Genomic DNA, 56,908 nt, shown 5'->3' on the forward strand with positions numbered 1-56,908 from the left:
GTTTATATAAACTATCCCGCCTGTAAAATAATGCCCAGCTTCTGATATCATTGTTGAAGTTGTATTAATTCCATTTGGTTTTAAAGAAACTACCTTTTGAAGACCTGTTCCACTTCTTACAAACATAGTGTAGCGTGGATTTGGTGTTCTTATAACATTTCCATCTTGATCTGTTGTAACATTAGGAAAAAGCTCACCTTTATTTTCTTTATATTCTTTAGAATCAATAAAGCTAGTCCATTTTGTGCAGTTATCTTCGGTTTCGTTTGGATTTGCACAAGTTGAAATAAAATTATTAGCTTTATTAAAGTGTATATCATTTCCATTTTTATCGTATAAATCAATATTTATTACATCAGCTTTTTTATTGAGATTTACCTTGCTCATACGCATAGTTATAAAATCTTTTGTTTTACCATTATCAATATTATCTACCCATTCTTTAAAATTATTTGAAGTTTGAACTACTATTGTATTTACTCCACCAAATTGTAAATTTTGATATTTGCGTAATGCTTTTGGATTACTTGTTGCAGATTGAATCATATGAGCTGCTGTTATTACATTATTTGCTCCAATATTAGTAAATTCACCCTTTAATCTACCCGTTTTATTACTAGCACTAAAATCAATCATAGGCATAGAAGAAAAACTATCTACTTTCAAAGTCCCATCTTTAGAGCTTACGCTAAGCCCTGTTGTCCCTGCTTTAAATTTGCCTTTATTAGCACCAAAATCTAAATAATCTTGATACGAAAATCTACTATCAACGGCACTTGCATTTAAACTAGAATATAAAATACTCATTAAAATTATTGATTTTTTCAACATTTTTTTGCCTTTTTTTATAAAAAATAATCGTTATTTTATAATGTTTTTCTTAAATTAAAAATCATAGAATTTAAAAACGATATTTAAATTCTTTAAATCAAATTCTAAAAACAAATTATTCCTTAACTAACTTAAGATATTTTTCCAAATTACAAAGGATTTTAATGAAAGAAAAATTAGCAAAACTATATTTAACATTTTTTTATTCAGGTCTTAGTCCGTTTGCAAGTGGCACAATGGGGACTATTGCGGCATTACCATTTGCTTATTTGTTACTAATTTACACAGATAAAAGCACTTTAATGCTATTAAGTATTGCAATTTTTATTGCAAGTATTAAAATCATTGACGATTATGAAAAAACTCACGAACACGATGCTAAAGAAATAGTAATTGATGAGGTTTGTGGGGTTTTTTTGGCGATTGGTATGAGTTTTAACAACTCTTGGTGGCATTTTGCTTTAGCTTTTATCTTATTTAGGCTTTTTGATATAACTAAGCCAAGTATTATTGGTAAAGTTGATAAAAAGTTAAAAGGTGGCTTAGGCGTTATGCTTGATGATTTACTTGCAGGATTTTTTGCAGGTCTTTTATGCCTTGTAATTCAAGGAATTTATTTAAATTATTTAAAGGATTTATTATGAAAAAAAGTTTAATTTTATTAGCTTCTAGTGCGGCTTTTGCTTTAGATATTGGTGTAGTTTTACCACTTAGCGGTAGCGTTGCAGCGTATGGAAATGCGGCACTTAATGGAATAAAAGTAGCAAATGCAATGCAACCAACTTTAAAAAATGGAGAGCAAATCAATTTAAATATAGTTGATACAAAAGGCGATAAAATAGAAGCCATCACAGCAACTGAAAGAGTTTTACCAAAAGTTAGTGCAATAATTGGAGAAATGATTACTGCAAATACTATAGTGGTTATGAATACAGCTGAAGCGAAAAAAGTGCCTGTAATTGCACCAGCTGCTACAAATGATAAATTATTAAAAGGCAAAAATTACGCTGCTAGAGTGTGCTTTAATGATAGTTTTCAAGGCGAAGCTATGGCAAAATATTTATTAGCTCAAGGTAAAAAAACAGCAGTAATTGTAAAAGACCAAGCGACTGATTATTCACTAGGTTTATCAAAAGCTTACAAAAAAGAATTTGTTCAAGGTGGTGGAGAAATATTAAAAGAATTAATCATTACAAGTGGAGATAAAGATTTTAACGCTATTTCAGCTCAAATTGCTAGTTTAAATCCTGATGTAGTGTATTTGCCACTTTATTATCAAGAAGCAGCACTTTTTGTAAGACAAGCAAAAATAGCAGGTGTTAAAAGTATAATCGCTAGTGCTGATGGGGTTGCTGATGAGCAATTTATCAAACTTGCAGCAGAGTATTCAAACAATCATTTATATACAGATAGCTTTGATGCAAATGTTCCACCAACAGAACTTAGCAAAAAATATTTAGCAGAATATGCAAAAGCTTATAATGGAAGTCTTCCATCAAATTTTGCTGCAATGGGTGCTGATGCTTATTTTGTATTAGTAGAAGCTGCAAATCGTTGCGAGCAAATCACTAGCGAATGTATAAATCAAGAGATTAAAAAAACTAAAGATTACGAAGGCGTTAGTGGAATTATTAGCATAGATAGCACAGGAGAGACAAAAAGGTCTTTAATTATTAAAGAAGTAGTAAATGAAAACGCAGTTTATAAAGATAGCGTAAAGTAAGGGAGCAAAATGAAAAAAATATTATTTTCTTTAGCATTATTAACAAGTATGAGTGCTGATATTTTAAGAGTAGCAACAGCACCTAATTATCCGCCTTATGAATATTTAGAGAACAACGAATTAAAAGGCTTTGATGTTGATATTATTAAAGAAATTGCTAAAAGAAATAATTTAGAAGTGGAGTTTAAATATATGGATTTTGACGGATTAATCCCAAGTCTTAAGAGCAATAAAGTGGATTTAATCGGAGCAATTATGAAAAAAACTCCAGCAAGAGCTAAGGCAGTAGAATTTACAATTAATTTTAAAGATAGTTCTAATTATTTCATAAAAAGAATAGAAAATAATGAAAATCAAGAAATTAAAAATTGTAAAGATTTAGATTTTACTAATACGCTTTTTGGGGCTGAACTTGGCTCGGTGCAATATGATATAGCAAAAAAATCTAGCCAAAAAGAAGTAAAAGGCTTTGCAAATTCTAGCATTAGCATACTTTCATTACAAAGCAAAAAAATAGATGCTATAGTATTAGATAAGGTTGCTGCAGTTAATTTTTTAAATAAAAATCCTGATTTGCAAGTAGTTTGCGAGTATAAAGATGAAGACTCACAAGGATTTGCCGTAAATAAAGGTAATACAAAATTACTTGAGATAATAAATAAAAGCCTACAAGAAATGCTAGATGATGGCACAATAAATGAAATTAGTAAAAAGTATAAAATAAATTAATGCTAGTTCATATTTGTTGTAGCGTTGATTCGCACTTTTTTTTGCAAGAATTAAGAAAATTAATGCCTGATGAAGAACTCATCGGGTATTTTTATGACCCAAATATTCATCCTTTTAGCGAATATGAATTAAGATATTTTGATGTAGCAAGGTCTTGTAAAAAGCTTGGTATTAAGCTAATTAAAGGTGAATATGATTATGCTGAATGGTTTAATTATGTAAAAGGCTATGAAAATGAGCCTGAGCGTGGGAAGAGATGTTCTAAATGTTTTGATTTTAGAATGCAAAGTTCTGTTGAAATGGCTTTAAAATTAGGGCAAAAAACATTTACAACCACACTTTTATGCTCTCCTAAAAAAGATTTAGAGCAATTAAGAGTATCTATGCAAGAAGCTTTAAAAGGGACTGATTTAGAGTTTTTTTGTGTTGATTTTAGAAAAGATGGTGGAACTCAAAGGCAATTAAAATTAGCAAAAGATGATTTATTGTATCATCAAAATTATTGTGGCTGTATTTACGGCTTAGCTCAACAAAAAAGCGAAGAGCATTTGATAAAAGAATTAAGCTCAAGTATATATAAAAATCAAATTCTACCTGGCTCAATAGAAGAAAAATTGCAATTTTTTAAAAAAGTCGTAAGATTAGAAAGCAAAAATCAACAATTTAGCATTATTAGAGAAAAGTTTTTAAATTATCGTTTGCTTTATGCAAGAATTAAAGCTAATAAAAATACTGCAAAAGCTTTTGTTTTGTTTTATTCGCATTTTAAATCACGCAAAATTAATCTAAGTCTTGACATAAGTAAAGAGCTAATAATGTGTAATAAAGATGAATTATGTGTAATATCATTTAAAAAAGCGAATGAATTTTTTAAATACGAAAATTATGAAGAATTTTTAAAAAATCCACCAAGTATTAAAAAGCAAATAAGCTTTAGAGCAAAATTATTTAATCACTATAACCTAAGTCCTATTATAATTATTGAAAATATCCCCGAAAAAATTGAAATAATTGCAAAAAGCATAATTTTTGAGGATACTAGATTTATACAAGGAAATTAATGGAACTTAGCTCAAATGATTTAAATATTTTATTATTTATATCTTTTGTTGTTTTTTCATCGCCTTATATAGCAAAGCTTACTAGCTTACCTATTTTAGCGGTTGAAATTATTTTAGGAAGTATTGCTGGTGCTATTGGAATAATCACAAAAACACCTGCTTTTACCCTAGCTTCTCATATTGGATTTTGCTATTTAATGTTTATAGCAGGGCTTGAAGTAAGCCTTAAAGAATTTATAAAATTAAATGCAAATGAGCTAAAAAAAATATCTTTATTTTATTTAATTCTTTACGCTTTAGCTATTAGTATTTCATTGATACTAAAACTTAGCTTAGTAGTTGCAATAATAATTCCTGTTATGAGTATAGGGCTTATTAGTATTTTATATAAAGAATACGAAATTACTCCAAAATGGCTTAGTTTTACTATGGTTTTAGCAGCACTTGGCGAAGTAATAAGCATTGTTTTAATAACTCTTTTAAATAGCTTTTCAAACTCAAGTAGCACAATGCAAGTTGTTACTTCTGTATTGTCAATACTATTCTTTTTAGGGATTTTTGTTGTAATTTATTATATTTTTAATGCGATTTTTTGGTGGTTACCTTGGCTTAAAGAAATTTTAATGCCTGATTATGATAAAGCAGAGCGTAATGTAAGGCTTAGTCTTGCATTGTGGATGCTAGCAGTTGCTTTAATGCTTTATTTTGATTTTGAAATAGCTTTAGGAGCGTTTTTAGCTGGTATGTTTATATCTAGCTTTTTTGGGCATAAAAAGGATTTAGAGCATAAATTAAGCTCATTAGGACACCCTTTTTTAATACCTATATTTTTCGTATATGTTGGGCTAAGTCTTGATTTTAGCTTGGTTAATAAAGAGCTTATATTAATGTCATTTGCTATTATTCTTACTATGTTAGTTTGTAGAATAATTAGTTCTTTTGTATTTTATAAAGACTTTAAAATATCTTGCATTTTATTAGCTTTTACATCTTGTATGCCGCTTACTTTATTAATCGCAATTGCAACTTTAGGAATGAAATTAAACTTAATTGATAATTCTTTTTATTTAGCTTTGGTTTTATCATCTTTAATTGAAGCTGTCATATTTATGTGGGCTATTCCTAAAATTTCGTTACTTATTGAAACACATAAGCAAAAATCTAAGTAAGTTTTTTACAATATTTCACAAATTCCTTTTAAAATATACATAACTATTAAAAAAGGAGTTAAAAATGGAAAAAGCAAAATTAATTTACGATGGTAAAGAATTTGAATTTGATGTATTAAGTGGAACTAGAGGTGCAAAATCAATTGATTTTTCGTCTTTATATTCAAAAACAGGTGCATTTTCTTATGATGAAGGATTAACTAGCACTGCAACTTGTAAATCAAGTATTACTTATATTGATGGAGAAGCAGGAGAATTAAGGCATCGTGGTTATTCTATTGAATGGCTAGCAGAAAATAAAACTTTTTTAGATGTAGTGCATTTATTATTACATAAAGAATTACCAAGTCCTGAAAGATTAGAAGCGTTTAGATATGAGCTTAAAAAAAGAAGCTTTATTCACGAAGGTATGCATAAATTGTTTGACGCTTTCCCTGACAATGCTCATCCTATGGCAGTTATGCAAGCAGCAGTTGCAGCACTTTCAACATTTTATCCTGACCATTTAAATATGGATAAGCACGAAGATTATATGGAAATGGCAGCCAGAATCGTAGCAAAAATACCAACAATAGCCGCTAGTGCGTATCGCTATAAAAATGGCTTTCCTATGGCATATCCTAATCTTGATCGTGGATTTACCGAAAACTTTTTATATATGCTAAGAACCTATCCATACGAGCATGTAAATCTAAGACCTATTGAGGTAAAAGCACTAGATACGGTTTTAATGCTTCATGCTGATCACGAACAAAATGCAAGCACAAGTGTAGTGCGTTCAGTCGGTAGCACTCACGCTCACCCATATAGCTGTATAAGTTCAGCAATTGGCGCATTGTGGGGACACGCACACGGGGGTGCTAATGAAGGTGTGATTAGAATGCTTGAGACAATTGGCACACCTGATAGAGTTGATGAGTTTATTAAAAGAGCAAAAGATAAGAATGATCCATTTAGACTAATGGGCTTTGGACATAGAGTTTATAAAAACTTTGACCCTAGAGCAAAAGTTCTTAAAAAACTAAGAGACCAATTAATTAGTGAAATTGGAATTGATGCAAACTTTGTAAAAGTTGCAACTAGAATTGAAGAAATCGCATTAAATGATGAGTATTTTGTAAGCCGTGGATTATATCCGAATGTTGATTTTCATAGCGGCTTAATCTTAAAAGCTCTAGGAATTCCAAATGAAATGTTTGCGGTATTATTCGTAGTAGGTAGAATTCCTGGCTGGATTTCACAACTAATTGAACAAAAAGAAAGCCCATTAAAAATAGTTCGCCCAAGACAAATTTATATAGGCGATTAAAAGAATTTGAATTCGGAATTTCCGAATTCAAATCAATGCTTCAAAACTCTTAAAAAGCTTAATATTAAGGCATTTTAAAAATTATCAAAAGTTAAAAATTAATTATTATTGTTATATTCATTTTTACTAATATATTTTATAATGAAGAAAAATAAAAAAGGATTAAAAATGCGTATTAGACAACCACATATTCCTTATGTTTCAAATAAAATTTCAATAGATTTATTAAACTCAAAATTTGTAAAATTAGTAAATGGTTTAGAGCCAGTTAAAGAAGTAGTTTCAAAAATTATTACAGCCTTAGTATTAAAAGAAAAATCACTTGATGAGAAGGTAAATGAGATTTTAGCAGAGCAAGAAAGCCAAATGGATTTAATGCAAGTTGATAGAAAAAATATGTTTTGGTTACTTAAGAAAAAACTAGCAGATGAATATAAAATCCAAATGAATTATGAAGATAGATATAATGCCTTATCTCACGCTATTTTGGACGCTTTGGTTGATGAAGATTTAATCAATTTTAATGTATCAGAAAATAGAGTAAAAAATGTGATTTATTCAAGTATGATTGAATACTTAAAAACTTACGAAGATATTGAAGACCTAGTATTTGATAAAATTAATAATTACAAAAGAAAAATCGTTCCTGGTAGCGAAGAATACGATTTAATTTACGAAAAGCTTTATGAAGAAGAGCTTAAAAAAAGGAAGATGTTATAAACAATCTTCTTAGCACTTTTGTGCTAGGACTAGGTCTTAGTCTTACTCATTGTTTTTTTATGTGTGGTGGAATAATTCTTTTATTCAACCACAAAAAGAGTAATTTTTTTGATATTTTTATATATCATTTTAGTAGAATTTGTGCTTATATTTTAATAGGTCTTATAGCTTATTTTTTAGGTTATTTTTTAAATTCTTTAAACTTACAAGTATTTTTATATTTTATCTTAGGTGCTTTTTGCGTTGTTTTAGGATTTGCTTTAATTGTTAAGGGACAACTACTAGCTTTTATAGAAAATCAATTCATATATAAAAAAATAATGGTATTTTTAAACAATAAAAAAACTTCAAAATATAAAGGCTTTATATTTGGCTTTTTAAATGGATTTTTTCCTTGTGGTTTAGTATATTTTTTCGTAGCAAAATCAATGATTGCAAAAAGCGTTAATGAAGCTTGGCTTAATATGTTAATTTTTGGGCTTAGCACTCTTCCTGCTATGCTTTTAGGCTCTATATTTATAAATAAAATTAGAAAAATTAAAAATATTCAATATTTATTTTTTGCTTTAATTATTGTTTATGGATTTTATTTGTGCTTTTTAGCACTTAAATTAAGTAGGTAAAAATGTATAGATTAAATGAATATAAAAATGCAATTGAAAACACAAATATAGTTTCAAAAACAGATATAAATGGGATTATTACCTTTGTAAATGAAGAATTTTGCAATCTTTGTGGTTTTAGTGAAGATGAACTACTAGGACAAAATCACAATATTATCCGCCACCCTGATACGCCTAAGAGTGCTTTTAAAAAATTATGGGATACTATTTTAGCTGGGCGTGTTCATAAAGGAGTGGTTAAAAATAAAAAGAAAAATGGGGATTTTTTCTACGCACAAACAACAATAATTCCAATTTTTGATGAAGATGGAACAATATTTGAATTTATAGCTATTAGACACGATGTTACTAAACTTTTTACCTTAAATGAAGAGCTTGTTGCAACTAAACAAAAGCTAATGCAATTAAATGAGAATTTAGAACAAGTCGTAGCTCAAAAGACAAATTCTTTAAAAATACTCAATGAGAATTTAGAAAAGAAAATAGAAGACGCAATAGCAATCAATAACGCTCAACAAAAAATAATATTTCAGCAAAATCGCCAAGTTATCTTAGGACAAATGCTAGAAAATATAGCTCATCAATGGAGACAACCTTTAAATGAATTATCTTTAGCTATTTATTTATTGCATAACGAAAAAAAAGATAAACATTATAAATTATGTCAAAAATTAATCCAAAATATGAGCCAAACTATTAATGATTTTAGGGACTTTATTAATCCTAATACGCCTTTAGAAAAGCATAATTTAATTAAAGTAATTAAGCATAGTTTATACATAAGCTATCAAGCATTGAAAAAAAATAATATAAAAACTACATTTGATATTGATATTAAAAAATGCTGTTTGTTATGTAATTTTAATGAATTAGTGCAAGTTCTTGTAAATATTATAAATAATGCTAAAGATGCTTTTTTAGAACAAGAACTAGATGATAAAATACTACATTTTAAAGTATTTAAAGAAAAAAAGAATTTGATTTTGCAAATTAGCGATAATGCAGGGGCAATTCCTTCTAATATAATAGAGCATATATTTGACCCATATTTTACAACTAAACACAAAAAACAAGGCGTAGGACTTGGGCTTTACATTTGTAAGCAAATTTTAAATAAAATAAATGCAGATATAAGATGTTTTAACAAGGGCAATTGTGCATATTTTGAACTTATTTTTAAAGGAGAAGAATGTTAAGTTTATTAATTGTTGAAGATGAGAAAAATATAGCTCATCTAATGGGAGATATTTTAGCACCTTTGTTTTATGAAGTGCATTACGCTCAAGATGGCTTAAGTGGATTAAATAAATTTAAAAAACTTCGTCCTGATATAGTAATTTGTGATGTATTAATGCCGCTAAAAGATGGTTTAAGCCTTGCAAAAAGCATTAAAGACCTAAGCCCAAATACGCCTATTATAGTAATTTCAGCTCATAGTGATAAAGAAAAATTACTAAAAGCTATTGATGTTAATGTGAATAAGTATTTAATCAAACCTGTAATTCCAGAAGAATTAATCGCAAGTGTAAAAAGCTTGGTTTCTAATATGAGTAAAGTTACTAAAATGGGAGATTATTCAATTGATTATATGAAATCAACTTTTAAAACATTAGAATTTGAAGTTGAACTTACAAAAAAAGAACTAGCTTTATTAAAAGCACTTAGTGAGCCAATTGGTAGGGTTGTAAGCCTTGATGAGATAAAAGAGGTTTGCTGGGGTAAAAGTGATGTAAAAGATGGTTCGGTAAGAACATTTATAAAGCGTTTTAGAGATAAATTGGGTGTAAATATTATAAAAAATATTACTTCAACAGGTTATAAAATAGTTTTATAATATAGAATTATCGTATTTAATACCCATTCTAATAAATATAGTATTAGAATTGCTTATATTAACACTTACAGCTTCATCGCCCGGAGTGTCTTTGCCTATTAATAGCGATTTCACAGAATCATAACTTAATAATGTAGAACATAATTCCCCTGGTTTTTCAATTTTTTTAACTATCAAAAAATCTCTAAAAGTGCTAAAGTGTAAGCATTTTTCAGATTTAACAAAAAACCACATATCCTTATCAAGCCCTACTTTAGTCATCAATGGAATATCTATAAAATTTTCATTATTAGAATAATATGTATCTACATCATTAATCAATGTAGCTAAGTTTCTGATTGATTTTGACATTTCTGCTTCATTTTTTGAATTATATATCTTAAGACCTAGTAAAATAAGTAACGCAAGTACCACAATACATACAATAATAATTTCTATTACTAATGCTTTTTTATTCATTACTTAATCTTCCTTGCTGCTTAAAAGACCTGCGTTAGGCAACTTAAAGCTTCTATCCTTTGCATAAATTCTTTGATTATTAATTAAATCGTATTTCCAAATAGGTGCATTTTGCTTAAAATCTTCAATAAACTTAGCAAATATATCTAAGCCGTTTTTTCTATGTGAGCTTGCAATCCCTGCAAAATAAGAGCATTCACCTACTAATACATCTCCTTTTGCATGTGCAAAAAATAATCTAATATTTAAATTCCTAGTTTTCTCACACCAATCATCAAACCATTTTTTTAAAATTGGCTCATATATATCAAAACTAAGACCGCTAATATTGCCTTCTGCTCTAATTATCCCGCTAAAACTTAAAAATGCTCCATAATTTAACTCTTTGCAAATTCCACAAAATTCACTATATAAAGCTTTTTCATCAAGAGCATTATTAAATATTTGAAATTCTTTCACGCTCAACCACCACAAACAGGAGGCAGTATGCTTACTACATCGTTATCTTTTAATGCAATATCTAAACTATCTATGAAATTATCATTTATAGCAATAGCACTAATCTCTAACCATTCTTTTAAATCTTCAATTTTCAATAACTCATTTTTTAATTCACGAACATTTTTTACATTTAATTCAATAGAATTTTTATTAATAGGTCCTAAAAAATTAATCTTTACCATTTTCATATACCTTTTCTAATAAAATATTTTCAGGAACAGGTCTGCTAAAATAATACCCTTGATACTCATCGCAACCTAAGTGTTTTAAGAAATTTAAAATCTCAATATTTTCTACACCTTCAGCTACTGAGCGTTTATTTAAAGATTTAATAACATTTACAATAAACTCAACCAATCTTCTATTTTTTTCATTAGTATCTATATTTTGTATAAAACATTTATCAATTTTAACAACATCAAAATCTAAATCTTGGTCATTTAAATAAGATAAAGAACTATACCCTTTACCAAAATCGTCCATTGATAAACCTACATTAAGTTTTTTGATTTTATCAATAATAGCCTTACTTGTTGCATTTTCTATTGAAAAGCTTTCTGTGATTTCAAATTCAATTAATCTTGGCGGTATGCCTTGAATGTTTTTTTCTATTGTATGAACTATTCCTTCGCTTAAAAGCTGCTTGGTGCTTAGATTTATACTAAGTTTTAATTCAAGACCTTTTTCTAACCATCTTCTTTGAGCTTCACAAGCCATTTTAATAATTTCATTACCTAAAGTAATAATTAAATTACTTCTTTCGCAAATTCCTATAAATTGGTCTGGAAATATTAATTTATCTCCTTTTTGCCATCTAACAAGAGCTTCTGCTCCTATAATTTTGCCAGATTTTACATCTACTTTTGGCTGATAATATAATAAGAATTCTTTATTTACAATACCATTTCTTATATCTTGTTGTAGCTTTAAATTAGCTTCATTTTGTTTGCCAATTTCTGCCGTATAACCAAATATCCAATTATCTCCACTAGCTTTATCATTTTCTATTGCTAAATCAGCATTTCCTATACATTCGTGTAAATTCTTGCTATCTTTTGGATATATACTAAATCCAACTCTAGCATTAATTTTAAATGGCTCATATTCTATTAAATCATCATTTGAATTAATTTTAATGCTTCTTGCGGTTAGTTTTTGATGATATTTTTTAGCTAATGTAAAATAATCTTCATTTTTATCTACTTCAATTACTAATAAAAACTCATCAGCACTAACCCTAGCAAGGCATTCAAAAGTAGTTTTATTTTGTATAAATTTATATTTATCATATTTTATAAAGTCTAAGCTCTCAAAATGTTCATTATCTCCTGTTGCTATACCTTTTAAGGTTGTATAAAGTCTATAAGCTACGATTTTTAAAACTTCATCACCAAAACTTCTTCCATACATTGAGTTATAAATTCTGAAATTATCTATGTTAAAAAATAAAAATAATAATACCTTATTATCTTTTTTTACATAATTATCAAGGCTTTCAGTAACACTTATCATATTCATTAGACCGGTAATATTATCAATATACGCTTGTTTTTTGATATTCCCGTCTTTGGCTTGAATTTGTCTTATAAATCTAAGTAAAGCATAACTTAAAGTTCTAAATTCCTTAAATGCAAAATCACTATTTAATTGTTTATTCTTATTAAAATTAGATATATGTTTATTTAATGCTACATCAAAATGCTTAGTAGCTAATTCTATTTGCGCTCTTACTTCTTTCTTCTTTCTTATTATATATACCAAAATGCCTAAAAATCCAATTAATATAGAGCAACCTAAAAACGCACCTTGTATTAATGCCGATTCAAATCTTTTACTTTTTACTTCTTCTAAAGCTTCTTTTAATACATCACTTTTAACGGTAAATTCTAAAGCCAACCACCAATTTTTATCATAGCAAGTGTAAGCTTCATTTTCATATACACAATACCATCTTTCATTACCTAAAAAATTAAAATTATCATCTAATCTTTTTGCATTAAAATAAGAAAGTTGAGCATTGTGAAGATTTTTAATATTATTTAATGCTACTACCCTTTGAGTTTCTTCATATTTTTTAGGATTTAAAGTAACTCTTAATATTTTTTTATTATCTAATTCAACATACCTAGCGTAGTAATAATAAGTCGGGTCAATTCCATCAAAAACGTCAATATCAATAGGATAACCCATGTTTGCTTTTAAAAATTCTAAAGCTTTTTGTTTATCTTCGTGAGTGTTTAAATAATTTAATGCGAAATTGTAAGCACTATCTACAAATTCTTTGGCACTATCGTCTAAATATGAAAATTCTGCATCTAAATATTTTTTAATATTTTTAAGTTCTTCTTTGATATATTTATTTGATGATAAATTGATTTGTTCGTTATATTCTTGTTCTAGGCTATTTACTTCTTCCGTATAACTTGATTTAATAACAAATATTCCAACGCTAAAAATTAACGCAAAAAATATTATTGAATAAAGAGTTAAGCTCTTTATTGATTCTTCTAAAATTGACTTTCTTTCTTTCATAAAATACCTAATATATGATAAATTTAATATGATATTATAGCAAAATTATTAATACCGAAAGGAAATTGTAATGAAATATATTGAAAATAATATTAAAACACCAGCTTACATTTGCTACGAAAGCAAACTAAAAAATAACCTTGAAATCTTTAAAAAAATTCAAGAAGAAAGTGGAGTTAAAGTCTTATTAGCTTTAAAAGGATTTGCATTTAGTGCTGCTATGCCTTTAATTAAAAATTACTTAAAAGGTTGCACTTGCAGTGGGTTGTGGGAAGCAAAATTTGCTAAAGAATTTGTAGATAAAGAAATCCACACTTACGCACCAGCATTTAGCAATGACGATTTAGAAGAAATATTAAATCTTAGTCATCACATAGTAGTTAATTCATTGAATGAATATAAAAAAGTTATAAATCATAAAAACTATAAAAATCAATCTTTAGGAATTCGCTGTAATTTAGAGTTTTCAGTAGCTCCAAAAGAAATTTATAATCCTTGCGGCAAATTCTCAAGGCTTGGCATTAAAGCAAAGGATTTATTAGATAGCGAAATAATAGTTGATGGGCTACATTTTCACGCTTTATGCGAAGAGAGTTTTGAGAGTTTAGAAAAAGTCTTTAAAGTATTTGAAGATAATTTCTTAAAACCATATCTAGCAAAACACCCATTAAAATGGATTAATTTTGGTGGCGGTCATCATATCACAAAAAAAGGCTATAAAGTAGAAGAATTAATTCAATTCTTAAAAGCTATTAAATCAAAATATAATCTTGAAATATACCTTGAACCAGGAGAAGCTATTGGTTGGCAAACGGGGGATTTAATAGCTAGTGTTTTAGATATTGTTGAAAATGAGAAAAAAATAGCAATTTTAGATATTTGTGCTGAAGCTCATATGCCTGATACTATCATTATGCCTTACACTAGCGAAGTAAAAAATGCAAAAATCCTAGCAAGTCGTGATGAATTAGCAAAAACACAAAGCACTAAAAATAGCTATCTTTTAACAGGTAATTCTTGCCTTGCAGGAGATATTATGGGTGAATATGAGTTTAATCAAGAACTAAATATAGGAGATAAGATAATATTTTGCGACCAAATTCATTACACAATAGTAAAAAATACAACTTTTAACGGAGTAAAATTACCAAGTTTAATTTATGTTGGTGAAGATGGTAGCATTAAAAGTCAAAAAGAATTTAATTTTAATGACTATTCAAGGAGAAATTAAAAATATTTTGATATAAATTAAAGAATAAAATCATTTTAGGAAGATATTATGAAAAAGTTTTTTGTATTAGCATTTTTATTTACCTGTTTAAATGCTAGTGATTTAACAACTACAGGAAGAGTTGCTAATATTACTAGCTATGAATTAGGAGAAATTTGGACAATATTAGCATCAAGTTATATTGCTTCACTTGCTTTAATTGTCTTAATTGCAGTGCTTTGTGCGTTTTCATTACATTATATGGTAATAGGACCTAAAACATTTAGTCACGAAGGCAAAAAAATATATGCCTTTTCATTATTTGAGCGTGGTTTTCATTTCATTGCTGCACTTGCTTGGATTATATTAATTCCAACAGGCTTAATTATTATGAATGGTCATTATTTTGGTGGTGGAGTATTTGTTAGACTTTGTAAAAATCTTCACGGAGTTGCTACTATTTTATTTTTTATCTCAATTATTCCTATGTTTTTTTGTTGGATTAAAAGAATGTTACCTGCTAGTTATGACATAAAATGGCTTATGATAGTAGGTGGATATTTAAGCAAGGTTAAAAGACCTGTTCCAGCGGGAAAATATAATTTCGGTCAAAAAATGTGGTATTACATAGCCGTTTTTGGTGGAGCTATTATGATAATTACTGGTGCGTTTATGTTCTTTTTAGATTTTCAGAGCGAATTTTTACAAAATATGTTAGGAATTAGTCATATTAATATTTTAAGACTTAGTGCAATAGTTCATAATATCTTAGGCATTGTTTGTGCTGCTATGTTTTTCGTGCATTTATATATGGCTGTATTTGCTATCAAAGGCTCAATTCACGCAATGATAACAGGATATAAAGAAGAAGAAGAAGTATATATTTTGCATTCTTATTGGTATAAAGAACTTACAAAAAATGGAAAAATAACACCGAGTTATAGCTATGAAAAATAAAACACCTAAAATCAAATTCTGGTTAGAAGAAAACGGCGAAATTTTTGGAAAAGGTAATTATGAGATATTAAAAGCCATAGAAAAATTTGGCTCAATTAATGAGAGCTCAAAACAACTTCATATGAGTTATAAAAAGGCTTGGACTAAGAAAACTAGCACAGAAAAATTTTTAGGCGGAGATATATTTATTAGCAAAAAAGGAGCTAGTAAAGATAGCGGAACTATTCTTAGCCCTAAGGCTTTAGAATTTATGAAAAATTATGAATTATTAGAAAAAGAATTAGAAGAATTTTTAGAAAAAAGATTTAACGAACTATTTAAAAAGGAAGAATAATGAAACTAGATTTTAGCGGCAAGGCTTGTCCGATACCTGTAATTGAAACAAAAAAAACATTAATTAATTTAGCAATTAATGATGAGTTAGAAATAATAGTTGATAACGAAGCAGCAAAAGAAAATATCCAAAGATTGCTTAAGAATTTAAATCAAGAATTTGAGCTTAATGGATTTTGCTTTAAATTAAGAAAAAGCGAAATAAAAAGCTCAAAAGATGAAGCAAAACAACAAGAAGGAATATTTTTAAAATCTTTAAAAGTTGGCGAAGGCGAATTAGGAGCAATGCTTTTAATTGGATTTTTAACTGCTGTAAAAGAAAGAAAAATTCAAAAAGTTGTATTAATAAACGAAGCAGTTTTTATAGCTTGTGATGATACCCATCCAGCATTTAATGCTTTAAAAGCTTTAAGTGATGATGGAGTTGATATTTTATGTTGTGCGAATTGCTTAAATTATTTTCAAGTTAGTCCAAAAATTGGTAGAAGTTCAAACGCAGTTGAGATAATAGATACTTTATTTGAAACAAAAATGGTAAATCTATGAAACTTACTCAATTTAGCAAGCACGCAGGTTGAGGAGCTAAGCTAAGTCAGGCTGACTTACACAATGCTTTAGCTAATATTAAACCTAGCGAATTTGTATTAAGCTCAACTACTAGTAATGAAGATGCTTGTGTTATTGATTATCCTAAGGTAATTTCTACTAATTTAGAAGATTTTGCCTTAGTTCAAACACTTGATTTTATTACCCCAATCGTAAATGATGCTTATGATTACGCTGTAATTGCTGCAGCAAATTCATTAAGCGATATTTTTGCAATGGGTGCAAAAGTTATGAGTGCTATGAATATAGTTGCATTTAGCGAATGCTTATCTCAAGATATTTTAAAACAAATGATAGCAGGACTTAATGATACTATTAATTTAGCGGGTGGATTTTGTGCTGGCGGGCATACTTTAAATTCTAGTGAAGTATTTTTAGGGCTTAGCGTTACTGGTTATGTTAAAAAAGATAGTTTTTTAAGCAATAATAAGTCCTTAGAAAATGATGTTTTAATAGCTACAAAACCACTAGGAACAAGTCTTAATGCTATGGCTATTAAGGCTAATTTAGACGATGATTTTAGCGAATGTATAAATGGTATGAAAAGCCTAAATAATAAAGCTTTAGAACTTTTAAATGGCATAAAAATCAATGCTTGCACTGATATTACAGGCTTTGGACTTATTGGGCATTTGAGCGAAATGCTAAATGATAAAATATCAATTGAAATCAATTCTGATGCGATAAAGTATTATAAAAATACTTTAAATTACGCTAATTTAGGGCTTTTTGGAGCAGCTAGTTATACAAACAAAAATAGTTTAAAAGGACTTGTAAAATCGTTTATTGAAGATGATTTACTTTTATATTCTCCAGAAACAAGTGGTGGATTAATCCTTAGCATTAACGAAAAAGATACTCAAAAAGCTTTAGATATTTTACACAATGCAAATATAAACGCCTACGCCTTTGCTAGAGTTGTAAAGAAAAACGATAATAGAATTTGTATTTTTTAATAAATCAGTTTTCTAAAAATATTTATCATACATTAACTTAGGGGGGGGGTATAATTATTATCTAATTACAAATAAGAAGATATAATGAAAAACCCTTGCTATTTTAGTTGCATTAGTTTTTAGTGCTTGTAATGATTTTAAATTAAGTAATTTAAACCCTATGGAGCTTTTGTCAAACCCTGATTTAATAAGCAATCAAACAAAATGTATAAAAGATAAAGATGCAAATTCTTGCATTAAAGTCGCTGATGAATTAGCTAAAAACTCAAATTCTAAAGAAAACTTAGACAAAATAAAACAACTATATAATCTTGCGTGTTCGTTCGGCTCAAAAGAGGGTTGTGTTAAATTAAATAATTATTAAAAAGGGGAAAATCCCCTTAACTATGCTTTCATAGGCTCATTAAATAATATGAGTTTTTAATATTCAAATTTAAATTACAACTTCACTTGTAATTATTAATTTTATGGAATTTAAAACTTAGTAATATAAAAAATTTATCTCATATTTATCGCACAGACTTCTTTATAAAAAATACTAATCAACCCACTTGCTTAGCAACACCACTAAAAATAGTGCCAAATCTTGAGTGAATTTTTTACTCTTTGATTGTTAGATTGAATACAACCATCAAGATAATAATTAAATACCAATTATTTAATCACTATAAAAACTTTTCAACAAGCTAATTAAATAATTTCAATCTAAATCAAGGGAAGATTATGGAATTAATAGAAATTTCTAGTGATGAGTTTTTTAATTTCGCAAAAGATGTGCAAAATACTTTTCAAATAAGTCTTATAGATAAAACTGATGAAAATGTAATCACCATCGATGAGATTTTCAAATCTTTAGAAAATAAAAATGCTAAAAATTTTTATGTATATGACAATGGTGTAAAAATAGGTGGAGTATGCCTTTTAATAGATAAAAATACCCAACAAATAATCTTGATTTATTTTATATACTTGAAGAATTTCATAATAAAGGCTATGGTTTTAAAACTTGGCAAATGGTGGAAAAAACTTTTCCTAAAACTAAAGTTTAGACTAAAACAACACCTTATTTTGAAATAAGAAATATCCATTTTTATGTTAATAAATGTGGTTTTAAAATAGTTAAATTATCAAATTTATCCGATAAATTTAATAATATTGAAGAAGTAGAATGGTTTTTTGATTTTGAAAAAATAATGAATAATTAAAATTAAATTCTAGGGGCAAATGCCCCTAATATTATGCTTTTACAGGTTCAGTGAATACTACGATTTCAGGTTTTTCGCCTTCAAATTTTTTGATATTTACTAAAGCTGTATGAGAGATATTTCCGTTTGCAAGTTCGCTTGTTGGAATATCTATTGTTAGCACATTCGCACATCCGTATTTGCAATCATTATTATCATCAGGGTCATACCAGCCACCTTCTTGTAGCACTACAACACCTTTTAATACATCATTGCTTACAACTGCTCCTGCAATAACTTTACCACGAGCATTGAAAACCTCAACTAAATCTCCATTTTTAATACCTTTAGCCTTAGCATCTTCGCTATTGATTAAAATAGGCTCGTGTCCATTTACAGCATAAGTTTCTCTTAAACTTGTGTGGCATAGTTGTGAATGTAAGCGGCTCGTTGGATGCGGGCTAATCATATGAAATTCTGCGCTCTTTTCTTTCATACCAAGCCATTCAATTGGTTCAAACCACATAGGATGGGCTTTACAATCTTTATAGTTCATTTTTTCAATAGTTTCACTATAAATCTCAATCAAACCACTCGGAGTTCCTAATGGATTTAAGATAGGGTCTTCTACGAAGTCTTTAAATCTAACGAACTCATAAGCATCTTGAGAAGCTTCAAATTTCAATGCTTTATTGTTTTCCCAAAACTCTTTAAATTCAGGCATTTCTACGCTTGTGCTTTTCTTAGCAGCGTTATAGTATTTTTCTATCATTTGTTCTGGAGTTTGATTTTCTGTATAAGCATTTACTAATTTTGTAGCTAACATTGCTGCATCTTTTTCACTTGCACCCTTGCTAATCGCACAAAGAGTTCCATAAACTTTAGCAAGTTCAACAAAGATTTGCATATCATCTTTACTCTCTTCAACAGGCATAACAGCAGCTTTCATAGGAACTATATGCATATTAGAATAATCCCCACTCATAGAAATATCATTTCTTTCATATTGGCTAGTTGTAGGTAATAATATATCAGCCATTCTAGCAGTTGGAGTCCAGTAAATCTCATTTACTACAACGGTTTTTAGCTTTTGCCAAGCTTTTTTTAGAGTTTTTAAATCTTGATGATGAACGAATGGGTTACCGCCTACCCAATAAACAAAATCTATATCACTATAAGTAATTTTTTTACCATTATGATCTATTGTCTTACCTGGATTTAATAGCATATCAGCAATTCTTGCTACAGGAATTTCATTATCACTTGTCTTTGATAACCACTCAGGTAGATTTTCGCCTGCACCACTATTTCCAGGTATAAATTTACCATTTTTATCAAATGTTCCTTGTTTAACGCCTTTAAACACGCCTTTATCCCAAAGACCATTCATACTAGCGTTAATTCCGCCTACTATTGGAGCATTAGTTGTAGCAACACCACCATTTGAATAATGATAGCTTAAACCAAATCCGCCACCATCTTTACCAATATGACCTAGCATTGCACATAAAGTTACAAGCATCCAATGAGGTTGCTCTCCGTGATGAGCTCTTTGCATACCCCAACCACTCATTACTAAGCTTAGATTTTCTCTTAATTCCTTAGCTAAATTCTCAATTGCACTTGCTTTAATTCCGCAAATATTTTCAGCCCATTTGCTATCTTTTTTAACGCCATCAGTTTTACCCATTAAATAATCACTAAATTTATCAAATCCTATTGTGTAATTCTCCATAAATTCAGCATCATAAAGCTTATTATCAATTAAATATGTAGCCATACCCATCATCATTGCCACATCAGTATTTGGGCGTGGAGCTAACCACTCGCCTTTACCTTCAAAGAATTTAACAGTTGAACTAGCTCTTGGGTCTATGCAAATTACTTTTATTTTGCTTTCTTTAATTTTTTCCATATATGCACGACCTTCGCCATCAGTTACAGTCCAAGCAATTTTTAAAGTATCAATAGGATTTGCACCCCAAATAACTATAACTTTTGTATTTTCTAATACTAAATCCAAGTTAGTTTGTTGCTCATAAACTTCAATAGAGCCAACAACATGAGGCATAATAACTTGTGATGCACCAGTAGAATAATCTCCTAATGAGCCTACAAATCCGCCCGTTAAGTTCATAAATCTATGAAGTAATATTCTTGAATTATGCACATTTCCGCTTGATTTCCAGCCATAGCTACCTGCAAAAATCCCATTAGCTCCTTTTTCATCATAAGTTCTTTTTAAACTCTCTGCAACTAATTTTAAAGCTTTATCCCAGCTTACCCTAACCCACTCATCTTTACCACGAAGTTCAGGTTTATTATCTAGTGGATTTTCTAAGAAACTTTTTCTAACATAAGGATATTTAACACGATTAGCATATACTAAATCAGATGTGTAGTGTTGTAAATCATTTTTTAAATTCTTAGTTTGATTTGCATCAAATGGCTCACTTTTTACTACTTTACCATCTTTTATAGTAAGTTTTAAAATACCCCAATGTGCTCCCGTTACAACTTCGCCATTTTTTACTAAGCCACTAGCAACTGCTTTACTTTCAGCTCCTAATACATTTATAGGTGCAAAACTCATAGCACCAACTGCAGCTGAACCTTTTAAAAAACTTCTTCTATTTAGCATAATGTCTCCTTTATTTCATATCTTTTGCGTGTTTTTGTAGATATTGCACCACTAATTGTCTATCAGCTTTATCAATTCCTGTTCTAGTCTCCATTGCCTTAAATGTAGCTGGCCATTGATTTGCATTAAATTCACTAACAGGATGAAGTGGATGACAAATGCCACAATTTTCTTCAAACATAGCTTTACCTTTTTCAAAAAGTGGTTTTGCTGATTTTTCTAAATCCACTAGCTCATCTTTTTTAGCAAATACTTTAATACTAGCTAATTTAAAACCATTTTTTAATTCTTTTTCAACTTTAAAATCTACTTTAGCATTTTTACCAAATGCTGCTACTAAAATTCTATTTTTGTCATTAAAATATAAAATATTACCTTGATTAGGATTGTAATATCCTTTAATTTTAAGTTCAGCTAAATCGCCGTCTTTTACTATCTCAAAAGCATTAGTTGGAAGTAGTTTTCCTTCTGCTTTTTTCGCATCTACTGAAGTGTAAAGATTAATAATTTTACCGCTAAATTGCTCTGCAGCAAATACTGAAGCCGCTAAAGCACAGCTTAAAAAAATCTTTTTCATAAATCTCCTTAAAATAAAATTAATTTTTAAAACTTGTTAAAAATTATAAAATTATTGCACTAAATAGTAAATAATTTTTATTCATAAAATATTTTATTGAATATTTAATTTGCCTTAGATTAAGGTGCTTGCTAAGAATAATTTTAGAATGCAAATATTATTTGGAATAATAATAAAACTTAAGAATTTGAAAAATCACTTTCAAATTCTTGAAGATAAATTACTTTAAAACTTTTGGAAGAGTTATGCCTGTTTGATTTTGATATTTACCTTTTTTATCAGCATAAGAAGTAATGCAAGGCTCATCACCTTGTAAAAATAACACTTGAGCTATACCTTCATTTGCATATATTTTTGCAGGTAGTGGAGTGGTGTTGCTAATTTCTATTGTAATATGACCGCAAAACCCAGGCTCAAAAGGTGTAACATTTACAATAATTCCACATCTTGCATATGTGCTTTTACCAAGACAAATTGCTAATACATCTCTTGGCATTTTAAAATATTCAACCGTTCTTGCAAGTGCAAATGAATTCGCAGGAACAATACACTCATCACCTACAAAATCAACTACATTTTTATCATTAAAATCCTTAGGGTCAATCATAGTGCTATTTACATTTGTAAATATTTTAAACTCACGCCCAACACGAATATCATACCCATAACTAGAAAGTCCATAGCTAACTACATTTTTACCTACATTCTCTTCACAAAATGGAGTTATCATTTCGTGTTTTAATGCCATTTCTTTTATCCAAGCATCACTTTTTAGTCCCATTCATATCCTTTTTATGATTTTTAACTATTATACATTTAATTTTTAATATAGGTTTTATTTTATTATTAGATGAAATTTATGAATTTAAAGGAAGATTATGTTAAGTGCAAGAAATATATTAAAAATACAAATAACTAAAGTTGAGAGTTCGCCTATTATTTCATTAGTTACCGCAAAATTAGAAAATAATAAAATAATCAAATCTTTAATAACTACAGAAAGTGTAGATGATTTAAATCTAAAAATAAATGATAATGCTATAGCAGTATTTAAAGCAAATTCTGTAATTGTTAGCAAAAACGAATGTGCTACTCGTTTAAGTAGTGCAAATGAACTAAATGGCAAAATCGTAAGTATAAAAAATGGTTCGGTATATAGCATAATAGAAATTAATTGTAATGGAATTTTAATTACAGCTAGCATAACCAATGATAGTGCAAATAAGATGGATTTAAATATAAGTGATAATGTAAATGTTTTAATAAAAGCGAGCGATATTTTAATAGGAATTAAAGAATAAAATATGAAAATATTTTTAAGCTGGCTAATAAGTGAGATTAAATCAAATGAAAAATCTTTCATAGCTTTTTCTTTTTCTACTAAAAAATTAAATATTTATTATTATTTATTTTTTGCTTTATACTTGCTTATAAAACCTGATAATATCACTAAAATATTTCGTGTATTTATAGATGAAAAAGCAGTATATGATGATATATTTTTATTAATTCCTTTTGCAGGACTTCAGATTATTTCTTTTGTAATATTTATCCCATCTTTTATAGTGGTTTTATTTAGCTTATTAATTGATAAAGATAAAATTAATCTTGCTTGTGAATTAGAAGATTTTTTCAAGGCTTTATTTTATGCGTTTATATTTGTATTTTGCATATTTTGTGCTTTAAGCTTTATTAGCCAATCTAATGAGCTTTTCTTTATTTGTTTAATGGCATTTGTGTTTATATCTATATTATTATTTATAATTGCTAAAGATAATTTATATTATTTTTTTAGCATTATTTTATATCTTACTTGCTCGTTACTTCTTTATGAGCTCATAGATATTTTTTATATTTTAGTTTCTTTTTTGATTTTACTTATAATTTCAATTTATATAAGGCTTAGAAGTATTTATTTATTTTTATTATCAATGCCTTTGATACTTCATTATTTTATAGAGTTTGCACATAGTTATTTTGCAGGCAGTGAAGGTGTGATAAATGCTTTAAGTGAGTTGTTTATTACTTTGGCTATATTTATTTTGATTTTTGTATATGATAAAAGAATTAGGCTAGAAAATCTAGCCTAAGAATTATAGACCTTCAAACGGATTTGTAACTACGTTTTTGCGGTCGCATACATAAGGAATTAAAGCAACTGCTCTTGCTCTTTTAATAGCTAGCTCAACCATTTCTTGGTGTTTTTTGCTTGTTCCTGTTAATCTTCTTGGCATTATTTTAAAACGCTCTGATAATGCGTGTTTTAATAATGCTGTATCTTTATAATCAATAAAATCAACTTTTGCTTCTGTAAATTTGCAATATTTTCTTGAATACTTTCTTTTTTCTGCCATAATTTATCCTTTAAAATGGTATCTCTGCATCATCTGCCGAGTTATAATTATAATTATTTCTTTCTTCAGCAAAATTATTTTGTCTTTGATAATTCTGCTCTTCTCTTGCATAATTATTTTGTTGATAATTATTTTGAGTAGGTCTATTGTAGTTGTTATTTGCTTGATAATTGTTTCTAGGAGCATTATTATTTTGCATTTCATCAGGTTTGTTGTCTAACATTTCCATATTTTCAACTACAAGTTGAATTTTTGAACGATTTTGATTGGTTGCTGTATCTACCCAAGTTTGTTGTTGTAAATAGCCTTCAACCATTAGTTTTGAACCTTTTCTTAAATATTGCCCTACAATTTCTGCTAATCTAGCATAAAACACTACATCTATAAATAAAGTTTCTTCTATTCTTTCGCCTGTGTTTGAGCTTCTATATCTACTAACAGCCATTGCATTATTTACTACCGCACTACCTGTTGTACTAATAGTTTTTATTTCTACATCTCTTACCAAACGACCTATTAGAATAACCTTATTCATATCTTATCCTTTATTCTGCTGGAGTTTCAGCCTTAGTTTCTTTTTTGCTTTCTTTTTTACCTAATCTTTTGCCTTGAGAAAGTATTTCCCACGCAGCAATTTCGCGTCTGTTTTCGTATTTAACGATTAAAAATCTAATTACATCTTCAGTGATTTTTAAAACACGCTCAAGTTCTTTAATTAATGAACCTGGAGCTTTAAAATATATTACATAATATACGCCACGCTCATATTTATCAATTTGGTAAGCTAATTTTCTAGTACCCATTTCAATAGTATTTGCAATTTCAGCACCATTTTTTACTAGAGTTTCTTTAACAAACTCAACTCTTGCTTTTAATTCTTCATCAGTTAGCGTTGGCTTTGCGATGAATAAAACCTCATAATGTCTCATGATTCTCCTTTTGGATATTAAGCCTAGATTTACTAAGCAAGGAATTTTGCATAAAGCAAGGCTTGATTTTAGCAGTTTAATCTTAATATTTTATGAGTTTATTAAAAAATATATTTTTAAAAGATTTGAATATGCTATTTCTTTTGAAGAATTATTGTTATTTAGTTTTAATTCATATTCAGCGTTTAATAAAATTGCGAAAATTTCTTCATAAAAATTAGATAATTTTCTAGCTTGATTTTCTAATTCTACGCAAACTTGTCTTGGTGGAGTGTAACCAAAGGCTATTTTATAATCAATTCTACCATTTGTTTTTAGATTTGCACTTATTGTAAAAAGTCTTATTAAACTTGAATAAAGTTTATTGATTAAAGCGATTTCATCTTCATTTTCTAAGATTTTATAAATATATTCATTTGGCTCTTTTGTCTTTAAAAAATTACTTAAAAAATCATCAAACCCTAAAGCATTATCGCTTTCTAAATGCTCTTTAATAGTGCTTAAATCTAGTGTTTGATTTTTATATTTTAAAAGCTCACAACCTGCTTTAAATATATCAAATTCATAATTTTTTTGAAGATATTGCAAGGCTTCTTCACTAGCATTTATTTTATAAAAATTAGTAATTTCTTTTAATAAAGCAATTTGCTCAAAGCTAGTCTTTTTCTCAAAAAATCTAACAAAATTATTATTAATACTTAATTCTAAATCTTTTAAAGCTTTTCCATCATAAATAGCTAATATTAATTGATTTTCACTATTAATATGTTTTAGAATTTCTTTTAAATCCTTACTTGAAATTCCTTTTTCAAATTCCAAAATCAATTGCTTAGAACTAGCAAATAACGAACTCTCACTTAAAAAATCAACAGCTTTATTTAATTTATAATCGCTATCTCTTAAAATCAGCCTTTCATCGTATTTTTTCAGACTTTTTATGATTTCTAAGTTTATAAATATGCTTAATCTACACGCCCCATAAAGCATAAAGGCATTAGGAAGATTGTTTTTTATTTTGTTAAATTCTGCTTCATACATCTTTAACTATCCTAGCAAAAACCTTAGCGCTTATTAAATCTACTTCATAAATCTCAACTAAAACCCTAGAAAATAAAGTTACATTAGGATTTGCAATAAATATCCTTGCACCCTTAAACTCATCATCTAAAACACCTATTGTAATATCTTCGTTTTTAGTGATTTTTACATAAAATCTTTTACCAATATTTTTATGAAAATATCTTGCATAAACCCTATCACAAAAATCCATTGCCACCTTATCAGCTTCTCTTTCAAGATTACTAACTTCAAAACATTTATTCTCAAGGTTCGTGCTAAGGTATGTAAATAGTTTATCTTGATTTTTCATAAGAGCTTTTAATAATCTATGCAAAATCAAATCCGAATATCTTCTAATAGGACTTGTAAAATGCGAATACCTTTCAAATCCTAATGCAAAATGCCCTTTATTTTCATGTCCATATTCAGCTTTTTTAAATGAACGAATGATGATTTTATCTACTTCAGCACGGATATTTAATTCATCTGCTAAGCTCTGAATATTTTTGATATTTTCATAGATGTTTTCTCCACCACTAAAATCAAGTCCTAATAATTGCAATTCTTCATACATAGCAGCGATTTTATTGTAATTTGGGCTTTGATGGTTTCTAAAAATAGCTAAATCAGGGCACATTTTAGCCGCTGCTTTATTAGCAAGTAGCATACAATCCTCAATCAATTGATGAGACCTTGTTGATTGCTCGTAATAGGTCTTAGTAATTTGCCAGTCGCTATCAATCTCCATTCTTAGCTCTTCTGTTAAAAAATTAAAACCTTTATTTAATCTAGCGTTTCTTATCTTTTTTGTAAGCTCATTTAAAGAATATAAATAATTGCATTCTTTTAAATCAGTTTTTTTGTCTAAATATTCATCTACTTCATCGTAATTAAATCTTCTTTTTGAATTAATTATGCCTTCATAGATTTCTTCTTTTATTACTTTTGCACCTTCAAAATATATTTTAAAACCAAAACAAAGCCTGTCTTCATTTGGGTTTAAAGAACAAATTCCTTCACTTAAAACTCTTGGTAACATAGGAATGCTTTTATGTGGAAAATATATACTAAATCCACGCTTTAAAGCTTCGTTATCTAAAGCGCTAAAAGCCCTTACATATTCACTTACATCAGCAATTGCTACATATAAAATCTGATTTTTTTCATCAAAATAAATAGCATCATCAAAATCTTTTGCGTGAATTGGGTCTATCGTGCAAAATGGCAAATGCCTTAAATCAAGTCTATCAGGATAAAAACTAGCATCAACACTGCCACTATAAGCATTTGCTTCATCTAAACACGCTTTATCAAATTCTTCGGTTTTATTAAATAAAGCCATAGAGATTTTTTCATCTACTTTTTCATCACTAATATGCCCTAGCACTTCTACTACATTTGAACTTGCATTATCAATCTTTAAAATAGTGCCAACAGGTAAGGCTTTTAATGATTTTTGAGATACACTAAGTTGTCTTAAAAGTCCTGTTTTAAAGCATTTTCCAAATACTACATTTTTTAGCATTTGAGTAATAACTAAAGAAAATTCTTCTTCTCTTTTTAAGACAAGTATTACAGCAGCACTCGGGCGACCTTTTTGCTTTTTAATCTTTTTTGCAATTACAATATCGCCGTATCTTGCTGAATGTAAGTCTTTTGATTTTATGAGTAAATCTCGCTCTAAAAACGACGCTTGTAAAAATCCATCGCCTTTAGAATTTATATCCATTTTGCCATAATAAAATCCATTATTAAAATAGATTTTATTATTGTATTCGCTTACTATTTTTTCTGTTAATAAGACTTTAATTATTTCTTTTTGTTTTGAATTAGCATTAAGCTTATTAAAACCTTGCCTAATGTTTTCTAAAAACTCAAGCATCTTGTTCTACTACTTTAATAGCGTCTATTAATTTATCTCCTAATAAGCCATTATTTTTAGCGTCTAATACACATTGAACTATCATTTCTTCATTAAAAAATCCAAAAATATTAATAAGATTTGAAACTATATTTAATGCAATTGCATTCTTTTTTATATCATTACTTGCGTTTTCTGGATTTACACTATAAAAAATAGCATCAATCATATCAACTTCAAGATTCCATTTATCAAATATCATAGAAGTTACTTCTTCGCTACTCATTCCTAAAAACTGCTTTTCATAATCACTTAATTCTTTAATATTTCTTAAATCACTTAATCCATTTTTAAATTCTTCTGCTTTATTTGTTTCAACTAATTCAGAAGATATAATTATCTTGCCAATTTCTAGCAAAAACGATGCTGGAATTACGACTTTTTTAGTATTGTCTGCACTTCTATTAAGCCAATTAATTGCTAATGAATTTTGCATAGTTGAGATTTTTGCAAACATTGCTTCATTCATATTGTAAGCACTTAAATTGATTTTAAAAGAGTTTTTAACAGCTGCATTTAAAGCAAATCCTTTAATAGTTGTCATTCCAAACAAATTAACAGCCCTATCAACACTACTAATTTCTCTTGAAAATCCGTATAAAGGCGAATTTGCTGATTTTAAAATATTTGCAGTTAGCATTGGGTCTTTTTCAACTATTTTCGCTAAATCTTTTAAAGATGAGTTTTCGTCATTACAAATTCTTTGAATTTCTAAAGTGCTTTCATTAAGCGGAGGTAGGCTTTTTATTCTTTTACTAATAAAATCTTGCATAATAAACCTTTTAAGTAAATAAAATTTGATATTTTTTTATTAGATTGTAACTAAAATAGTTATAATTTGCTTAATTAAATCAAAAGAAAAAGGAAAAATATGGCAGTAAATGTTTATTATGATCGTGATTGCGATTTAGGTTTAATTAAAAGCAAAATAGTTGCGATTATTGGTTTTGGCTCACAAGGACACGCTCACGCTGAAAACTTAAGAGATAGTGGTGTAAAAGTTATAATTGGTCTAAGAGAAGGAAGCTCGGCTAATAAAGCTCGTGCTAAAGGTTTTGAAGTTTTAAGCGTAGCTGATGCGACTAAAAAAGCTGATGTTATTATGATTTTAACTCCTGATGAGTTTCAAGCTCAAATTTTTAATAGCGAAATTAAACCAAACTTAAGCGAAGGAAAAGCTATAGCATTTGCTCACGGATTTAATGTTCATTACGGACAAATTGTAGCTCCAAAAGGAGTAGATATTATAATGATAGCACCTAAAGCACCAGGTCATACGGTAAGAAATGAATTCGTAATTGGTGGCGGTGTTCCTGATTTAATAGCAGTTGCTCAAGATGAAAGCGGTAATGCAAAAGCTCTAGCACTAAGCTATGCAAGTGCAATTGGTGGCGGACGCACAGCTATAATTGAAACTACATTTAAAGACGAAACAGAAACAGACCTTTTCGGCGAACAAGCAGTGCTTTGTGGAGGTTTAACTGCACTTATTGAAGCAGGATTTAATACACTTGTAGAAGCTGGATATGAGCCTGAAATGGCATATTTTGAGTGCTTACACGAAATGAAATTAATCGTTGATTTAATGTATCAAGGCGGAATTGCTGATATGAGATATTCTATTTCAAATACAGCTGAATACGGCGATTATATTACAGGCGAAAAAGTTATAAACGAAGACAGCAAAAAAGCTATGAAAAAAGTATTAAAAGATATTCAAGATGGCACATTTGCAAAAGATTTCATCTTAGAAAGCCGTGCAAATTATCCAAAAATGAATGCAAGACGCAATATTACTAAAAACAGCCTTTTAGAACAAACTGGCGTTAAATTACGCAAAATGATGCCTTGGATTGAAAAAAGCAAATTAGTTCAACAAGATAAAAATTAATGGCTAAAAAAAAGCAAAAAAGCAAAGCTAATTCTAGCTTTGCTAAAACTCTTAAAATAATTTTTTTATTTTTATTATTATTTGGCATAGGGCTTTTAGTATATTTAAATATATACGAAAGTAAAGAGCAAATTAGCGAAACTAAAGAGATAAAAACTCAAAAAGAAATTCAAAAACCAAAACCGCAAACAATAGTAAATGCTATAAATAATTATAAAAATGAAAAAAGCATTGATAAAGACAAGAATTTAAATCAAAATTTTAGTGATATATTTGCTAATATGGATTTAGAAAAAAATGATGATAATTGTAAGGTAACTAGCGTAACTTGTTTTGATACTAAAGAAACTTCAGCCTTTGGTTCTTTAGCAAGTGCTACTAATATTAAGGCAAAATTAGCAATTATTATTGATGATGTTGCGACAAAAGAACAAAGCGAAGAAATCAAAAAAATTATTAAAAATGGTAAAAAAATCACTCCGAGCTTTTTTCCTAACACAAACAATCACCCAGATACTAATAAATATTCAAAAGAATTTAAATCTTTTATGATACACCTTCCTTTAAGGGCTTTAAAGTTTAATAAAGAAGAGCCACTAACCCTTACTCCAAGTGATAGTTATCAAGCGATTGAAAATAGGATTAAAAATATCAAAATCGCTTTTCCAAATCTAAAATATCTAAACAATCATACAGGCTCATTATTTAGCGAAGATGAAAACGCTATGAGAAATTTATTTAAAGCATTGAAAAAATATGATTTGATTTTCGTTGATTCAAGGACTAGTGCTAACACAAAAGCACCTACAATTGCAAAAGAATTTAATCAATTTTATATACACAGAAATGTATTTTTAGATAATTCACAAGATTTAAATGATATTCGCAAAAAGCTAGATGAAGCAGTGGAATTTGCCCTAAAACACAAAAGAGCAATAGCCATAGCACACCCACACAAAAATAGCCTAAAAGCAATTAGCGAATATGACTTTTCTAAAGTTGAGCTAGTTTATATAGATGATATATACAACGATTATAAATGAGTTTAATACTCTTAAAAACCCGCCTAATAAGATTTATTATAAAGGCAATTTAGAACTTTTAAAAATGCCTAAAATAAGTATAGTAGGCTCTAGAAAAATGAGCGTTTATACAAAAAATCTAACCTTTAAACTAGCACAAAAACTAAGCCAAATAGGTATTTGCGTAGTAAGTGGTGGAGCAATTGGAGTAGATATTGAAAGTGCAAAAGCAAGTCTGCCTTATCATATAGGAATTTTTGCAAATGGGCTTAATAAAATCTATCCAAAAAGCAATGAATTAATCATCAAACAAATATATGAAAACGCCCTAGCGCTAAGCGAAAACGAGCCAAATCATATCCCATTAAAACACGATTTTTTAGCTAGAAATCGCCTTGTAGTAGCTCTTGGAGATATTTTAATCATCACCCAAGCAGACCTTAAAAGCGGTTCATTAAATTCAGCAAAACACGCCCTAGAATATGGAAAAGATATTTATGTGTTAGCCCAAAGAATAGGAGAAAGTGATGGCACAAACGAGCTAATCGCAAACTATAAGGCAAAAATAATTTATGATATTGATATTTTCGTAGCACAAATGCAAGAATACTTCAGCGTTCAAAAATGCTACACTCAAAACTACGATGAGTTTTTAGAATTTTGCAAAAACGGAGCAAATCTTGATGAAGCCTTAGAGCGATACGGCGAATTAGTATATGATTATGAACTTGATGGAAAAATAATAATTGATGGAGTTTTAGTTAGGAGTGTTTAATGGAAAATATACTTGCACTTGATTTAGGACTTAAACGAATTGGCGTTGCAATTAGCATAATGAAAATTCCTATGCCCCAACCTGCAATAATTAGAATAAATCGCAATCAAGCAGCCACAGAAGTAAAAGCACTAATCAAAAAGCACAAAATCACTAAAATTGTAATAGGCATTCCAATGGGTGGTAGTGCTGAAGATGAGATGAGAAGAAGAGTGGAGCATTTTTCAAAACTAATTGAGTTTAGTAATATAGTCTATCACGATGAAAGTTTTACAAGCAAGCAAGCAGCAAAAATTATTAGTAGCAAAAAAAAAGATGGCAAACAAGATAGCATTGCAGCATTTTTATTGCTTAAGGATTATTTAGGAATTTAAATTGAAAAAGCTCGTTTGTTTGCTTATATTTAAAGTTTTGTTAGCAAATGATTATGACTTAGGATTTGAGATTTTTAAAAATATTGATTTTACAAAAGAGCCAATTGAATACGAAAATGATTTAAAACAAGTTTATAATTTATGGTCTAAAGCTTGTAAGAATAAAAATATGCAAGCTTGTTATGATTTAGGGTTTTTATATGAGAGCGGAATAGGAACTAAGCAAAATTATACTAAAGCCATAAATCTTTATACTAAAGCTTGTGAAAATAACTTATATGAAGCTTGTTATGCAGTAGGTTTTATGAATGCTTATGGGATTGGAACGCAACAAAACAAGAAAAAAGCTATTAAATTCTATACCAAATCTTGTAATCATAATTATGCTGTTGGGTGTTATTTTTTATCATTTTTATATAAGAATAAAAAAGCTAAAGAATATTTAAAAAAAGCTTGTGATTTAGGCGATGAAAGAGCTTGTAAAAGTATTGAGAATTTGAAAGATTAAATTAGAAATTTAAAGGAAGTAAGGTGAAAAAATTATTATGTTTAGCACTTTTAGGTGCAAGTGTTTTAGGTGCAGTTGATATTAGTGGATTAGAAAAAGCTTGCAATAAAAACGATTATAAAGCTTGTGATGCTCTTGGATATTTATATGCAAGTGGCGAAGATGTGGAGCAGGATTTTAAAAAAGCGAATAAATTATGGATTAAGGCTTGTAAAGGTAAAGATGCTTCTTCTTGTTTTAATATAGGATTATCTTACGAACAAGGAAACGGAGTAAAACAAGATTTAAAAAAAGCAAGTGAGTTTTATATTAAAGCTTGTGATGGTGGACATACTTTTGCTTGCACGAATTTAGGTTCTATGTATTTTAAAGGAGATGGCATAAAACAAGATTTAAATAAGGCGAGAGAATTTTATACTAAAAGTTGCGAACTACAAGATTTTGGTGCTTGTGGATTTTTAGGCTTTATGTATTATTCTGGAATTGGCGTTGCAAAAGATATTGAAAAAACAAAAGAATTATGGACTAAAGCTTGCGATAATAAAGACGGGGAAAGCTGTTTAGCTTTATCAAGTTTATATGAAAATGATATTAAAAAGTCTATTGAATTAATTAAAAAAGCTTGTGATTATGGAGAACATACTAGTTGTTTGCTGTATAAAAAAATAAATAAGCAATGACACTAAAGGAAGTAAAATGAAAAACTTATTATGTTTAGCACTTTTAGGTGCTGGTATTTTAAGTGCAAATGAGCTTGAAAGTCAGTGTAATAAGGGCGATTTGGAAGCTTGTTCAGATTTAGGAGTAGAATATGCTAAAAATCAAGATTATGCTAAAGCAAAAGAATATTTTACTAAGGCTTGTGATAACGGAAATGCTACGGGTTGCAATAATTTAGGGGTTGTTTATGCGAATGAATTTGGAGTAAAACAAGACTATACAAAAGCAAGAGAGTTTTATACTAAAGCTTGTGATAATGGGGATACTATGGGTTGCTCTAATTTAGGGTTTTTATACGAAAAAGGACTTGGAATAAAGCAAGATTATTTTAAAGCAAGAGAGTTTTATGCCAAAGCTTGCAATAACGGAAATGCTACGGGTTGCTTTAATTTAGGAATTTTATATGCAAATGGATTTGGAGCAAAACAAGATTACATAAAAGCAAAAGAATATTTTACTAAAGCTTGCGATGGTGAAAACGCTAGTGGTTGCTCTAATTTAGGGGTTGTGTATGCAAATGGATTTGGAGCAAAACAAGATTATGCAAAAGCAATAGAACTTTATGCTAAAGGTTGTGATGGTAACGATGCTATGGGTTGTTATAATTTGGGGGCTTTATATAATAACGGGCAAGGCGTTAGAGAAGATAAAAGAAAAGCTAAAGAATACTTAAGAAAAGCTTGTGATTTAGGCGAACACAACAGCTGTAGTCATTATGAAATATTAGATGAGCAAGGGTTTTGATAAATAACAATGATAAATTTAAAGGAAGTAAAGTGAAAAAATTATTATGTTTAGCACTTTTAAGTGCTGGTATTTTAAGTGCAAATGAACTTGAAAGTCAGTGCAATCAAGGGGATTTTGAAGCTTGTTTTAATTTAGGAGTAGAATATGCTAAAAATCAAGATTATACTAAATCAAAAGAATATTTTACCAAGGCTTGTGATAACGGACAAATTCTTAGTTGCCTTAGCTTGGGTGAATTTTACTTTTTTATAAATCAAGATTATGCTAAAGCAAAAGAATATTTTATTAAGGCTTGTGATGAAGATGCTACGACTTGCTCTGATCTAGGGTTGTTATATAGTGAAGGGTTTGGAATAAGACAAGATTATATAAAAGCAAAAGAGTTATTTACCAAAGCTTGTGATGCGGGAAGTGTTGTTGGCTGTGTTAATTTAGGAAATTTATATGCTAACGGAAATGGTGTAAAGCAAGATAATGATAAAGCAAAAGAGCTTTATACTAAAGCTTGTAATGATGAATTTACTGAAGGCTGTTATGGTTTAGGATTGTTATATAGCAAAGGGGTGATTAGAACAAGCGAAGATTATTTAAAGGCAAGCGAATTTTATACTAAATCTTGTGATGGTGGAGAAAGTGTTGGTTGTTATAATTTAGGTGTTTTATATAGCAGTGGGTATGGAGTAAAACAAGATCCTATTAAGGCAAAAGAGCTTTTTACTAAAGCCTGTGAAGATGGGTTACCTAATGGTTGTTTTAATTTAGGCAGTTTGTATTATAAAGGCAAAGGTGTAAAACAAGATAAAACAAAGGCTAAGGAATATTTTGGCAAAGCTTGTGATTTAGGCGGTCAGAATAGTTGTTATTGGTATAGAAAATTAAACGAGCAAGGATATTAATAATAAGAAATTTTAAGGAAATAAAATGAAAAAATTATTATTTTTAGTGCTTGTAGGTATGAGTTTATTTGCAAATAAAACCAATAAAGAATGTTTAAATATGAATTATAAAACTTGCTACGAGATAAATGATAAGAATTTAGAAAGTAAATGTGACAATAAAGATTATCATGCTTGTTTTTTATTAACACTAATTGAGTTAGATAACAATTGCAACAAAAACGATTATGAATCTTGTCATAAACTAGCTAACGAATATGAGAGTGATTGGAAATTTAAAAAAGCTATAGAATTGCATACAAAGGCGTGTAATGGTGGATATTTTCAAAGTTGTGATTTTTTAGGCTTTTTTATGAACATGCTCGTGGGGTAAAGCGAGATATTGCTAAGGCGATACATTTTTATAAAATAGCTTGTGATAACAAGGAATATTTAGCATGTGAAAGCATAGGTTATATATATTCTGAAGGTTTTTGGCTTATGCAAAATCATAAAAAAGCGATTGAATATTATAAAAAAGCTTGCGAGTATAATAAAGGAAGATGTGAAAAATTAGCTTGGCAATATGAAAAAATAGATGATTTCAAAAATGCTATTAAGGCTTATGAAATTTCTTGTGATGCTAAAAATAATAATGCCTGCTTACGCTTAGGAATAATGTATGAAAACGGCGAAAATATAGAGCAGGATATAAATATGGCAAAAAAATATTATAGTCTTACATGCCGATATAAAGGCGGCATAACTTGTGATAAACTAGAAATGTTAAACCAACAAGAAATTATAAAATAAATATGTAGGATAAAATATGAAAAAATTATTATCTTTGGTATTTTTTAGTATAAGTATTTTAGTTGCAAATGAAAACAATAACGAATGCTTAAATATAGATTATAAAACCTGCTTTAAACTTAATGAAGCCGAACTAAAAAGCAAATGTGATAAAAAAGATCACCCATCTTGCTATCTTTTAAATACGCTAAAATATGAAAAATTATGCGCTCAAAATGATTTAGAAAGTTGCTACGAACTAGCTGGGCAGTATGAAGATCATAAAAAATATAAAAAAGCCTTTAAACTACACACAAAAGCATGCGATGGTGGGTATTTTTCAAGCTGTGATTATTTAGGTTTTTTTTATGAACAAGCTCGTGGTATAAAGCGAGATATTAAAAAAGCTATGCAGTTTTATGAAATAGCTTGTGATAATAGAGTAGCGAATGCTTGCAAAAGTTTAGGCAATAAGTATTCTACAGGTTTTTGGGTTAAGCAAGATCATAAAAAAGCGATTGAATATTATAAAAAAGCTTGTGAATATGACCGACCATATCAATGTGAGGAATTAATATACGAATATGAAAAAATAAAAGATTATAAAGAAGCGATTAAGATTTATAAAAAAACCTGTGATAACGGATATTTCCCAAGCTGTGAGCGTTTGTTTTTGATGTATAAAAATGGCGATAGGGTAAAGCAAGATTTAAATTTAGCAAAAAAATATTTAGCCGATGTTTGTCGTTATAGTCCTGAGTACTGCGAAGAATTAGAAATAAATGAAGAAGAAATCTTTAATCAGGAAGTAAAATGAAAAAATTATTATTTTTAGTGCTTTTAGGTGCTGGTATTTTAGGTGCAAATGAGCTTGAGAGTAAGTGTAATAATGGAGATTTTCAAGCTTGTTTTAAATTAGGATTAGAATATTATGGCAAACAAGATTATGTAAAAGCACAAGAATTATGGCATAAAATGTGTGATGGTGGGGATGTTAATGGTTGTACTAACTTAGGAATTTTATATAAAAACGGAAAAGGTGTAAAACAAGATTATTCTAAAGCAAGAGAGCTTTTTATCAAAGCTTGTGATGGTGGGAAAACTATGGGTTGTTTTAATTTGGGGATTTTGTATGAAAACGGACAAGGTGTAAAACAAGATTATTCTAAAGCAAGAGAGCTTTTTATCAAAGCTTGTGATGGTGGAAATATTCCAAGTTGCACTAATTTAGGGTTTTTATATTATGAAGGATTAGGAGTAAAGCAAGATTATTCTAAAGCAAAAGAATTTTATACCAAAGGTTGTAATGGTAATGATGATAGAGGTTGTTTTAATTTGGGGATTTTGTATTACAACGGACAAAGCGTAAAACAAGATGAAAAACAAGCTAAAGATTATTTTAAAAAAGCTTGTGAATTAGGACATCAAGATGGTTGTAATAATTATAAAGTATTAAACGAACAAGGATATTAATGATATTTAATCATACCGAGCATTTTAACGAGATTTATGGCTTTAAAAAGCCAATTGATTTGGAGTATTTCGGAGTATTTATAAACTCTATTAAATGCGATGAAGAAGAGTTTTTAAGTGTATTTAGTAAGTATTCGCCTACAAAGTTAGATGATAATTTTTATATTTTTAATCAAGAATTTAAAATAAGAATTTCAACTCACGATTTAGCAATAAATGGCGGTATTTATATACAAGATTATTCAAGTTATTTATGCGCTAAGGCTTTAAATGTTAGCTCAAGCGATATTATTTTGGATATGTGTGCTGCTCCAGGGGGTAAGAGTATAAATCTAGCTAATTTTAGCGACAATTGTGAAAATCTAAGCTCAAATGAGCTAAATAGCAAAAGATTTTTTAATCTTAAAAAAATCCTAGCAAACTACGGCGTAAAGGCAAAAACCTATAATCACGATGGCGTTTTGATAGGTCGTAAAACGCCTGAGCGATTTAGCAAAATATTGCTTGATGCTCCGTGTAGCACATTTATGCACGATTTTTCTATCACAAAAAGCCAAAAAGAAATAAAGCAAATCGCCACTACTCAAAAAAAGCTTTTAAACTCTGCCCTAACAGCTTTACAAATAGGTGGGGAGCTAGTTTATAGCACTTGCACGCATAATTTTTATGAGAACGAAGCAGTGATTTATAATGCGCTTAATTCTAAATTTAATATAGAACTTTTAGAAATTCATTTGCCTTGCGAATATTTACAAGGACTAAGTAATTACGATGAAAAATATAGTGATGATAGACTTGATAAAACTTATCGCATAAAGCCAAGCAACACACATTCAGGCTTTTTCATAGCAAAATTAAGGAAATTAGGCTAAATTATTTTGCTAATAAATTTGTAATATTTTAAGAAATATTGAGCTAATTAGTGAGTTTAAATTATAAAAACAAAATAAAAGATATTATGGAATTTATTTATAAAAACTACATAGATAGATTTAATAGTATTAAAAAGACTTAAAAGCAAGAAAACGATAAGATATTTAATCAATACATAGCAAAATCTTATAAAAAATAAATTATTTTAATAATCTGCCTTGCCTAATCAACTGCAAAATATTCTAATTAGCTATTTTAATTGTTTAGCTTGGCAATTAGTGTTTTTACAATAATTAGTTAAACCTAAATACTTAATAGTATTTAGGGAAAGTTTTAATTATTTGTTTGTTCTTTTAGTTTTTCTTCAAGTTTTTTAAGCTTTTTTTCTGATTTTTTATGCTCTTTTTCAACTTTTTCTACTTTATCATCAACTTTATTTTCTAATTCTTTAGCTTCTTTTTTAGCTTTATTTTTTAATTCTTTTTCTTCTTTATCAGCTAATTTTTTAGCTTCTTTATCTTTTTTAGCTTTGATTTTTTCTAAATCATCTTTGTATTTATCTTCAACTTTTTCTTTTTTAGCATTTAGTTTTGCTTGGCTTTTTTCTAATTTTTTACTCTCGTAATCATATTTAGTTTCAGCTTTGATGGTTTTTAATTTTTCATTATCTATTTTACCATCTACACAATTTTTGCTGATTTCTTGTTTTTGTGTTTTTAAATATTCTAACCTTTCTGGATTTGCCTTTTTTTGATTTTGAACTTTTGTGATTTGCTCATCAAGTTTATTTAAAACCTTATCACACGATGTAGCAGCAAAAAGCGATGAAGCTAAAGCAACACTTAAAATTAACTTATTCATAAATTCTCCTTAAAAAATATTCAGCAAATAGTATAAAAACACTCATTAAACAATTAGCTTAACTAAATAAATTATATGTAGCTAATACAAATTAAGTAAAACTTAAGAATGGGGGGGGGTATTATAATGATTTTACAAAAAGCATAATGCAAAGCATTAGGCTTTAAACCAAATCAAAAGGAGAAAATATGAAAAAATTATTATGTTTAGCACTTTTAGGTATAAGTGTTTTAGGTGCAAATGAGCTAGAAAATAAATGTAATAAAAAAGACCTAGGAGCTTGTGTGGATTTAGGAGTACAATATTCTAATAATAAAGACTATGAAAACGCAAGAGATTTATGGATTAAAGCTTGTAATGGTGGAAATACTGTGGGTTGTTATAATTTAGGTGTTTTATACAGTGGAGAGATTGGTGGACTACACCCAAATTATGAAAAATCAAAAAATTATTATACAAAAGCTTGTAATAGCGGGTATGCTATAAGTTGCTTTAAATTAGGGAATTTAGAAAAAAAGGACAATATGACAAAAGCATTAGGGTATTATTTAAAAGCTTGTAATGGCAAATATATTGAGGGTTGTTATGAATCAGGAGATTTATATGAATATGGAGATAGCTGGAAAGGCACAATGAAAGTAGATATGCCAAAAGCGATAAAGTATTACACAGTAGCTTGTGATAGTGGAAATGTTAAAAGTTGTGATCACTTAGGGTCAATGTATAAATCCGGAGTATCTGTAAAAAAAGACCTATCAAAAGCTAAAAAATACTTTAAAAAAGCTTGTGATTTAGACCCTTATTATGGAGTAATATTCAAACCTTGTGATGAATATAAGAAAATAATTGAATAGCATAAACTTTTTCATTAGATGCTGTTGGTTTTGTTGATTTGAAACAAAACCAAGAACCTTTTTTTAATCTATATAAATTTCGTATATTTTAAGTTTAGTTTATGTTTTTGTTTGTATAAAAAACTTTAAATGCTTGTTTTAAGATATAATATGCCAAAACTAAGGAAGCGTTATGGCAAATAATTTAAGCCTAAAAGATTTGATTTCAACAAAAAGATTATACTGCTATAAAAACATAAACGAACATTTTGACAACTTAATATTCATAAGCAAAATTACGCCTAAAATAGCAACAATTGAAATATGTGTTAGAAATATATTTGATATATATCAGCCCAAAGATTGGATAATAAATAGTCAAGATAATGAGATTTTAAAACAAGTTCAAATAATCCAACACAGATATGGCAATGATAGTATTAACCACGAACAATATTTATCAAATTTAACTTTAGGACAAGTTGTTTATCTTGTAAAACAAAGTGGATTAAATCATTCTGTGTTTTTTGATAATATAGATAATATTGATTTTAAAAAATATTGTTCTTTAAATATAAATTATTATAAAAATATCAAAGGCGAAAAAATAAAACTTTCTAATCAGCAAAAGATGAAAATAATCTTAAGTTTGCTTGTTGATATTAGAAACAGAAGTTATCACTGGGAAAATATGTTAAAAACAAAAATCAATAATAACAATCCAGACAAAGTATTTCCACGTATTTCAACAAATATCAAAAACACAACAATAGGAATTATGCCAGATAAAATCAATGTCTTTCTTGATGATGTTTTAGATATGATAAATGTGGATATTAAGCAATTTTTAAATATATAAAATAAAGTAGAAAATAAACACGGTTTGAAACTTAGAGTGGGGCAGAAGTCTACCCCTTTCGTTCATCGGACAAGATTATATTTTTTTTTACTTAACAAAGTCTAAAATTTGTAATTTTTAATATATATTGACATTTAAAGATATAAATAAAAGCATAAATCTTTAAAAAGCGTTGTTTTGATAAATTTATAATTTTGAATTTATAAAAAAATTACAATATTTACTAAAATAAAAGTCAAATTTTATAAATTTTTATTTGATTTGTTAATACTAGTACAGACACCAAACACCATAAAATACCCTATAAAATTAGAAATTTATTATGTTAGGTAGTGATAAAATAGTTTTTATCAATTAAAAAGCAAAAGAACTTTATGTTAAAGCTTGTGATTTAGGTTATTAAACTGGTTGTGATGAGAAGGTTTTAAGTGTCTTTAGCAAGTACTTGCCTACAAAATTAGATAATAATTTTTATATTTTAGGCTGGAATTTAAAATAGGAATTTCAACTCACAATTTAACTAAAAACGGCGATAAAACCATAAGAGATTAAAATATAATTAGACAAATTGAAGGCAAAAAAGACGCAAGAATGCTAACTAATGCTTCATTTAATTATAATTTTACGAATAATCTAAGGCTAATGACCGAGTTTGAAAGGACATTTTTTGGTGATTTGAATGTAGATTATTCACTTAATATGACTTTAAGAAAGAGCTTTTAAATTCTAATTCCTATTTGAAATTCTAAGAATTTCAAATAGGAAATTCATCGAAAATATCAAATAATTTAAAATAAGAATTTCATTAATCAAAACCTAAAAGCATTTATAACTTTAACAAATACAACTCATAACAAAAACAATAAATTTTTCATAATTTTAAATATAAATTAAGTAAAACTTAAGAATGGGGGGGGGTATTATACTGATTTTACAAAAAGCATAATGCAAAGCATTAGGCTTTAAACCAAATCAAAAGGAGAATTAATGAAAAAATTATTAACAGCTAGTTTGTTTTGTAGCGTGGCATTATTTATGAGTGCTTGTTCTGATGAAAAAAAAGAATTAAGTCAAGATGCGTTTAAGTTTGATATTGAAACTGAAACAAAAGGATTCGGTAAATATATTACGATAAGACACATTTTAAGTCTAACAACTAAAGATGATATTGAAATTAAAAAAATTACAGCAAATCGTGGTACTTGTGAAGTAAGAGATTGGAATAAAGAACATGATGAATACAATTTAAGCGATAACTTAATATCTGATGAAACTCCACCAAAAATATGTAATGCTGGAATATTAAATAAAAATTGGATTGATTATTGCGAAAACTTAATTAAATGGGCAGAACTAAGCAAAGAAAATTGTAGTTATGAGTATAAATATGATATAGGTGGTAAAAGCGAAGATTATAAAAACATAAATGAAAGAGTAGAAAAAACAGAAAATAAAAAATATATTGAAAATTGTGAAAAAGCAAAACAAGTTGCTAAAGAAAAATACAATGGGAAATATTATTATGATTATAAAGTGCCAATGAAATTTGGTGAAACTAAACAATTTGGCATATTTGATTGTTCTGATGTTGTGGAATTTAGCGTATATACAAATAAAGGCTTTGTAACTTATAGCGTTAAATAATAGCTTAGCTAAAGGAAAAACCTTTAGCTAATGCAAACTTGTCCTGCATAAACGATAAAAAATCTTAACATTATTACGCCAATTAGCACAGCAAGAGAGTTTATTATTATGAATGCAGGTTTATAGGCGTGGTTTTTAAGTGCAGTTAGGGCTATTAAAATAGGTAAAACAAGCCCCGTTCCTAACACTCCAAACCAAAATAATTTTGAATAAAACTCATGAGAAAAAATAGCCTTAAGCGATATTAAACTCTCGCCCCCACTATAATACATTCCTACAAAAAGTAAAAGCAAGATAGGAATTTCAAGCATTATTGCTCTTAAATCTAAAACTAATAAATACTTTATGTTTTCTTTATTTAAGTGAGCTTTAAAAAATAAAATTCCCACAAGTATATTTGCAGCTATTCCACAAGAAAACGCAGAAACCACAAAAAGCAATGGTAAAATAGGAGTATTCCATAAAGGGATTTTAGAAATCGCACTTAATAAAAATCCCGTATAAGCACCAACACATAAAGCTAAAAAAAACAATACATATTCAATCATCTTTGCAAAATTAGCCATTTTTCTTATGGAATTTGTAATAGGAATTAAGAACCTAAAATAAAGCCCTATTTCACGCTCAAAAATGATTAATGCGTATAAAAATGCTAAAGGTGTATAAACTAATAAAAATAAAACGCCTAAAGTCATAACCGAAGTAAAATTGTATTTTATTAGCAATAAATAAAATGTAAGTGGTTTGCCTAAATCAATTATTAAAAGCAAAAGCCCCAAGCTAATAGCAAGTGGAGAAATTAACGCTCCTGCTTTAATCGTTGCGTCCCAAATACTATTAGTATTATGTGTAAATCTATTAAATTTTACTATTAATGAAACCATCAAACACCCAGCACTAAGCCCTGCTAAAAACAAATATAGTGCAATAGGCCAAGGCCAATAAATCTCATTATATTGCATTAAACTCCCTGCCATATTATTCATAGCGTCCTCCTTTTGTATTTTTTATAAAACCTAGTTTTGGTTTAGTGCCCAAATGAGCTTTAGGATATTCAACGCTTTTACTTGCTAAGACTTTATTAATTTCTGAATTGTTATCATTTATATCCCCAAAAATTAGCGCATCAGTAGGACATACGCTAACACAAGCAGGGGTTAAACCATCGCTTACTCTATTTGAATAACAAAAAGTGCATTTATCAATTGCTTTTGTGATAGGATTAAGAAATCTTGCATTATAAGGACAGGCTAATATGCAGTATTTGCAAGATACGCATAAATTTTCATCAATTAATGTTATTCCATTTGCTAGTTTAAAACTAGCTCCCGTAGGACATACGCTTACACACGGGCTATCTTCGCACATTACACAACTTGCCCTTGTAAAATCTGTTTTAAGATTTGGAAAAACTCCCTTCATTTTCGCATGAACTTGCACTCTAAAAACCCCACTTGGAATTTGATTTTCGTTTTTACAAGCTACGCTACAAGCTTGGCAACCTATACATAAATTTTCATCGTGAATCATTACAAACTTTTTCATCTTTAAGCCCTTTTAATATCTACGCCTATATTTGTAACCATTGTGCTACAAACATAACCACTTCTTGAACCTAGCACTATGCTATCATTTGCACCTATTTCGTGAATGTTTTTAAGTGCTGGAGTGTTACGACCAAATCCGTGATAAATAAACAATGTATCAGGACGAATGCCTTGAGTTAGCATAAGTTTTACTTGGATTTTGCCAAATTCATTTTCTAAATATACTAAATCGCCATCTTTAAAGCCTAATTCTTTAGCCTTAGTTTCATTTATCCACACAGGACTTTCACTCATTAATTCATTTAAAATTGGGATATTTTGAGTATGAGCGTTTGTATGAATTGGAGTTTTGCCACTTGTTAGACAAAATTCATGATTTTTAAACACATCATAATCAGTTGTATTTAAACAGCCGTGAGTTGGGAATAAGTTTTCAACTTTTTCTATGAAAAGCTCTATTTTTTTACTAGGTGTCTTAAAGTTAATTAGTGAACTTAATTCGCCGTTACTATCAATTTTATCTTTAATTTGCGGATAAGTTTTAGCAAATTCTTTTATGGTTTTTGGCTCTCTTAAATAAAGACTAGGGACTTTATAAGTTACTATGCCATCTTTTTTAAGATTTGCTAGTAAATCTACATTGCCTTTAGCTTGTTGCATTCTATACTCATCTATTGTCGTATAAGTATAAAGCTCATCAATTTTCATCATATTTGCTAGTTTTCTAAAAATATCAAAACCACTTTTTGTATCGCCTATAACTTCTACGGCTTTATTTCTCATATAATAGCCATTTCCTATAGTTGCAATGCTCTCATCTCGCTCTAAATATGAGCTTTCTGGTAATACCACATCAGCTAAATTGCTAAAATCATTTAAATATATATCAATACTTACTATAAAATCTAGCTCATTTATAGCCTTTAAACTCTCATTTACATTTGCTACATTTACTAAGTGATTAAACCTAGTATTTACCCAAGCTTTAATAGGATATGGCTTTTTGCTAAGTATTGCAGGGGCAATATCCATTAAAACTCCGTGTTTTCTGGATACAAAATAATTTTTATTTCCAACTTCACCTGCACCATCAATTCTAGGAGTGTTAGGAACCTTAAAAACATTGCTAGGATTATCAAGAGTAGGGAAAATATCTTCGCCTATGATTTTGTTTAAAGTATTTGTATTTTTGCTAGTGTGAATGCCACCTTTTTTCTCGTAATTTCCCATTAAAGCGTTTGCTATTGCAATAGCTCTTGTGCGTTGATATTCTGCATAAGTAGTAGTGGTTTTATGTCCCCAATCAATTACTACTTTAGGAGCAGCTTTATAGATTTCATCGGCAATTCGCTCAATAGTATCAGCACTAATTCCAGTGATACTTTCTTGCCATTTAGGGCTTGTATCTTTTACACTAGCTTTAAGTTCATCAAGTCCTATGCAATATTCATTTACAAATTCTTTATCATATTTTTCATCTCTTAGCCAAATATGAATTAATGCCATTAAAAACGCCACATCAGTTCCTGGCTTAATAGGTAGCCACTCATCAGCCTTAGCAGCAACTACGCTAAATCTAGGCTCAAGGACAAGTAGTTTTGTATCACTTGCAGCTGCAAATTTAGCTAGTTTTTTAGCATCACTTATTACTATACCTTCAAATAAATTATGTCCGAAATTTACAATATATTTTGCATTAGCAAAATCTCTTGATAAGCCGCCACCATAAGTATGCTCTAAAACCATATTATAAGTAATCGGACAGCTTGAATAATGTGAAAATATATTAGGACTGCCGTAAGCACAGGCAAAATTACTCATATGAGTGTGAGATTCTCCGGCTTTGCTTGTAAATATTACGCTACTAGCTCCGTGCTTTTCTTTTATTTCGTTTAACTTTGTTGCAACTAGGTTTAAAGCTTCGTCCCAACTAGCTTCACGCCATTTGTTTTCCCCACGCTTACCTATACGAATTAAAGGCTTAATAAGGCGGTTTTTATCATATAATTGATTAATTCCTGCTCCACCCCTTGCGCATACGCTAGTTTTATTTGTGCTAAATTTTGGATTACCATTAATAAATACACCTTTATTATCTTTAACGCTTATTTCAATAGGACAGCGAGTAGAACACATCTCGCAAACCGAAAAAACACTTTTTTTATCCCCGTTTGTAAAGGCATTAGCACTCAAAACTGGATTAATACAGGCTAATGAACCTAAAAATGCAGAGCCTTTTAAAAATTCCCTTCTTTGCATTAATACTCCTTAAAATACAAATACTTTCAAAGTATTTAATTAAATTATACTTAAAAATTTTAATTAAATTATAAAATTATAATATATTTTATTTTAAATTATCGGAATTTAAATTCTTTTTATTTTTTATGCCAAATTCTTGAATTAAAATATAATTTTTTAGATTTTTCTTGACAATTAAAAATTTTTTTTGTATTATTCAACCTTTCACAAATATTTTAATGTCTTGTTAGCTCAGCAGGTAGAGCATCTCACTTTTAATGAGGGGGCCGCTGGTTCGAATCCAGCACAGGACACCATCAATCTTGGTCGCTTAGCTCAGTTGGTAGAGCGCCACCCTTACAAGGTGGATGTCATAAGTTCGAGTCTTATAGCGACCACCATTTCTTAAACTAGGTTGCGGCGGTAGTTCAGCTGGTTAGAATATCGGCCTGTCACGCCGGAGGTCGCGGGTTCGAGCCCCGTCCGCCGCGCCATTTCCCTTTCTTTTAAAAATTTAAACAATAGTTCTCTCCTTTAATATTTTTATTTCTTAATTTATTTAGGATAAAATCTATCTCTTAAAAAAATATTAAAGGAGAATTATGAAAGATTTTTTCATTAACTTTTTTACACTTTCAGAGCCTTTATCAATTACTTTTGTATTAGTTTATTTAATATTATGCTTTTGGCTAAATCGTTTAGCATATACTATAAGTTTTGCAAAAAGAATGACATTGGCACTATTTTTAGGTGTTATTTTGGGTGTATTAGCTCAATATTTGGCAAATTTTCCTGCAAATTCTAAAGAAGTTTTATGGCTTGAACAAACTAGAATTTGGTATTCTTTCGTTGTAAGTATTTTTATTAGCTTATTAAAACTTATGATAGTTCCTATTGTATTTTTTGGAATTTCATCATCTTTATTAAAGCTTGAAGGTGGAGTAAAGATTTCATCAATTCTTAGTAGAAGTATTTTTTGGCTTTTAATAACTACTGCAATTGCAAGTGCTATAGGTCTTAGTTTAGGTGTAATATTTAATCTAGGAAGTGATGTTGTAGTGCAAACTTCAAAAACTATAAAAGAAGCTAGAACCCTAAGCTCAATTTTATTAGGTTTAATGCCAAATAATATCATAGATTCTTTTGCAAACAATAATATTTTAGGAGTAATTTTAGTAGCATTTTTATTCACTCTTGGTGCAAGAAAAATAGGCACAAAAGAAGAAAATAAAGAAATATTTAGCACCTATAAAAACCTAGTAATTTTTATAAACAAAATTATTATGAATGTAATTACAAATATAATCCAACTAATGCCTTATGCTGTTGTTGCGATGATTGCAAATGTGCTAATAGCAAATGGAGTTGCAGCTATGAAAGAAGCTGGGTTATTTATAATACTAACTTATGCAAGTGGAATTTTAATGATTGTTGTATTTTCTATCATTTTAGCATTTCACGGCTTATCTCCTATGGTGTATTATAAAAAAGCGTTTGAAGTGCTATTATTGGCTTTTACTTCAAGAAGTTCAGCGGGTGTTTTACCGATTACCATTCGCACACTTTATACTAAATTAGGCGTTAGTGAAAACAATGCAAACTTCGTAGCAGGGCTGGGTGCTACTATAGGAATGAGTGGCTGTGCTGGGTATTATGTAGGGCTTGTGGCTGCGTTTATTATGCATAGTGCAGGGCTTAGCATTGATTTATCTAGTGCGGTTTTAATTATTATAATTACTCTTGTTGGGTCTTTAAGCATCGCAGGAATTCCTGGAATTTCAATTGTAGCAGCTTCTATTATGATTACAGGGCTTGGACTTGGGGATAAGTTTTATTTACTAGGTGTGATTTTTGCAATTGACCCTATTATAGATATGGTAAGAACTATGAGCAATGTAAATGGTGCTATGATTGCAGCGATTGCGACTGATAGCGAGTTAAAAACATTAAATAAAAATGAATATAAGGATTTAAACAATGAAAGAGATTAATTATCAAGAATATTTAGATATTAAAGATAATGCAACTTGTGTTATAGCTTTTGGAGCACCTTGGTGTAGGGATTGTAAGATTGCTGAGCCGTTTTTGGTAGAGCTTAGTCAAAAATATACTAATATAAATTTTTACCATGTAAATGTTGATAAAGATGAAAATATAAGAGCTGATTTGGGTATTCGCCATATTCCTACGATACTTTTTTTAAAAAATGGAGAGGAAGTACATACAAGAGTGGTTGAGCCGCACTCAATTTCTTTGATTGAAGAAGGCGTTTTAAAGCTTTAAAATGTTTAAAAATCCATCACTTAACAATGTGTTTTCACAGAGTTTTGATGGGTTTTATATATATTCTAAAAATAGCGAAATTGAAATTCTTTTAAAAGAATTAGCAAATAATCTAAGCAAAAATAATCTAGTTTTATATATTTGTAATACTGACACAAAAGGCTTAAATAAAAATATTTATCACATTGATATTTTTAATGATTTAGCGATTTTGCAAGTTAAAAAATTGAAATATTTTGATTATATTTTCATTGAAAATTTATCATTTTTAAAAAATATAAATTTTCCAAAAAATGTAAAAATTATTGCAAACGGATTTTTAAAATCAGATTTAAGACATTTCAAGGGTAAAAAAACTAGATTTTTAAGATTTATATACACTCAAGATTTTATAAAAATATTTAATCAAAATTGTGAGTTTTTGTATAATTTCAAACCCAAAAATCATAGTATTTTTAGCCCAAATGAGATAGATTTTGATATAGATAAAGAAGTGGAATTTTATTTAAACTGCATTAAGCAAGGCTTTAGGTTTTATGATTTTAGAAAAAGTAGAAAAGATGAGATTTTTAAAGCACTTGGAAATGGCAATGTATCTTTTAATGAAATTCCGTTCGCAAATAATATTAGCAAAAAATATTTTTATATAAATAATCACAAAATTAACAAAGACTTTATACCAAATAATATAAATAATATAAAAGTAAATTTTATAAGTAAGAAAACAGAAGTGAAAAAATCAATATTTAAAAAATTATTTAATTTTAAGTGGGCTAGGAAAATCCTAGCCTTTAAATTATAGTTTTTCGCTATTGTTAGCTAGGTAATCAGCAACACCTTTTGGATCAGCTTTCATACCTTTTTCGCCTTTATGCCAGCCAGCTGGACATACTTCACCATGCTCATTTGTAAATAGCATTGTATCTACCATTCTAATCATTTCATCAATATTTCTTCCTAATGGTAGGTCATTAATTACTGCGTGGCGAACTGTTCCATCAGCGTCTAATAAGAATGAACCTCTTAAAGCTACTGCTTCATCAAATAATACATCAAAACCACGAGCGATTTCTTTTGTAAGGTCTGCTACTAAAGGAAATTGTACATTGCCAATACCGCCTTGATTTACTGGAGTGTTTTTCCAAGCAAAATGGCAGAATTCATTATCGCCACTAATTCCGATTACATTAATTCCTCTATCTTGGAAATCTTTAAATCTTTTATCAAATGCGATAATTTCACTTGGACATACGAATGTAAAATCTTTTGGATAAAAGAATACTACTGTTCCTTTTTTACCCATATTTTTGTATAGATTAAAATTGTTATCTATTGTATTGTTTCCTAATACAGCTGGAGCTGTAAAATCTGGTGCTTTTTTTGTAACTAACATAATTTGTCTCCTTATTAATAATTTTTATTTGTTGAAAAATTATAAATGTTAAAAGTTAATAGAAATGTTAATCATACAAAAATTATCCTAAAATAATTTAAATCAAGATTTTAAGTAATTTTATAAAAATTATAAATTAGTATTAGTTTTAAAATTATTTAATTTAAATAACTATTTAAAATATTTTTAATAAAAATTAATTTATAATATGATTTGCTTTTTGCCTTAGGCTTGTTAGGGTGGAAAGGTGGTAATATGGGAGAAACAATTATTTTAATCGTTTTAATCATAGCTTTACTAAGAACTTTAAAAAAGTTCTAGTAAAACCATTCTAAAAAAACTCTAATTAAATTATAGTGAAGCACGGCTTAGCCTAAGCTTAAAGCAATTCACCTAACCCTAGCAAATTAGCCGTGTTTTGCTAGGGTTTACACATATTTAAGTAATTTTATTCCGATTACAAAATAATCAATCACTAAACCTAAAGCAAATAATACAAATGGACTTATATATACTAATGCCTTATGTTTATATTTTACACACAGAACTACGCCTACAATTAGCCCTAAAAAACTTACTAGATAGTTTAAAACAAATGCCTTTAAAGTGTAATAATTAAAGCTTTCTATATCGCCTACATTTGCACTAAGCCCTAAGGCTTTGTCCGTTGCTATTATTTCATTTTTTGCATTTTTACTTAATTCATATTCGTTAAAATGAGATGATAGCATTGTATTTATAAAACTTTCTTTTGTTAGTTCAAGCCCTAGCTCTTTTGCATTTTTTTCATAGCTTTGTTTAACATCTATCGCATTAAGCATTGCATAATAACTTTGCAATTTTGAACCTAAATTCTCTAACTTATAAGCCCTTTTTTCTATCCATTCATCTCGGCTTAATATTCTTTCTCCTGTAGGTGCTACTTCATCTACATATTTAAAATATTCTTCTCTAAAATTAGATAATAAATCAATTTGTTCTGTTTCTTTACGCATATAATCGGCAGTAAAAGGTGTATAGCCTTTAGTGGTATTAAAATATTTTTTTATATTACTTTCGCTTAAAGGTATTTTTATAGCTTGAAGATTATTAACAACTTTTTCTGAATAGTCTTTTATGCTCTGATTTGCTTTGCCATACTTTTTATAATTTTCAATTGTTTTAATTTTATAATCATTGTGCCATTCTTGTGGTAATTGCTTTATTAGTTCTTCATCGCTTAGATTAATTTGTAAGCCTTGTGAATATACAAGGCTCATTATAATAATTAATATTTTTTTCATTATTGTGTTGCCTTTAGTGAATATTTACTCGTATAGATATTATCCACTAAAGACTTAATTAATTCTTTACTCTCATTATTATAAGCTGATAATTTATTATTTATTTGATTTCTTATACTCTCTTCAATATCTCTTAAATCACTTGCTACTTTGCCTTTACTTTGCCAAAAACCTGTATAATCAGGGAATACTGACCTTATATCTTCATATTGTGATTTTAGTTTAGTGCCTGAATTTTGATATATCTTCATAAATGTTTTTGTTCTATTTTCTAGCAAATCTACAGGATGAGAATTACCACCAACTCTAGTAAAAAATCTACCAATATTACCTGTATAGCCTACATTAAAATCTTTACCTTTGCCATTTTCTAATACATCATATATATCATTTAAGCCTTTAGATAACAATAATAAATCTTGTATTTCTTGTATTTCTTCTTCAGGTTTAGAAAATCCTTGTCTTGCTAAAGTATCCTTAAGCATAGTATAAATACCTGAAGTATTGCTATTAATATAAGTTTCATTTTGATTTTTTATGTTTTTTAGTTCTTTTTGCCTTTCTTGTAGCTTTGCTAATTCTTGCCTAGCTTTTTCTTGTTCTTCAAAACTTGTTGCAGCTGGTAGTCTTAAAATCTCTGTTATTTTATTAATTTGATTTTCATTATTTAGCATTTCTTGTTTTATTGTCTTATTTTGCTCTTGTGCTTTATTAAACATAGCTAAATCTACATTAGAAACGCCATTATTTCTCACGCTATTTGCACCATTACCACCTTTAGGAATAGGGTTAAAGTTATCTTCGTTTGCACGATAGCCTTGTCCTGTATATCCTAAATGTTTTTCAAATAAACGCTGTTTATCTAAGTATTTTTGAGCGTTTGCTATTTGAGTAGGGGTATCTGTTGCTAATGGGTCATTAAAAGCAGCCATTTGCATATAGTTTAAATGCTTATAATAAGCATTCTTTAAATCATCTCCTTTTAAGTTAGGAAATTTGAGTGAAAACTCATTAAAATCACTCATTACTTTTTTAGCTTCTTCTTGTTCTTTATAAGTTTGGTCTTTTAAAAACATATTTTGCTTACGCTCACTTATAATTGAATAGGTATTGCTTAAGTTTACTTTGTGATTTTCCTTTTGCATTTTAAATATTTCAGGTTGTGTTTTTGTAGCGAATTGATTTTGTTTTAGAGTTTCCATATCGTTTGCGGTTTTTATTTGCTCTTGTGCGATTTTATTATTTTTAGTTTGTCTAGCTATATCTAAATCAATCGCACCTTTTTGCACTTGATTTTCTAGGTTCTTTGTTCCTAGCTTAATAAAATAAGAGATTTTTATTAATTTATTTAAAGTAAAAAAGCAATTTCAAATTCTATAAAAATTTCAAATATAAAACTAGGAATTTCCTTAAGAAATCCCTAAAAATTATTTCATTTCATTCAAACCATCAAGGTCTAAAACACCGCCACTACTAGCATTACTAACTAGCTTTTGATACATTCTAAGCCATCTTGAATTAAGCTCTTTTTTAATAGGCTTAAATTCCGCTCTTCTTCTAGCCATTTCTTCATCATCAATTAATAGATTTATAGTGCATTTAATAGTGTCAATTTCTATTAAATCTCCATCTTTAATAAGCCCTATTTCGCCACCTTCAGCAGCTTCAGGTGAGCAATGTCCTACACTAAAACCACGAGTCGCCCCGCTAAATCTACCATCAGTAAGTAATGCAACCGACGCACCTAAGCCCCTACCCATAATAAGACTTGTTGGGCTTAACATTTCTTGCATTCCAGGACCACCTTTTGGACCTTCATAGCGAATTACTACACAATCTCCGGCAACCACTTTTCCACTGCTAATCCCTGCTATTGCTTCATCTTGAGAATTAAAGCAAACACATTTACCACGGAAAACCTTATCACCAACGATACCGGCTACCTTTATTACCGCACCTTCTCTTGCGATATTGCCAAATAATACGCATAATCCACCACGCTCAGAGTATGGATTATTTAAAGTTTTTATAGCCTTTCCATCAGGATTACTATCTTTAATCAGTTCTCCTATGCTATCTCCACTAATAGTAAGTGCATCTTTGCTAAAGAATTTACTTTTTTTGCTAACTTCATTCATTATTGCATATATTCCACCACTACTTCCTACATCTTGCATATGAGTTCCTGGCAGACTTGGACTAACCTTAGCTATATGTGGTGTATCTTGAGCGATTTCGTGCATTAATTTTAAATCAATCTCATCAGCATAAGCTTCTTTTGCAATTGCTAAAGTGTGTAAAATTGTATTCGTGCTACCGCCCATTGCCATATCACAAACAAGAGCGTTTTTTAAACTCTTATTATTTAAAATATTTCTAATTTTGTATTTTTCGCTTAGCTCTTCGCTCTTTGCAATCTCACAAATTCTTCTTGCAGCACTTCTTAATAATTCTTCTCTTTCAGAAGTTAAAGCTAAAATAGTTCCATTTCCTTTAAGTGCAATACCAAGGCTTTCCATTAAAGAATTCATTGAATTTGCAGTAAACATTCCACTGCAACTTCCAGCTCCAGGACATGCAGCACATTCAATTTCTTTTAATTTCGCTTCATCAATTTTACCAACTTCGTATTCGCCAACCGCTTCAAACGCTGTATTTAAATCAATTTGAGAACCATCTTTAAGCTTACCTGCAGCCATCGCTCCACCACTTACAAAAATAGTAGGCACATTCACTCTTAAAGCCCCCATAATCATACCTGGAGTAATTTTATCGCAGTTTGGAATAGCTATCATTGCATCTAGGCTATGTGCGTTCATAACCGTCTCAACACTACTTGCTATTAATTCGCGACTTGGCAACGAATAAAGCATTCCACTATGTCCCATAGCAATACCATCATCAACACCAATGCAGTTAAACTCAAATGGCACACAGCCGTTTTTGCGTATTTCATCTTTGATAATTTCAGCATATTTGTTTAGATAAAAATGCCCTGGAATAATCTCTATAAAACTATTACAAACCCCAATAAATGGCTTTGCAAAATCTTCATCTTTTAGCCCAACGGCTCTTAATAATGACCTACTTGGTGCTTTTGTATAACCTTTTTTAATAGTATCACTTCTCATTATTGCTCCTTTTAATAGATTTTCAAATTCCTATTTTAAATTCTAAATAAAAATATTATGTGGTTCTTCAGGTTTGCTTAGCTCATACCCTTGAGATTTTTCTATTCCGTAATCTTGAACTATTTTTAAAATTTCTTGATTTTTTACAAACTCAGCTACAACTTCATAACCTTGCTTATGAGCAAATCCTACTAGAGTTTCAAGAACGGTTCTAGCATTATTATCAATTACTAAACTTTCAATAATTGAGCCATCAATTTTTAAGTAATCAAACTTAATTTTTAATAATCTATAAAAGTTTGAATATCCACTACCAAAATCATCTATTGCTATCTTGCAACCCCTAAATGAAATTGATTTTAAGAAATTTGATAAATCATCATATTTATCAATACTTTCACTTTCTAATATCTCAACACATAAAGCTTCTGGGCGAGAGCATTTTTCTAATCTATTTTCAAATACATCTCTAGTTTCTTTATTGATAATATCAGAGTTAGCTAGGTTTATACTAAAATTCGCATTAGGATATTGCTCTATCAAATCAAAAACCTTATTAATTACTACTTCTTGAATATCTTTATAAAGACCCACTTTTCTTGCTACATCTAAGAAAAGTCCCGGTGAGACTATATTATTATGCTCATCTCTTAACCTAACTAATACTTCATAATAAGAAACTTCTTTTGTAATAGAATTATGCACACCTTGACAAACCACAAAAATTTTATCATTTTCTAAAGCATATCTTATCTGACCTACTACTCTTTGTTGCTCTGCGTGTTGTTTTTCTATACTTAAACCTTCTTTATAAACACAATAAGGCTCTTTTGTTTTAATAGTCTCATAACTTGCTAAGATTGCTTGTGCAAGTCTATTAATAATCTCTTGATTTGACTTTCTAATATCACGCTCACTTGAAATTCCGATATTTAATTCTAAGTCTTTAAGTTCCATACCAGAATTTATTTTTAACTCAAATTTATTTTTTTTGCCCCGTGTAGAGTTCATTGTTTGGGTTTTAAAATGATTTTGTATCAAATCAGCTGCTGCCATAGCTTCTTCGTGGTTTTTATAAACTATACAAAACTCATCTAGTTGCAAATGATAAATACTAGTGCTTTTTAATACCTCATCGTTATTTTTCACATTTAAAGCATTTTTTAAAGAATTTGCAAAAACTTTTATAATCTCATCAATCATAATAGTTGAATAATTCAGCCTTAAATCATTGAAATTATCAATTTTTAAATATAAGAAAATATTATTTTTATTAGCTTTATCGTCTTTTAATTCCCTATCTTGTAAAGCCTGTAAAGATAATAAACCTGTTAAGCTATCTGTATCTAATTTCTTTTGCATATTATCAAGCTTGGTTTTATAATCTTTAATTTGTAAGATTTTTTTAGTTACATCAACTTTATTAATCAGCTCAATATTATCACCTAAATTTTTTCTAAATACAGAGAAAAATCTAGTTTCTTTTCTACTTGTAATATCATTTTCATTATAAGCTTGGATTTTGCTATGACTTTCTTGAATTAGCGTTCCATAATCAAACCCTTTAGCACTATCAGTCAAATCAATAATTCCATCTAATGAATCATAAAAATTCACCGCTTGTGCTTTTCTTATACTTTCACTTTGTTCGGTTGGTGCATGAACATTGAATGTAAAAGTATCATTTACATATTCAGCATATAAATTCTTTTTATTTTTTGTATTTATTAAAACTTGTTGAATTGGAGAATTTAAAAATGCTTTATATAAAATATTTAATGCACTTGTTAAATCTAGGCTATATTTAAAAATAATAAAAGTAGTAAATATTAATAAAACTGCAAAAATTGCACCAACTAAAACTAATTGGTCATTTGTCTTTTCTAAATGCTCAATTTTACTTAAAACTTGCAATTTTAATTGAGTTAAAATATTTTCAAAATCTGTGAAATTTTTAATTTCATTTTTTTCTTCGTGAAGTTTTTTCACTCCATCTAATAATTTTCTACTTAATATTAAATATGTTTTTTCATCATCAATAGTTGATATTTTATCTTCTAAAAGCTCTATATATTCTTTATCTTTATCTAATTTGGTTTTTGCATAATTTTGTTTTAATTCAATTAATTGTGTTTTATAATCAATAATTTGTTTTGTATTATTTTCTATTAATGAGTCTAAAAACTCAATATATCCTTTTATTGAACTCACGCTAATTTTAGTAGCAAATATATACTCTAAAACATTTTGTTTTACATCAACCAATTTTGATTGAGAATAAAGCACATTAAAGCTTTTAAAATCACTTCCGCTAGTCCCTAATAAACTATTAAAATCTTTTATATATTGTTTTAATTTTTCTATACTACTTTTAATTTTTTCTTCTTCATTAGCATTTAATTGTTTATTGTTTTTAAGAATTTGAATTAACTCATTAGTTTTAACATCAATCTCACTTAACTTCTTGCCACTATTTTCAAAATTTGCATAAATACTTGGTCTTTCTATATTTAGCATTAATTCTTGATTGTCTAACATAATTTCGTGTATATGGTTGTTTATATC

General features: G+C 28.7%; 61 protein-coding genes, 3 tRNA genes and 1 pseudogene (1 of these 65 cut by a window edge). 42 read left to right on the forward strand and 23 right to left on the reverse strand.

From position 1 onward, the window contains the following. Positions 1–831, reverse strand: an 831-nt coding sequence (locus AVBRAN9331_RS01680) for a S6 family peptidase (RefSeq protein ID WP_336612291.1), incomplete at its 3' end; no start/stop codon positions are given. Between the two features lie 164 nt (positions 832–995). Between AVBRAN9331_RS01680 and AVBRAN9331_RS01685 the strand changes: the two genes are divergently transcribed. The 10 genes from AVBRAN9331_RS01685 to AVBRAN9331_RS01730 all read left to right on the forward strand — a co-directional run bounded on the left by AVBRAN9331_RS01685 (position 996) and on the right by AVBRAN9331_RS01730 (position 9,999). Further along, a complete protein-coding gene (locus tag AVBRAN9331_RS01685) occupies positions 996–1,475 on the forward strand; it encodes a phosphatidylglycerophosphatase A family protein (RefSeq protein ID WP_214119583.1) in 480 nt (159 codons plus the stop codon). Further along, complete coding sequence (locus AVBRAN9331_RS01690; RefSeq protein ID WP_214119584.1) at positions 1,472–2,554, forward strand: ABC transporter substrate-binding protein; 1,083 nt, start codon at positions 1,472–1,474, stop codon at positions 2,552–2,554. The genes AVBRAN9331_RS01685 and AVBRAN9331_RS01690 overlap by 4 nt, the downstream gene beginning before the upstream one ends. A 9-nt stretch (positions 2,555–2,563) precedes the next feature. After that, positions 2,564–3,283, forward strand: coding sequence for a substrate-binding periplasmic protein (locus tag AVBRAN9331_RS01695; RefSeq protein ID WP_214116433.1), 720 nt, complete (start codon positions 2,564–2,566; stop codon positions 3,281–3,283). Then, entirely contained in the window at positions 3,283–4,344 is a 1,062-nt protein-coding gene (locus AVBRAN9331_RS01700; protein WP_214116431.1) for an epoxyqueuosine reductase QueH, read from the forward strand. Before AVBRAN9331_RS01695 ends, AVBRAN9331_RS01700 begins: the two co-directional genes overlap by 1 nt. Next, positions 4,344–5,513 (forward strand): cation:proton antiporter, encoded by a 1,170-nt coding sequence (locus tag AVBRAN9331_RS01705; protein WP_214116421.1) that lies wholly within the window; start codon positions 4,344–4,346, stop codon positions 5,511–5,513. The genes AVBRAN9331_RS01700 and AVBRAN9331_RS01705 overlap by 1 nt, the downstream gene beginning before the upstream one ends. 64 nt (positions 5,514–5,577) lie before the next feature. Further along, entirely contained in the window at positions 5,578–6,822 is a 1,245-nt protein-coding gene (locus AVBRAN9331_RS01710; RefSeq protein ID WP_214116418.1) for a citrate synthase, read from the forward strand. 168 nt (positions 6,823–6,990) lie between these two features. Further along, positions 6,991–7,542 carry a DUF507 family protein gene (locus tag AVBRAN9331_RS01715; RefSeq protein WP_214116410.1) on the forward strand — a complete coding sequence of 184 codons (552 nt, stop codon included), beginning with the start codon at positions 6,991–6,993 and terminating at the stop codon, positions 7,540–7,542. 20 nt (positions 7,543–7,562) lie between these two features. After that, positions 7,563–8,165: a sulfite exporter TauE/SafE family protein gene (locus tag AVBRAN9331_RS01720; protein ID WP_336606939.1), complete on the forward strand. Its 603-nt coding sequence runs from the start codon at positions 7,563–7,565 to the stop codon at positions 8,163–8,165. 2 nt (positions 8,166–8,167) lie between these two features. After that, the gene (locus AVBRAN9331_RS01725; protein ID WP_214116408.1) at positions 8,168–9,361 is read left to right on the forward strand and encodes a sensor histidine kinase; all 1,194 of its coding nucleotides are present in this window, start codon (positions 8,168–8,170) and stop codon (positions 9,359–9,361) included. Continuing rightward, a complete protein-coding gene (locus AVBRAN9331_RS01730; protein WP_214149904.1) occupies positions 9,355–9,999 on the forward strand; it encodes a response regulator transcription factor in 645 nt (214 codons plus the stop codon). Before AVBRAN9331_RS01725 ends, AVBRAN9331_RS01730 begins: the two co-directional genes overlap by 7 nt. Here the strand turns inward: AVBRAN9331_RS01730 and AVBRAN9331_RS01735 are convergent. The 4 genes from AVBRAN9331_RS01735 to AVBRAN9331_RS01750 are packed head-to-tail and all read right to left on the reverse strand — an operon-like array spanning position 9,994 to position 13,491. Continuing rightward, a complete protein-coding gene (locus AVBRAN9331_RS01735; RefSeq protein WP_336612292.1) occupies positions 9,994–10,458 on the reverse strand; it encodes a hypothetical protein in 465 nt (154 codons plus the stop codon). The genes AVBRAN9331_RS01730 and AVBRAN9331_RS01735 overlap by 6 nt on opposite strands. A gap of 3 nt (positions 10,459–10,461) precedes the next feature. Next, positions 10,462–10,917, reverse strand: a complete 456-nt coding sequence (locus tag AVBRAN9331_RS01740; RefSeq protein ID WP_214149902.1) for a molybdopterin synthase catalytic subunit — start codon at positions 10,915–10,917, stop codon at positions 10,462–10,464. Between the two features lie 2 nt (positions 10,918–10,919). After that, on the reverse strand, positions 10,920–11,141 hold the full coding sequence (locus AVBRAN9331_RS01745; RefSeq protein ID WP_214116399.1) for a MoaD/ThiS family protein: 222 nt from the start codon (positions 11,139–11,141) through the stop codon (positions 10,920–10,922). Next, positions 11,128–13,491 carry a putative bifunctional diguanylate cyclase/phosphodiesterase gene (locus tag AVBRAN9331_RS01750; RefSeq protein ID WP_336612293.1) on the reverse strand — a complete coding sequence of 788 codons (2,364 nt, stop codon included), beginning with the start codon at positions 13,489–13,491 and terminating at the stop codon, positions 11,128–11,130. Before AVBRAN9331_RS01750 ends, AVBRAN9331_RS01745 begins: the two co-directional genes overlap by 14 nt. Before the next feature lie 70 nt (positions 13,492–13,561). Here AVBRAN9331_RS01750 and nspC point away from each other — a divergent pair, with 70 nt between their 5' ends. From nspC to AVBRAN9331_RS01785, 7 genes and pseudogenes are all read left to right on the forward strand, one after another. Further along, complete coding sequence (gene nspC, locus AVBRAN9331_RS01755) at positions 13,562–14,722, forward strand: carboxynorspermidine decarboxylase (RefSeq protein ID WP_214119591.1); 1,161 nt, start codon at positions 13,562–13,564, stop codon at positions 14,720–14,722. A gap of 48 nt (positions 14,723–14,770) precedes the next feature. Further along, positions 14,771–15,658, forward strand: coding sequence for a formate dehydrogenase subunit gamma (locus tag AVBRAN9331_RS01760; protein ID WP_442862286.1), 888 nt, complete (start codon positions 14,771–14,773; stop codon positions 15,656–15,658). Then, positions 15,648–15,992, forward strand: a complete 345-nt coding sequence (locus tag AVBRAN9331_RS01765) for a winged helix-turn-helix domain-containing protein (RefSeq protein ID WP_336612294.1) — start codon at positions 15,648–15,650, stop codon at positions 15,990–15,992. The genes AVBRAN9331_RS01760 and AVBRAN9331_RS01765 overlap by 11 nt, the downstream gene beginning before the upstream one ends. Next, the gene (gene yedF / locus AVBRAN9331_RS01770) at positions 15,992–16,537 is read left to right on the forward strand and encodes a sulfurtransferase-like selenium metabolism protein YedF (RefSeq protein WP_214149899.1); all 546 of its coding nucleotides are present in this window, start codon (positions 15,992–15,994) and stop codon (positions 16,535–16,537) included. Before AVBRAN9331_RS01765 ends, yedF begins: the two co-directional genes overlap by 1 nt. Before the next feature lie 44 nt (positions 16,538–16,581). Then, positions 16,582–17,553: pseudogene (gene selD, locus AVBRAN9331_RS01775) on the forward strand (selenide, water dikinase SelD); the annotation flags it as partial. 160 nt (positions 17,554–17,713) lie between these two features. After that, on the forward strand, positions 17,714–17,917 hold the full coding sequence (locus AVBRAN9331_RS01780; protein ID WP_214149898.1) for a hypothetical protein: 204 nt from the start codon (positions 17,714–17,716) through the stop codon (positions 17,915–17,917). A gap of 359 nt (positions 17,918–18,276) precedes the next feature. Beyond that, positions 18,277–18,630: a hypothetical protein gene (locus AVBRAN9331_RS01785; protein WP_336612295.1), complete on the forward strand. Its 354-nt coding sequence runs from the start codon at positions 18,277–18,279 to the stop codon at positions 18,628–18,630. A 159-nt stretch (positions 18,631–18,789) separates the two neighbouring features. Here the strand turns inward: AVBRAN9331_RS01785 and AVBRAN9331_RS01790 are convergent, their stop codons facing one another. The 3 genes from AVBRAN9331_RS01790 to dcd all read right to left on the reverse strand — a co-directional run bounded on the left by AVBRAN9331_RS01790 (position 18,790) and on the right by dcd (position 22,736). After that, complete coding sequence (locus AVBRAN9331_RS01790; RefSeq protein WP_336612296.1) at positions 18,790–21,378, reverse strand: molybdopterin-dependent oxidoreductase; 2,589 nt, start codon at positions 21,376–21,378, stop codon at positions 18,790–18,792. 10 nt (positions 21,379–21,388) lie between these two features. Beyond that, positions 21,389–21,955 (reverse strand): cytochrome C, encoded by a 567-nt coding sequence (locus AVBRAN9331_RS01795; protein ID WP_214116380.1) that lies wholly within the window; start codon positions 21,953–21,955, stop codon positions 21,389–21,391. A gap of 220 nt (positions 21,956–22,175) precedes the next feature. Continuing rightward, positions 22,176–22,736, reverse strand: coding sequence for a dCTP deaminase (dcd, locus tag AVBRAN9331_RS01800; protein ID WP_214116378.1), 561 nt, complete (start codon positions 22,734–22,736; stop codon positions 22,176–22,178). A gap of 97 nt (positions 22,737–22,833) precedes the next feature. On the opposite strand from dcd, the gene AVBRAN9331_RS01805 reads away from it, so the two are divergent. Together AVBRAN9331_RS01805 and AVBRAN9331_RS01810 are read left to right on the forward strand one after the other, a co-directional pair. Beyond that, on the forward strand, positions 22,834–23,256 hold the full coding sequence (locus AVBRAN9331_RS01805) for a TOBE domain-containing protein (RefSeq protein WP_336612297.1): 423 nt from the start codon (positions 22,834–22,836) through the stop codon (positions 23,254–23,256). 3 nt (positions 23,257–23,259) lie between these two features. Continuing rightward, positions 23,260–24,045: a hypothetical protein gene (locus AVBRAN9331_RS01810; RefSeq protein WP_336612298.1), complete on the forward strand. Its 786-nt coding sequence runs from the start codon at positions 23,260–23,262 to the stop codon at positions 24,043–24,045. Between the two features lie 3 nt (positions 24,046–24,048). Here AVBRAN9331_RS01810 and rpsR read toward each other — a convergent pair whose 3' ends face one another. The 6 genes from rpsR to AVBRAN9331_RS01840 form a co-directional block, all read right to left on the reverse strand. Next, on the reverse strand, positions 24,049–24,309 hold the full coding sequence (gene rpsR, locus AVBRAN9331_RS01815; protein WP_214116366.1) for a 30S ribosomal protein S18: 261 nt from the start codon (positions 24,307–24,309) through the stop codon (positions 24,049–24,051). 10 nt (positions 24,310–24,319) lie between these two features. Further along, a complete protein-coding gene (gene ssb / locus AVBRAN9331_RS01820; protein ID WP_214116364.1) occupies positions 24,320–24,844 on the reverse strand; it encodes a single-stranded DNA-binding protein in 525 nt (174 codons plus the stop codon). A gap of 10 nt (positions 24,845–24,854) precedes the next feature. Further along, positions 24,855–25,238 (reverse strand): 30S ribosomal protein S6, encoded by a 384-nt coding sequence (rpsF, locus tag AVBRAN9331_RS01825; protein WP_214116362.1) that lies wholly within the window; start codon positions 25,236–25,238, stop codon positions 24,855–24,857. A gap of 90 nt (positions 25,239–25,328) precedes the next feature. Continuing rightward, the gene (locus tag AVBRAN9331_RS01830; protein WP_214119599.1) at positions 25,329–26,276 is read right to left on the reverse strand and encodes a hypothetical protein; all 948 of its coding nucleotides are present in this window, start codon (positions 26,274–26,276) and stop codon (positions 25,329–25,331) included. Continuing rightward, positions 26,269–28,179: an RNB domain-containing ribonuclease gene (locus AVBRAN9331_RS01835; RefSeq protein ID WP_214119601.1), complete on the reverse strand. Its 1,911-nt coding sequence runs from the start codon at positions 28,177–28,179 to the stop codon at positions 26,269–26,271. Before AVBRAN9331_RS01835 ends, AVBRAN9331_RS01830 begins: the two co-directional genes overlap by 8 nt. Then, on the reverse strand, positions 28,172–28,990 hold the full coding sequence (locus tag AVBRAN9331_RS01840) for an HDOD domain-containing protein (protein ID WP_214116357.1): 819 nt from the start codon (positions 28,988–28,990) through the stop codon (positions 28,172–28,174). Before AVBRAN9331_RS01840 ends, AVBRAN9331_RS01835 begins: the two co-directional genes overlap by 8 nt. A gap of 99 nt (positions 28,991–29,089) precedes the next feature. Between AVBRAN9331_RS01840 and ilvC the strand changes: the two genes are divergently transcribed. The 13 genes from ilvC to AVBRAN9331_RS01905 are packed head-to-tail and all read left to right on the forward strand — an operon-like array spanning position 29,090 to position 38,267. After that, positions 29,090–30,109 carry a ketol-acid reductoisomerase gene (ilvC, locus tag AVBRAN9331_RS01845; RefSeq protein WP_214116355.1) on the forward strand — a complete coding sequence of 340 codons (1,020 nt, stop codon included), beginning with the start codon at positions 29,090–29,092 and terminating at the stop codon, positions 30,107–30,109. Continuing rightward, positions 30,109–31,152: a divergent polysaccharide deacetylase family protein gene (locus AVBRAN9331_RS01850; protein ID WP_336612299.1), complete on the forward strand. Its 1,044-nt coding sequence runs from the start codon at positions 30,109–30,111 to the stop codon at positions 31,150–31,152. The genes ilvC and AVBRAN9331_RS01850 overlap by 1 nt, the downstream gene beginning before the upstream one ends. After that, positions 31,127–31,906: a DNA-processing protein DprA gene (locus AVBRAN9331_RS01855; protein ID WP_214150099.1), complete on the forward strand. Its 780-nt coding sequence runs from the start codon at positions 31,127–31,129 to the stop codon at positions 31,904–31,906. Before AVBRAN9331_RS01850 ends, AVBRAN9331_RS01855 begins: the two co-directional genes overlap by 26 nt. Further along, positions 31,906–32,280: a Holliday junction resolvase RuvX gene (gene ruvX, locus AVBRAN9331_RS01860; RefSeq protein WP_336612300.1), complete on the forward strand. Its 375-nt coding sequence runs from the start codon at positions 31,906–31,908 to the stop codon at positions 32,278–32,280. Before AVBRAN9331_RS01855 ends, ruvX begins: the two co-directional genes overlap by 1 nt. Before the next feature lies 1 nt (position 32,281). Beyond that, positions 32,282–32,788: a tetratricopeptide repeat protein gene (locus AVBRAN9331_RS01865; protein ID WP_239803139.1), complete on the forward strand. Its 507-nt coding sequence runs from the start codon at positions 32,282–32,284 to the stop codon at positions 32,786–32,788. A gap of 23 nt (positions 32,789–32,811) precedes the next feature. Next, the gene (locus tag AVBRAN9331_RS01870) at positions 32,812–33,468 is read left to right on the forward strand and encodes a tetratricopeptide repeat protein (protein WP_239803140.1); all 657 of its coding nucleotides are present in this window, start codon (positions 32,812–32,814) and stop codon (positions 33,466–33,468) included. A gap of 16 nt (positions 33,469–33,484) precedes the next feature. Then, positions 33,485–34,252 carry a tetratricopeptide repeat protein gene (locus AVBRAN9331_RS01875; RefSeq protein ID WP_336612301.1) on the forward strand — a complete coding sequence of 256 codons (768 nt, stop codon included), beginning with the start codon at positions 33,485–33,487 and terminating at the stop codon, positions 34,250–34,252. A gap of 32 nt (positions 34,253–34,284) precedes the next feature. Beyond that, entirely contained in the window at positions 34,285–35,151 is an 867-nt protein-coding gene (locus tag AVBRAN9331_RS01880) for a tetratricopeptide repeat protein (RefSeq protein ID WP_336612302.1), read from the forward strand. A gap of 25 nt (positions 35,152–35,176) precedes the next feature. Further along, entirely contained in the window at positions 35,177–35,524 is a 348-nt protein-coding gene (locus AVBRAN9331_RS01885; protein ID WP_336612303.1) for a hypothetical protein, read from the forward strand. 35 nt (positions 35,525–35,559) lie between these two features. Continuing rightward, the gene (locus AVBRAN9331_RS01890; RefSeq protein WP_442862288.1) at positions 35,560–35,943 is read left to right on the forward strand and encodes a tetratricopeptide repeat protein; all 384 of its coding nucleotides are present in this window, start codon (positions 35,560–35,562) and stop codon (positions 35,941–35,943) included. 16 nt (positions 35,944–35,959) lie between these two features. Then, complete coding sequence (locus AVBRAN9331_RS01895) at positions 35,960–36,739, forward strand: tetratricopeptide repeat protein (RefSeq protein ID WP_239803144.1); 780 nt, start codon at positions 35,960–35,962, stop codon at positions 36,737–36,739. After that, positions 36,736–37,395, forward strand: a complete 660-nt coding sequence (locus AVBRAN9331_RS01900) for a tetratricopeptide repeat protein (protein ID WP_336608706.1) — start codon at positions 36,736–36,738, stop codon at positions 37,393–37,395. The genes AVBRAN9331_RS01895 and AVBRAN9331_RS01900 overlap by 4 nt, the downstream gene beginning before the upstream one ends. Continuing rightward, entirely contained in the window at positions 37,395–38,267 is an 873-nt protein-coding gene (locus tag AVBRAN9331_RS01905; protein WP_336612304.1) for an RsmB/NOP family class I SAM-dependent RNA methyltransferase, read from the forward strand. The genes AVBRAN9331_RS01900 and AVBRAN9331_RS01905 overlap by 1 nt, the downstream gene beginning before the upstream one ends. 334 nt (positions 38,268–38,601) lie before the next feature. On the opposite strand, the gene AVBRAN9331_RS01910 is transcribed toward AVBRAN9331_RS01905, so the two are convergent. Continuing rightward, positions 38,602–39,129, reverse strand: a complete 528-nt coding sequence (locus AVBRAN9331_RS01910) for a hypothetical protein (RefSeq protein WP_214119628.1) — start codon at positions 39,127–39,129, stop codon at positions 38,602–38,604. 188 nt (positions 39,130–39,317) lie between these two features. On the opposite strand from AVBRAN9331_RS01910, the gene AVBRAN9331_RS01915 reads away from it, so the two are divergent. From AVBRAN9331_RS01915 to AVBRAN9331_RS01930, 4 genes are all read left to right on the forward strand, one after another. Further along, positions 39,318–39,983: a tetratricopeptide repeat protein gene (locus tag AVBRAN9331_RS01915; protein ID WP_336612305.1), complete on the forward strand. Its 666-nt coding sequence runs from the start codon at positions 39,318–39,320 to the stop codon at positions 39,981–39,983. 172 nt (positions 39,984–40,155) lie between these two features. Next, the gene (locus AVBRAN9331_RS01920) at positions 40,156–40,821 is read left to right on the forward strand and encodes a hypothetical protein (RefSeq protein WP_336612306.1); all 666 of its coding nucleotides are present in this window, start codon (positions 40,156–40,158) and stop codon (positions 40,819–40,821) included. A gap of 591 nt (positions 40,822–41,412) precedes the next feature. Next, positions 41,413–41,544: a hypothetical protein gene (locus tag AVBRAN9331_RS01925; RefSeq protein WP_336612307.1), complete on the forward strand. Its 132-nt coding sequence runs from the start codon at positions 41,413–41,415 to the stop codon at positions 41,542–41,544. Positions 41,545–41,808: 264 nt separating this feature from the next. Further along, entirely contained in the window at positions 41,809–42,465 is a 657-nt protein-coding gene (locus AVBRAN9331_RS01930; RefSeq protein WP_214150089.1) for a hypothetical protein, read from the forward strand. A 23-nt stretch (positions 42,466–42,488) separates the two neighbouring features. On the opposite strand, the gene nrfD is transcribed toward AVBRAN9331_RS01930, so the two are convergent. Genes nrfD through phsA form a run of 3 tightly spaced genes read right to left on the reverse strand, consistent with a single transcriptional unit; the run spans position 42,489 to position 46,271 of the window. After that, a complete protein-coding gene (gene nrfD / locus AVBRAN9331_RS01935) occupies positions 42,489–43,451 on the reverse strand; it encodes an NrfD/PsrC family molybdoenzyme membrane anchor subunit (protein WP_214150088.1) in 963 nt (320 codons plus the stop codon). Further along, positions 43,444–44,010 carry a 4Fe-4S dicluster domain-containing protein gene (locus AVBRAN9331_RS01940; protein WP_336612308.1) on the reverse strand — a complete coding sequence of 189 codons (567 nt, stop codon included), beginning with the start codon at positions 44,008–44,010 and terminating at the stop codon, positions 43,444–43,446. The genes nrfD and AVBRAN9331_RS01940 overlap by 8 nt, the downstream gene beginning before the upstream one ends. 2 nt (positions 44,011–44,012) lie before the next feature. Further along, a complete protein-coding gene (phsA, locus tag AVBRAN9331_RS01945) occupies positions 44,013–46,271 on the reverse strand; it encodes a thiosulfate reductase PhsA (RefSeq protein ID WP_336612309.1) in 2,259 nt (752 codons plus the stop codon). Positions 46,272–46,494: 223 nt separating this feature from the next. On the opposite strand from phsA, the gene AVBRAN9331_RS01950 reads away from it, so the two are divergent. The 6 genes from AVBRAN9331_RS01950 (at position 46,495) to AVBRAN9331_RS01975 (ending at position 49,338) form a co-directional block, all read left to right on the forward strand. Further along, positions 46,495–46,570 (forward strand) — tRNA-Lys (locus AVBRAN9331_RS01950). Between the two features lie 8 nt (positions 46,571–46,578). Beyond that, a tRNA-Val gene (locus AVBRAN9331_RS01955) sits at positions 46,579–46,654 on the forward strand. A gap of 16 nt (positions 46,655–46,670) precedes the next feature. Continuing rightward, positions 46,671–46,747 (forward strand) — tRNA-Asp (locus tag AVBRAN9331_RS01960). 108 nt (positions 46,748–46,855) lie between these two features. Beyond that, entirely contained in the window at positions 46,856–48,244 is a 1,389-nt protein-coding gene (locus AVBRAN9331_RS01965; protein WP_336612310.1) for a cation:dicarboxylate symporter family transporter, read from the forward strand. Next, positions 48,231–48,536 carry a thioredoxin family protein gene (locus AVBRAN9331_RS01970; RefSeq protein WP_214116323.1) on the forward strand — a complete coding sequence of 102 codons (306 nt, stop codon included), beginning with the start codon at positions 48,231–48,233 and terminating at the stop codon, positions 48,534–48,536. The genes AVBRAN9331_RS01965 and AVBRAN9331_RS01970 overlap by 14 nt, the downstream gene beginning before the upstream one ends. Before the next feature lies 1 nt (position 48,537). Further along, the gene (locus tag AVBRAN9331_RS01975) at positions 48,538–49,338 is read left to right on the forward strand and encodes a hypothetical protein (protein ID WP_336612311.1); all 801 of its coding nucleotides are present in this window, start codon (positions 48,538–48,540) and stop codon (positions 49,336–49,338) included. Here AVBRAN9331_RS01975 and AVBRAN9331_RS01980 read toward each other — a convergent pair. The 5 genes from AVBRAN9331_RS01980 to AVBRAN9331_RS02000 form a co-directional block, all read right to left on the reverse strand. Beyond that, complete coding sequence (locus AVBRAN9331_RS01980; RefSeq protein WP_214116319.1) at positions 49,333–49,929, reverse strand: peroxiredoxin; 597 nt, start codon at positions 49,927–49,929, stop codon at positions 49,333–49,335. The two genes, AVBRAN9331_RS01975 and AVBRAN9331_RS01980, sit on opposite strands and share 6 nt — an antisense overlap. 428 nt (positions 49,930–50,357) lie before the next feature. Beyond that, complete coding sequence (locus tag AVBRAN9331_RS01985) at positions 50,358–51,212, reverse strand: hypothetical protein (RefSeq protein ID WP_336612312.1); 855 nt, start codon at positions 51,210–51,212, stop codon at positions 50,358–50,360. After that, the gene (locus AVBRAN9331_RS01990) at positions 51,212–52,501 is read right to left on the reverse strand and encodes a hypothetical protein (RefSeq protein ID WP_336612313.1); all 1,290 of its coding nucleotides are present in this window, start codon (positions 52,499–52,501) and stop codon (positions 51,212–51,214) included. Before AVBRAN9331_RS01990 ends, AVBRAN9331_RS01985 begins: the two co-directional genes overlap by 1 nt. 138 nt (positions 52,502–52,639) lie before the next feature. After that, a complete protein-coding gene (gene ilvD / locus AVBRAN9331_RS01995) occupies positions 52,640–54,343 on the reverse strand; it encodes a dihydroxy-acid dehydratase (protein WP_214116313.1) in 1,704 nt (567 codons plus the stop codon). Between the two features lie 42 nt (positions 54,344–54,385). Beyond that, positions 54,386–56,908, reverse strand: the 3' portion of a protein-coding gene (locus AVBRAN9331_RS02000; protein ID WP_214150050.1) for an EAL domain-containing protein. The gene runs 141 nt beyond the window's last position; only the last 2,523 of its 2,664 coding nucleotides appear in the window; its start codon lies beyond the right edge, outside the window; the stop codon is at positions 54,386–54,388.

The sequence above is a fragment of the Campylobacter sp. RM9331 genome, from assembly GCF_020137685.1.
GTDB lineage: Bacteria > Campylobacterota > Campylobacteria > Campylobacterales > Campylobacteraceae > Campylobacter_E.

Excerpts from the sequence above, each read along its gene's own strand:
- AVBRAN9331_RS01685 (WP_214119583.1), top strand. The coding sequence starts at position 996 with ATGAAAGAAAAATTAGCAAAACTATATTTAACATTTTTTTATTCAGGT.
- AVBRAN9331_RS01690 (WP_214119584.1), top strand. The coding sequence starts at position 1,472 with ATGAAAAAAAGTTTAATTTTATTAGCTTCTAGTGCGGCTTTTGCTTTA.
- AVBRAN9331_RS01695 (WP_214116433.1), top strand. The coding sequence starts at position 2,564 with ATGAAAAAAATATTATTTTCTTTAGCATTATTAACAAGTATGAGTGCT.
- AVBRAN9331_RS01700 (WP_214116431.1), top strand. The coding sequence starts at position 3,283 with ATGCTAGTTCATATTTGTTGTAGCGTTGATTCGCACTTTTTTTTGCAA.
- AVBRAN9331_RS01705 (WP_214116421.1), top strand. The coding sequence starts at position 4,344 with ATGGAACTTAGCTCAAATGATTTAAATATTTTATTATTTATATCTTTT.
- AVBRAN9331_RS01710 (WP_214116418.1), top strand. The coding sequence starts at position 5,578 with ATGGAAAAAGCAAAATTAATTTACGATGGTAAAGAATTTGAATTTGAT.
- AVBRAN9331_RS01715 (WP_214116410.1), top strand. The coding sequence starts at position 6,991 with ATGCGTATTAGACAACCACATATTCCTTATGTTTCAAATAAAATTTCA.
- AVBRAN9331_RS01725 (WP_214116408.1), top strand. The coding sequence starts at position 8,168 with ATGTATAGATTAAATGAATATAAAAATGCAATTGAAAACACAAATATA.
- AVBRAN9331_RS01730 (WP_214149904.1), top strand. The coding sequence starts at position 9,355 with ATGTTAAGTTTATTAATTGTTGAAGATGAGAAAAATATAGCTCATCTA.
- AVBRAN9331_RS01735 (WP_336612292.1), bottom strand. The coding sequence starts at position 10,458 with ATGAATAAAAAAGCATTAGTAATAGAAATTATTATTGTATGTATTGTG.
- AVBRAN9331_RS01745 (WP_214116399.1), bottom strand. The coding sequence starts at position 11,141 with ATGGTAAAGATTAATTTTTTAGGACCTATTAATAAAAATTCTATTGAA.
- AVBRAN9331_RS01750 (WP_336612293.1), bottom strand. The coding sequence starts at position 13,491 with ATGAAAGAAAGAAAGTCAATTTTAGAAGAATCAATAAAGAGCTTAACT.
- nspC (WP_214119591.1), top strand. The coding sequence starts at position 13,562 with ATGAAATATATTGAAAATAATATTAAAACACCAGCTTACATTTGCTAC.
- AVBRAN9331_RS01760 (WP_442862286.1), top strand. The coding sequence starts at position 14,771 with ATGAAAAAGTTTTTTGTATTAGCATTTTTATTTACCTGTTTAAATGCT.
- AVBRAN9331_RS01765 (WP_336612294.1), top strand. The coding sequence starts at position 15,648 with ATGAAAAATAAAACACCTAAAATCAAATTCTGGTTAGAAGAAAACGGC.
- yedF (WP_214149899.1), top strand. The coding sequence starts at position 15,992 with ATGAAACTAGATTTTAGCGGCAAGGCTTGTCCGATACCTGTAATTGAA.
- AVBRAN9331_RS01780 (WP_214149898.1), top strand. The coding sequence starts at position 17,714 with ATGGAGCTTTTGTCAAACCCTGATTTAATAAGCAATCAAACAAAATGT.
- AVBRAN9331_RS01785 (WP_336612295.1), top strand. The coding sequence starts at position 18,277 with ATGGAATTAATAGAAATTTCTAGTGATGAGTTTTTTAATTTCGCAAAA.
- AVBRAN9331_RS01790 (WP_336612296.1), bottom strand. The coding sequence starts at position 21,378 with ATGCTAAATAGAAGAAGTTTTTTAAAAGGTTCAGCTGCAGTTGGTGCT.
- AVBRAN9331_RS01795 (WP_214116380.1), bottom strand. The coding sequence starts at position 21,955 with ATGAAAAAGATTTTTTTAAGCTGTGCTTTAGCGGCTTCAGTATTTGCT.
- dcd (WP_214116378.1), bottom strand. The coding sequence starts at position 22,736 with ATGGGACTAAAAAGTGATGCTTGGATAAAAGAAATGGCATTAAAACAC.
- AVBRAN9331_RS01805 (WP_336612297.1), top strand. The coding sequence starts at position 22,834 with ATGTTAAGTGCAAGAAATATATTAAAAATACAAATAACTAAAGTTGAG.
- AVBRAN9331_RS01810 (WP_336612298.1), top strand. The coding sequence starts at position 23,260 with ATGAAAATATTTTTAAGCTGGCTAATAAGTGAGATTAAATCAAATGAA.
- rpsR (WP_214116366.1), bottom strand. The coding sequence starts at position 24,309 with ATGGCAGAAAAAAGAAAGTATTCAAGAAAATATTGCAAATTTACAGAA.
- ssb (WP_214116364.1), bottom strand. The coding sequence starts at position 24,844 with ATGAATAAGGTTATTCTAATAGGTCGTTTGGTAAGAGATGTAGAAATA.
- rpsF (WP_214116362.1), bottom strand. The coding sequence starts at position 25,238 with ATGAGACATTATGAGGTTTTATTCATCGCAAAGCCAACGCTAACTGAT.
- AVBRAN9331_RS01830 (WP_214119599.1), bottom strand. The coding sequence starts at position 26,276 with ATGTATGAAGCAGAATTTAACAAAATAAAAAACAATCTTCCTAATGCC.
- AVBRAN9331_RS01835 (WP_214119601.1), bottom strand. The coding sequence starts at position 28,179 with ATGCTTGAGTTTTTAGAAAACATTAGGCAAGGTTTTAATAAGCTTAAT.
- AVBRAN9331_RS01840 (WP_214116357.1), bottom strand. The coding sequence starts at position 28,990 with ATGCAAGATTTTATTAGTAAAAGAATAAAAAGCCTACCTCCGCTTAAT.
- ilvC (WP_214116355.1), top strand. The coding sequence starts at position 29,090 with ATGGCAGTAAATGTTTATTATGATCGTGATTGCGATTTAGGTTTAATT.
- AVBRAN9331_RS01850 (WP_336612299.1), top strand. The coding sequence starts at position 30,109 with ATGGCTAAAAAAAAGCAAAAAAGCAAAGCTAATTCTAGCTTTGCTAAA.
- AVBRAN9331_RS01855 (WP_214150099.1), top strand. The coding sequence starts at position 31,127 with ATGATATATACAACGATTATAAATGAGTTTAATACTCTTAAAAACCCG.
- ruvX (WP_336612300.1), top strand. The coding sequence starts at position 31,906 with ATGGAAAATATACTTGCACTTGATTTAGGACTTAAACGAATTGGCGTT.
- AVBRAN9331_RS01875 (WP_336612301.1), top strand. The coding sequence starts at position 33,485 with ATGAAAAACTTATTATGTTTAGCACTTTTAGGTGCTGGTATTTTAAGT.
- AVBRAN9331_RS01885 (WP_336612303.1), top strand. The coding sequence starts at position 35,177 with ATGAAAAAATTATTATTTTTAGTGCTTGTAGGTATGAGTTTATTTGCA.
- AVBRAN9331_RS01895 (WP_239803144.1), top strand. The coding sequence starts at position 35,960 with ATGAAAAAATTATTATCTTTGGTATTTTTTAGTATAAGTATTTTAGTT.
- AVBRAN9331_RS01900 (WP_336608706.1), top strand. The coding sequence starts at position 36,736 with ATGAAAAAATTATTATTTTTAGTGCTTTTAGGTGCTGGTATTTTAGGT.
- AVBRAN9331_RS01905 (WP_336612304.1), top strand. The coding sequence starts at position 37,395 with ATGATATTTAATCATACCGAGCATTTTAACGAGATTTATGGCTTTAAA.
- AVBRAN9331_RS01910 (WP_214119628.1), bottom strand. The coding sequence starts at position 39,129 with ATGAATAAGTTAATTTTAAGTGTTGCTTTAGCTTCATCGCTTTTTGCT.
- AVBRAN9331_RS01915 (WP_336612305.1), top strand. The coding sequence starts at position 39,318 with ATGAAAAAATTATTATGTTTAGCACTTTTAGGTATAAGTGTTTTAGGT.
- AVBRAN9331_RS01920 (WP_336612306.1), top strand. The coding sequence starts at position 40,156 with ATGGCAAATAATTTAAGCCTAAAAGATTTGATTTCAACAAAAAGATTA.
- AVBRAN9331_RS01925 (WP_336612307.1), top strand. The coding sequence starts at position 41,413 with ATGCTAACTAATGCTTCATTTAATTATAATTTTACGAATAATCTAAGG.
- AVBRAN9331_RS01930 (WP_214150089.1), top strand. The coding sequence starts at position 41,809 with ATGAAAAAATTATTAACAGCTAGTTTGTTTTGTAGCGTGGCATTATTT.
- nrfD (WP_214150088.1), bottom strand. The coding sequence starts at position 43,451 with ATGAATAATATGGCAGGGAGTTTAATGCAATATAATGAGATTTATTGG.
- AVBRAN9331_RS01940 (WP_336612308.1), bottom strand. The coding sequence starts at position 44,010 with ATGAAAAAGTTTGTAATGATTCACGATGAAAATTTATGTATAGGTTGC.
- phsA (WP_336612309.1), bottom strand. The coding sequence starts at position 46,271 with ATGCAAAGAAGGGAATTTTTAAAAGGCTCTGCATTTTTAGGTTCATTA.
- AVBRAN9331_RS01965 (WP_336612310.1), top strand. The coding sequence starts at position 46,856 with ATGAAAGATTTTTTCATTAACTTTTTTACACTTTCAGAGCCTTTATCA.
- AVBRAN9331_RS01970 (WP_214116323.1), top strand. The coding sequence starts at position 48,231 with ATGAAAGAGATTAATTATCAAGAATATTTAGATATTAAAGATAATGCA.
- AVBRAN9331_RS01975 (WP_336612311.1), top strand. The coding sequence starts at position 48,538 with ATGTTTAAAAATCCATCACTTAACAATGTGTTTTCACAGAGTTTTGAT.
- AVBRAN9331_RS01980 (WP_214116319.1), bottom strand. The coding sequence starts at position 49,929 with ATGTTAGTTACAAAAAAAGCACCAGATTTTACAGCTCCAGCTGTATTA.
- AVBRAN9331_RS01985 (WP_336612312.1), bottom strand. The coding sequence starts at position 51,212 with ATGAAAAAAATATTAATTATTATAATGAGCCTTGTATATTCACAAGGC.
- ilvD (WP_214116313.1), bottom strand. The coding sequence starts at position 54,343 with ATGAGAAGTGATACTATTAAAAAAGGTTATACAAAAGCACCAAGTAGG.